This is a genomic window from Streptomyces sp. NPDC043878 (assembly GCF_056435735.1).
This window is the reverse complement of record NZ_JBWKDW010000033.1, coordinates 1-56861: the sequence shown is the minus strand read 5'-3', so window position 1 is coordinate 56861 and position 56861 is coordinate 1. Positions and strand designations below refer to the sequence as shown.

The 56861-nt window shown below is 72.2% G+C and carries 53 protein-coding genes and 1 tRNA gene; 39 read left to right on the top strand and 15 right to left on the bottom strand.

The genetic code is table 11. The features are described 5' to 3' along the window. Window positions 1–83: 83 nt before the first annotated feature. On the bottom strand, window positions 84–1379 hold the full coding sequence (locus tag AC07AZ_RS33935; protein WP_478854583.1) for a low temperature requirement protein A: 1296 nt from the start codon (window positions 1377–1379) through the stop codon (window positions 84–86). Between the two features lie 62 nt (window positions 1380–1441). On the opposite strand from AC07AZ_RS33935, the gene AC07AZ_RS33930 reads away from it, so the two are divergent. Beyond that, window positions 1442–1624 (top strand): hypothetical protein, encoded by a 183-nt coding sequence (locus AC07AZ_RS33930; protein ID WP_478854582.1) that lies wholly within the window; start codon window positions 1442–1444, stop codon window positions 1622–1624. A 52-nt stretch (window positions 1625–1676) separates the two neighbouring features. On the opposite strand, the gene mscL is transcribed toward AC07AZ_RS33930, so the two are convergent. The 6 genes from mscL to AC07AZ_RS33900 all read right to left on the bottom strand — a co-directional run bounded on the left by mscL (window position 1677) and on the right by AC07AZ_RS33900 (window position 7582). After that, a complete protein-coding gene (mscL, locus tag AC07AZ_RS33925) occupies window positions 1677–2141 on the bottom strand; it encodes a large conductance mechanosensitive channel protein MscL (protein WP_478854581.1) in 465 nt (154 codons plus the stop codon). A 138-nt stretch (window positions 2142–2279) separates the two neighbouring features. Then, window positions 2280–2825, bottom strand: a complete 546-nt coding sequence (locus AC07AZ_RS33920; protein WP_478854580.1) for a hypothetical protein — start codon at window positions 2823–2825, stop codon at window positions 2280–2282. Window positions 2826–3026: 201 nt separating this feature from the next. Next, window positions 3027–3860, bottom strand: a complete 834-nt coding sequence (locus AC07AZ_RS33915; RefSeq protein WP_478854579.1) for an S-methyl-5'-thioadenosine phosphorylase — start codon at window positions 3858–3860, stop codon at window positions 3027–3029. A 136-nt stretch (window positions 3861–3996) separates the two neighbouring features. Beyond that, window positions 3997–4335, bottom strand: a complete 339-nt coding sequence (locus AC07AZ_RS33910) for an FmdB family zinc ribbon protein (RefSeq protein WP_478854578.1) — start codon at window positions 4333–4335, stop codon at window positions 3997–3999. A gap of 67 nt (window positions 4336–4402) precedes the next feature. Further along, window positions 4403–5665, bottom strand: coding sequence for an MFS transporter (locus AC07AZ_RS33905; RefSeq protein ID WP_478854577.1), 1263 nt, complete (start codon window positions 5663–5665; stop codon window positions 4403–4405). A gap of 348 nt (window positions 5666–6013) precedes the next feature. After that, the gene (locus tag AC07AZ_RS33900) at window positions 6014–7582 is read right to left on the bottom strand and encodes a potassium/proton antiporter (protein ID WP_478854576.1); all 1569 of its coding nucleotides are present in this window, start codon (window positions 7580–7582) and stop codon (window positions 6014–6016) included. A gap of 217 nt (window positions 7583–7799) precedes the next feature. On the opposite strand from AC07AZ_RS33900, the gene AC07AZ_RS33895 reads away from it, so the two are divergent. Further along, window positions 7800–10559 (top strand): penicillin acylase family protein, encoded by a 2760-nt coding sequence (locus AC07AZ_RS33895; RefSeq protein ID WP_478854575.1) that lies wholly within the window; start codon window positions 7800–7802, stop codon window positions 10557–10559. 78 nt (window positions 10560–10637) lie between these two features. Here the strand turns inward: AC07AZ_RS33895 and AC07AZ_RS33890 are convergent, their stop codons facing one another. Then, entirely contained in the window at window positions 10638–11267 is a 630-nt protein-coding gene (locus AC07AZ_RS33890) for a 5-formyltetrahydrofolate cyclo-ligase (RefSeq protein WP_478854574.1), read from the bottom strand. A gap of 81 nt (window positions 11268–11348) precedes the next feature. On the opposite strand from AC07AZ_RS33890, the gene galU reads away from it, so the two are divergent. The 7 genes from galU (at window position 11349) to AC07AZ_RS33855 (ending at window position 17099) form a co-directional block, all read left to right on the top strand. Next, a complete protein-coding gene (galU, locus tag AC07AZ_RS33885) occupies window positions 11349–12251 on the top strand; it encodes a UTP--glucose-1-phosphate uridylyltransferase GalU (protein WP_478854573.1) in 903 nt (300 codons plus the stop codon). A gap of 5 nt (window positions 12252–12256) precedes the next feature. Next, a complete protein-coding gene (glp, locus tag AC07AZ_RS33880) occupies window positions 12257–13579 on the top strand; it encodes a molybdotransferase-like divisome protein Glp (protein WP_478854572.1) in 1323 nt (440 codons plus the stop codon). Between the two features lie 210 nt (window positions 13580–13789). Then, complete coding sequence (moaC, locus tag AC07AZ_RS33875; RefSeq protein ID WP_478854571.1) at window positions 13790–14302, top strand: cyclic pyranopterin monophosphate synthase MoaC; 513 nt, start codon at window positions 13790–13792, stop codon at window positions 14300–14302. Further along, entirely contained in the window at window positions 14299–14814 is a 516-nt protein-coding gene (locus AC07AZ_RS33870) for a MogA/MoaB family molybdenum cofactor biosynthesis protein (protein ID WP_478854570.1), read from the top strand. Before moaC ends, AC07AZ_RS33870 begins: the two co-directional genes overlap by 4 nt. Before the next feature lie 20 nt (window positions 14815–14834). After that, window positions 14835–15458: a GNAT family N-acetyltransferase gene (locus AC07AZ_RS33865; protein WP_478854569.1), complete on the top strand. Its 624-nt coding sequence runs from the start codon at window positions 14835–14837 to the stop codon at window positions 15456–15458. A 172-nt stretch (window positions 15459–15630) separates the two neighbouring features. Further along, window positions 15631–16932 (top strand): hypothetical protein, encoded by a 1302-nt coding sequence (locus AC07AZ_RS33860; protein WP_478854568.1) that lies wholly within the window; start codon window positions 15631–15633, stop codon window positions 16930–16932. A gap of 93 nt (window positions 16933–17025) precedes the next feature. Beyond that, window positions 17026–17099, top strand: a tRNA-Ala gene (locus AC07AZ_RS33855). Between the two features lie 76 nt (window positions 17100–17175). Here AC07AZ_RS33855 and AC07AZ_RS33850 read toward each other — a convergent pair. Beyond that, window positions 17176–19206, bottom strand: a complete 2031-nt coding sequence (locus AC07AZ_RS33850) for an ABC transporter permease (protein WP_478854567.1) — start codon at window positions 19204–19206, stop codon at window positions 17176–17178. Beyond that, on the bottom strand, window positions 19200–20012 hold the full coding sequence (locus AC07AZ_RS33845; protein WP_478854566.1) for an ABC transporter ATP-binding protein: 813 nt from the start codon (window positions 20010–20012) through the stop codon (window positions 19200–19202). The genes AC07AZ_RS33850 and AC07AZ_RS33845 overlap by 7 nt, the downstream gene beginning before the upstream one ends. A 372-nt stretch (window positions 20013–20384) precedes the next feature. On the opposite strand from AC07AZ_RS33845, the gene AC07AZ_RS33840 reads away from it, so the two are divergent. Then, window positions 20385–21668 (top strand): sensor histidine kinase, encoded by a 1284-nt coding sequence (locus AC07AZ_RS33840; RefSeq protein WP_478854565.1) that lies wholly within the window; start codon window positions 20385–20387, stop codon window positions 21666–21668. Continuing rightward, a complete protein-coding gene (locus AC07AZ_RS33835) occupies window positions 21632–22300 on the top strand; it encodes a response regulator (protein ID WP_478854564.1) in 669 nt (222 codons plus the stop codon). The genes AC07AZ_RS33840 and AC07AZ_RS33835 overlap by 37 nt, the downstream gene beginning before the upstream one ends. Window positions 22301–22316: 16 nt before the next feature. Here the strand turns inward: AC07AZ_RS33835 and AC07AZ_RS33830 are convergent, their stop codons facing one another. Next, window positions 22317–22793 (bottom strand): GNAT family N-acetyltransferase, encoded by a 477-nt coding sequence (locus AC07AZ_RS33830; RefSeq protein ID WP_478854563.1) that lies wholly within the window; start codon window positions 22791–22793, stop codon window positions 22317–22319. Between the two features lie 65 nt (window positions 22794–22858). Here AC07AZ_RS33830 and AC07AZ_RS33825 point away from each other — a divergent pair, with 65 nt between their 5' ends. After that, complete coding sequence (locus tag AC07AZ_RS33825; RefSeq protein WP_478854562.1) at window positions 22859–23662, top strand: exodeoxyribonuclease III; 804 nt, start codon at window positions 22859–22861, stop codon at window positions 23660–23662. A gap of 185 nt (window positions 23663–23847) precedes the next feature. Here AC07AZ_RS33825 and AC07AZ_RS33820 read toward each other — a convergent pair whose 3' ends face one another. Then, window positions 23848–24492 (bottom strand): MerR family transcriptional regulator, encoded by a 645-nt coding sequence (locus tag AC07AZ_RS33820; protein WP_478854561.1) that lies wholly within the window; start codon window positions 24490–24492, stop codon window positions 23848–23850. 133 nt (window positions 24493–24625) lie between these two features. Between AC07AZ_RS33820 and AC07AZ_RS33815 the strand changes: the two genes are divergently transcribed. The 4 genes from AC07AZ_RS33815 (at window position 24626) to AC07AZ_RS33800 (ending at window position 28421) form a co-directional block, all read left to right on the top strand. Beyond that, the gene (locus AC07AZ_RS33815; protein WP_478854560.1) at window positions 24626–26296 is read left to right on the top strand and encodes a flavin-containing monooxygenase; all 1671 of its coding nucleotides are present in this window, start codon (window positions 24626–24628) and stop codon (window positions 26294–26296) included. Beyond that, window positions 26293–27219 carry an alpha/beta fold hydrolase gene (locus AC07AZ_RS33810; RefSeq protein WP_478854559.1) on the top strand — a complete coding sequence of 309 codons (927 nt, stop codon included), beginning with the start codon at window positions 26293–26295 and terminating at the stop codon, window positions 27217–27219. The genes AC07AZ_RS33815 and AC07AZ_RS33810 overlap by 4 nt, the downstream gene beginning before the upstream one ends. Continuing rightward, window positions 27216–28100, top strand: coding sequence for an SDR family oxidoreductase (locus AC07AZ_RS33805; RefSeq protein WP_478854558.1), 885 nt, complete (start codon window positions 27216–27218; stop codon window positions 28098–28100). The genes AC07AZ_RS33810 and AC07AZ_RS33805 overlap by 4 nt, the downstream gene beginning before the upstream one ends. A gap of 87 nt (window positions 28101–28187) precedes the next feature. Next, a complete protein-coding gene (locus AC07AZ_RS33800) occupies window positions 28188–28421 on the top strand; it encodes a hypothetical protein (RefSeq protein ID WP_478854557.1) in 234 nt (77 codons plus the stop codon). A 158-nt stretch (window positions 28422–28579) separates the two neighbouring features. On the opposite strand, the gene AC07AZ_RS33795 is transcribed toward AC07AZ_RS33800, so the two are convergent. Beyond that, on the bottom strand, window positions 28580–32068 hold the full coding sequence (locus AC07AZ_RS33795) for a S41 family peptidase (protein ID WP_478854556.1): 3489 nt from the start codon (window positions 32066–32068) through the stop codon (window positions 28580–28582). Between the two features lie 182 nt (window positions 32069–32250). Between AC07AZ_RS33795 and AC07AZ_RS33790 the strand changes: the two genes are divergently transcribed. From AC07AZ_RS33790 to AC07AZ_RS33765, 6 genes are all read left to right on the top strand, one after another. Then, complete coding sequence (locus tag AC07AZ_RS33790; protein ID WP_478854555.1) at window positions 32251–32853, top strand: TetR/AcrR family transcriptional regulator; 603 nt, start codon at window positions 32251–32253, stop codon at window positions 32851–32853. A 123-nt stretch (window positions 32854–32976) separates the two neighbouring features. Then, window positions 32977–35202: an MMPL family transporter gene (locus AC07AZ_RS33785; protein WP_478854554.1), complete on the top strand. Its 2226-nt coding sequence runs from the start codon at window positions 32977–32979 to the stop codon at window positions 35200–35202. A 177-nt stretch (window positions 35203–35379) separates the two neighbouring features. Beyond that, complete coding sequence (locus AC07AZ_RS33780) at window positions 35380–35886, top strand: YbaK/EbsC family protein (protein WP_478854553.1); 507 nt, start codon at window positions 35380–35382, stop codon at window positions 35884–35886. Next, a complete protein-coding gene (locus AC07AZ_RS33775) occupies window positions 35883–36731 on the top strand; it encodes an EamA family transporter (RefSeq protein WP_478854552.1) in 849 nt (282 codons plus the stop codon). The genes AC07AZ_RS33780 and AC07AZ_RS33775 overlap by 4 nt, the downstream gene beginning before the upstream one ends. Before the next feature lie 149 nt (window positions 36732–36880). Further along, window positions 36881–37165: a DUF1876 domain-containing protein gene (locus tag AC07AZ_RS33770; RefSeq protein ID WP_478854551.1), complete on the top strand. Its 285-nt coding sequence runs from the start codon at window positions 36881–36883 to the stop codon at window positions 37163–37165. A gap of 253 nt (window positions 37166–37418) precedes the next feature. After that, window positions 37419–38141 carry a ScbR family autoregulator-binding transcription factor gene (locus AC07AZ_RS33765; protein WP_478854550.1) on the top strand — a complete coding sequence of 241 codons (723 nt, stop codon included), beginning with the start codon at window positions 37419–37421 and terminating at the stop codon, window positions 38139–38141. A 32-nt stretch (window positions 38142–38173) separates the two neighbouring features. Here AC07AZ_RS33765 and AC07AZ_RS33760 read toward each other — a convergent pair whose 3' ends face one another. Next, on the bottom strand, window positions 38174–38848 hold the full coding sequence (locus AC07AZ_RS33760; RefSeq protein WP_478854549.1) for a ScbR family autoregulator-binding transcription factor: 675 nt from the start codon (window positions 38846–38848) through the stop codon (window positions 38174–38176). 221 nt (window positions 38849–39069) lie between these two features. Between AC07AZ_RS33760 and AC07AZ_RS33755 the strand changes: the two genes are divergently transcribed. Continuing rightward, entirely contained in the window at window positions 39070–40065 is a 996-nt protein-coding gene (locus AC07AZ_RS33755) for a ScbA/BarX family gamma-butyrolactone biosynthesis protein (RefSeq protein ID WP_478854548.1), read from the top strand. A gap of 364 nt (window positions 40066–40429) precedes the next feature. Here the strand turns inward: AC07AZ_RS33755 and AC07AZ_RS33750 are convergent, their stop codons facing one another. Then, window positions 40430–41377: a response regulator transcription factor gene (locus AC07AZ_RS33750; RefSeq protein WP_478854547.1), complete on the bottom strand. Its 948-nt coding sequence runs from the start codon at window positions 41375–41377 to the stop codon at window positions 40430–40432. Between the two features lie 298 nt (window positions 41378–41675). On the opposite strand from AC07AZ_RS33750, the gene AC07AZ_RS33745 reads away from it, so the two are divergent. The 16 genes from AC07AZ_RS33745 to AC07AZ_RS33670 all read left to right on the top strand — a co-directional run. Next, window positions 41676–42695, top strand: coding sequence for a sensor histidine kinase (locus AC07AZ_RS33745; RefSeq protein WP_478854546.1), 1020 nt, complete (start codon window positions 41676–41678; stop codon window positions 42693–42695). Beyond that, window positions 42682–43368: a response regulator gene (locus AC07AZ_RS33740; RefSeq protein ID WP_478854545.1), complete on the top strand. Its 687-nt coding sequence runs from the start codon at window positions 42682–42684 to the stop codon at window positions 43366–43368. The genes AC07AZ_RS33745 and AC07AZ_RS33740 overlap by 14 nt, the downstream gene beginning before the upstream one ends. A 182-nt stretch (window positions 43369–43550) precedes the next feature. Then, a complete protein-coding gene (locus AC07AZ_RS33735; RefSeq protein WP_478854544.1) occupies window positions 43551–44180 on the top strand; it encodes an OvmZ protein in 630 nt (209 codons plus the stop codon). 689 nt (window positions 44181–44869) lie between these two features. Beyond that, a complete protein-coding gene (locus tag AC07AZ_RS33730) occupies window positions 44870–45241 on the top strand; it encodes a dehydrogenase (protein WP_478854543.1) in 372 nt (123 codons plus the stop codon). Next, window positions 45238–45789 carry a nuclear transport factor 2 family protein gene (locus AC07AZ_RS33725; protein ID WP_478854542.1) on the top strand — a complete coding sequence of 184 codons (552 nt, stop codon included), beginning with the start codon at window positions 45238–45240 and terminating at the stop codon, window positions 45787–45789. Before AC07AZ_RS33730 ends, AC07AZ_RS33725 begins: the two co-directional genes overlap by 4 nt. 3 nt (window positions 45790–45792) lie before the next feature. Further along, window positions 45793–46263 (top strand): ester cyclase, encoded by a 471-nt coding sequence (locus AC07AZ_RS33720; protein WP_478854541.1) that lies wholly within the window; start codon window positions 45793–45795, stop codon window positions 46261–46263. 240 nt (window positions 46264–46503) lie between these two features. Beyond that, window positions 46504–46908, top strand: coding sequence for a nitroreductase family deazaflavin-dependent oxidoreductase (locus AC07AZ_RS33715; RefSeq protein ID WP_478854540.1), 405 nt, complete (start codon window positions 46504–46506; stop codon window positions 46906–46908). Further along, window positions 46905–47489, top strand: a complete 585-nt coding sequence (locus AC07AZ_RS33710) for an NADPH-dependent FMN reductase (RefSeq protein WP_478854539.1) — start codon at window positions 46905–46907, stop codon at window positions 47487–47489. The genes AC07AZ_RS33715 and AC07AZ_RS33710 overlap by 4 nt, the downstream gene beginning before the upstream one ends. 90 nt (window positions 47490–47579) lie before the next feature. Next, entirely contained in the window at window positions 47580–48893 is a 1314-nt protein-coding gene (locus AC07AZ_RS33705) for a cation:proton antiporter (RefSeq protein WP_478854538.1), read from the top strand. Between the two features lie 127 nt (window positions 48894–49020). After that, the gene (locus AC07AZ_RS33700; protein WP_478854537.1) at window positions 49021–49677 is read left to right on the top strand and encodes a hemerythrin domain-containing protein; all 657 of its coding nucleotides are present in this window, start codon (window positions 49021–49023) and stop codon (window positions 49675–49677) included. A 108-nt stretch (window positions 49678–49785) separates the two neighbouring features. After that, entirely contained in the window at window positions 49786–51258 is a 1473-nt protein-coding gene (locus AC07AZ_RS33695) for an MFS transporter (RefSeq protein ID WP_478854536.1), read from the top strand. Between the two features lie 210 nt (window positions 51259–51468). Then, the gene (locus AC07AZ_RS33690; RefSeq protein WP_478854535.1) at window positions 51469–52542 is read left to right on the top strand and encodes a methyltransferase; all 1074 of its coding nucleotides are present in this window, start codon (window positions 51469–51471) and stop codon (window positions 52540–52542) included. 101 nt (window positions 52543–52643) lie between these two features. Continuing rightward, a complete protein-coding gene (locus AC07AZ_RS33685; protein WP_478854534.1) occupies window positions 52644–53615 on the top strand; it encodes a MarR family winged helix-turn-helix transcriptional regulator in 972 nt (323 codons plus the stop codon). A gap of 217 nt (window positions 53616–53832) precedes the next feature. Then, window positions 53833–55491: an NAD(P)/FAD-dependent oxidoreductase gene (locus AC07AZ_RS33680; RefSeq protein ID WP_478854606.1), complete on the top strand. Its 1659-nt coding sequence runs from the start codon at window positions 53833–53835 to the stop codon at window positions 55489–55491. Window positions 55492–55538: 47 nt separating this feature from the next. Then, window positions 55539–56117: a flavin reductase family protein gene (locus tag AC07AZ_RS33675; RefSeq protein WP_478854533.1), complete on the top strand. Its 579-nt coding sequence runs from the start codon at window positions 55539–55541 to the stop codon at window positions 56115–56117. Window position 56118: 1 nt separating this feature from the next. Continuing rightward, the coding region (locus tag AC07AZ_RS33670) for an ATP-binding protein (RefSeq protein ID WP_478854532.1) at window positions 56119–56861 on the top strand (743 nt) is incomplete at its 3' end.

The window sequence follows — 56861 nt, the reverse complement described above, 5'->3', positions numbered from 1 at the left end:
GCGCGGTACTCGGCGGTACGACGCGTAGGCGGGACGAGGCGAGGCGGGGCGGGGTGGCGCGGTTGCAGGGGGGACGCGGTCGGTCAGACCGCCGGTGCCGTCGCCGGGTTCTCCCCCTGGCCGCCCTTCTTCCCGCTCCCTCCGTTCTGTTCGTGCCTGCCGTTCCCTCTGTCGCCCCGGCCGGCCATGCGGGTGCTCAGGATCTCCCCGGCCGTCACCGCCGCGGCCGAGACCAGGCCGGCGCCGAGCACCGCCCAGTCGCCGAGGAAGGTGCAGCAGATCACCAGCAGGGCCGCCGTCGGCAGCACCGCCTGCTGGGCGATGCCCACTTTGAAGTAGCGCGAGTGCAGAGCCCAGACGCTGAGCAGGAACAGCGCGGTCGGCAGGGTCACCGCGGCCGCGGCCGCCAGGGTGGAGATGTGGGCCTTGCCGACGGCCTGCTCGACCGTCACCTCCAGGCCCGCGCCGATCGCCGCCGCCGAGGAGAAGACCAGGTAGTGGCCGTATCCCCACAGGAACGCGTCCTTGCTGGAGCGCAGATGGCCGTGGATGGGCACCACGAAGTAGATCCACCAGGCGGCGAAGATGACGAGCAGCCCACCCGCGGCGATCGGCAGCAGCTCGCCCAGGGCGTCGTTCTCGGCCACGCCCGCCTTCGCGGCGACGGTGGCCGCCGCGATCGTCTCGCCGAGCACGATGATCGTGAACAGGCCGTACCGCTCGGAGATGTGGTGCGGATGCCAGGAGGTCGCGAAGTCCTTCTCCGCGTACAGCGGCATCCACATCTCGAGGACCGCCATCACCAGGAACATCCAGGGCAGGGCGTTCTCGGGCAGGAACAGCAGCCCGGTCCAGCCGGCCTGACAGAGCAGCACGCCACCGGCGTACCGCAGGGCCGTCTTTCGTTCCGCGCCCTCGGCGGACCGTGCCGCACGCAGCCACTGGGCCGACATCGCCACTCGCATGATCACGTAGCCGGCCCAGACCACCAGGAAGTCGTGGGCCCGGAACGTCTCGGAGACGCCGGCCGCGAGAACCAGGACGCCGGCGATCTGCACCAGGGTGACGATCCGGTACAGCACGTCGTCGTTGTCGTAGGCCGAGGCGAACCAGGTGAAGTTCATCCACGCCCACCAGATGGCCCAGAAGACCATGGCGTAGTCGAGGATCCCCTCGCCCGCGTGCCCCGCGACGACGGCGTGCACCAGCTGAACACCCGCCTGGGCGATGGCCACGACGAAGCACAGGTCGAAGAAGAGTTCCAGCGGCGAGGAGACCCGGTGCGCCTCGTGCCGGCCACGGGCGGTGAGTCTGCGCACGGGACGGCGGCTTGCCGGCGTGTCCGCAGGCGGGGGCGGGGGCGTGGAGCTGGAGTTCATGAGGCCAAGCACAGCAGATGAACCGGCCGGGCTTCTCCCGCAGGGCCCCGTACCCTGGAGGCATGAGTAGCGTCCCCGACCCCGAGCCGCGTGAGCCGAAGGCCGAGCTGGTCTTCGACGACCCGCTGGACCAGCAGTCCTCGGACGACACCGACCGCGGATGGGGCGAGCGTCCCGGTACCTCCGGTGACAGCGCGGCCGACCTGAGGCGCTTCCTCGACGAGAAGCCGCCCCACCACATCTGAGGTCCGCGCATCCGGCGGGCCCGGGCCCGCCGGATGCCGCGCAGGGCCGCCGTTACCGCTCGTCGTAACCCGGGGCGCGCCGCTGCTGGGCGAGCAGCGTGTCGCGGATCTCCTTGAGCACCTCCAGCTCCGTCACCTCGATGACCTCGCGGGTGCCCTCCTTCGCCTTCCTGCGGGCCTCCAGCCGGGCCAGGTACTTCGCCATGGGCAGCACCATCAGGAAGTAGACGACGGCCGCGGTGATCAGGAAGGTGAGGGTGGCGCCGAGGACCGAACCCCACAGGAGCCGGATGCCCTTGTCGCCGGTGCACTTCGTGCTCAGGCATGAGCTGTAGCTGTCGAGGTTCTGCGTGCCGATCGCTCCGACCAGCGGGTTGATCAGGCCCTTCACCACCGAGTTGACGATGTTGGTGAACGCGGCGCCGATCACCACCGCCACCGCCAGATCGACGACGTTCCCGCGCATCAGGAAGGCCTTGAAGCCCTGCCAGACGCTCGGTTCCTGCTTCTCTCTCACCCCGGGGCCTCTCGTCGGATACACAGGTTGTGGAACAAACAGATCCGCAACCTACGTCAGGGCGAGACGGCCCTGTCCAATCGCACCCCTCCAACGAGGCGCTTGACCAACTGCCGCGGACGGTGGGTGAACCGGTGATCAGCACAGGGTCACCGCCAGGCGGGCCGTCGCACTCGCGCCGGCGAGGCGAGTCGCGGTGGAACGGGGCACCGACAGCACGACAAGCGCCCCGCCCTCGCTCGCGCCGTCCAAGAGCTCCGGCACCTTCGTCACCCGCGCCCCGCGCGCAACGAGCCACGCCTTGCCGCCGGCCACCTGTTCCTCGGCGGCGATGACGTCCACACGGTCACCGGGGCGCAGCAGCCGGACGGTGGCGCCGTCGGCGATCCGCACCGGCGCGGCCACCAGCCGGACGGCGCGGTGTTTCCATACCGGATCGGCCACCGGATGCCCGCGGGCCCGGTCGGCGTGCCCCGGGCCGGCGGCCACCAGCGCCGCCGCGGTCACCGCCAGTCCGGCCGCCACGGCCCGCCTCCGGTGCCGTACGAGCCGGCGCAGCTGGTACCGCCCGCCGCGCACGCGGACCGGGGCGAAGTGCGGCACCTCGCAGGTGGCGGGGGCGTCGGTGCCGAGCGGGCGGGGCGGCAGCGAGGAGAACGGGGGCGAGGAGGGTGTGAAGGACACGGGAGCACCACCTGTGGACGAGGGATCGGCTTGCCCTGCCACGATGAGGCCTCACGCCGCCGCCCGCCGGAACCGGTGGATCACCAGCCGGTTGTGGACAACTCCCTCACCCGAACGAGACGCTCCACAGCGGCGGCCCGGCGGCCCGCTACCGCAACGGGGCCGACCTGGACGCCCTGGACGCCCCCCACTCACGCACCCCTACGGCAGTTCGAACCCCGGATCCATCCCGCCCAGCGCCGACGTGCACGGGCAGTCCCGCTCGTCGTTCGTCGGCAGCGCGGCCACCGCGTCGAAGAGCACGCCTCGCAGGCGGTCGACGTTCGCCGCGAACACCCGCAGCACCTCGTCGTGCGAGACGCCCTCGCCGGTCTCCGCGCCCGCGTCGAGGTCGGTGACCAGGGTCAGCGAGGAGTAGCAGAGTTCGAGTTCCCGGGCGAGCGCCGCCTCGGGGTGGCCCGTCATGCCCACCACCGACCAGCCCTGCGCCTGGTGCCACAGCGATTCGGCGCGGGTCGAGAAGCGCGGTCCCTCGACCACGACGAGCGTGCCGCCGTCCACCGGCTCCCAGTCCCGCCCGCGGGCGGCCTTCAGCGCGGCCGCCCGCCCGACCGGGCAGTAGGGGTCGGCCAGGGACACGTGGACCACGTTGGGCACATGGCCGTCGGGCAGCGGCAGTCCGTCGAAGTACGTCTGGGCGCGGGACTTCGTACGGTCCACGAGCTGGTCCGGCACCAGCAGGGTGCCCGGCCCGTACTCGGGGCGCAGACCGCCCACCGCGCACGGGCCGAGGATCTGGCGTGCCCCGACCGAGCGCAGCGCCCACAGGTTCGCACGGTAGTTGATGCGGTGCGGCGGCAGGTGGTGGCCGCGTCCGTGCCGGGGCAGGAAGGCGACCCGGCGGCCGGCGATCTCGCCGAGGAAGAGGGAGTCGCTGGGTGGCCCGTAGGGGGTGTCCACCTGGATCTCGGTCACGTCGTCGAGGAACGAGTAGAAGCCGGAGCCGCCGATTACACCGATCTCTGCGTTCGCCATGACCAGCACACTAGCGGGCGCGGCGGCGCGGCCCGACGGGGCCCCGGAAACCCCGGAAGCCCTGCCGTCGTAGGACGGCAGGGTCTCCGCGAACCGTTCGGGATGCCGGTGCTGCGCGGCGGTGCCGCGGCCGGTGCTACGCGGCGGAGCTGCTGGACGAGCTGCCGGTGCTCGACGACTTCGACTTCGAGTCCGAGGACGCCGACGAGGTCGAGGACGGCTTCGACTCCGAGGACGAGGACTTCGCGTCGGAGGACGCCGACTTCGAGGACGAGGCCGGCGCGCTGCTCGACGAGGAGCCGCGGCTGTCGTTGCGGTAGAAGCCGGAGCCCTTGAAGACAATGCCGACCGCGGAGAACACCTTCTTCAGGCGGCCACCGCAGTTGGGGCAGTCGGTCAGGGCGTCATCGGTGAACTTCTGCACCGCCTCGAGGCCCTCGCCGCATTCGGTGCACTGGTACTGATAGGTGGGCACTGTCTTCCTCCTGGCACTCTCACTCGATGAGTGCTAACGACGGTCCATAGTGACGTATTCCGAAGGATCAGTCCACTGCCACCGGCACGCGGTGACCGACGCCACGCGCGACGGTACGGCTGCGGGGCGGTGCGGCGAGGCGCGACCGCAGGGCCAGCAGGGTGACGAGGGCCAGGAGTGTTCCGCCCATCGGCACCAGGAACCCGGCGCCGCCCCAGAAGCGGTCCTCCAGTTGCCCGGCGACGGTGACGGCGGCCGCCTGGCCGAGGGCGACGGCTCCGGTCAGCCAGGTGAACGCCTCGGTGCGGGCACCCGCCGGAACCAGGCTGTCGACCAGCGTGTAGCCGGTGATCAGGGACGGCGCGACGCACATGCCGACGAGCAGGCCGAGGCCGGCCAGGACGGGCACGGAGTGCGCGGCCCACAGGCCGGAGGCGGTCAGCGCGAGGGCGGCGTACCCGATGACGAGGCGCCGCCGGGGTGCGGCCTTCCACGCGACGGCGCCGCAGACGACGCCGGAGAGCATGTTGCCCGCGGCGAAGACGCCGTACAGGACGCCGTTCAGGCCGGGCTCGCCGATCGACTCGGTGAACGCGGCGAGCGAGACCTGCATGCCGCCGAAGACGGAACCGATGCCCAGGAAGGTCACGATCAGGACGCGCACGCCGGGCACCCGCAGGGCGGAACCGTGCCGCACGCGCGCGTGCCCCGAGGCGGCGACCTCGGGCTGGGTGCTCTTCTGCGCGGCGAACAGCAGGCCGCCCAGCAGCGTCAGCGACGCCTCCGTCAGCAGGCCGGCGGCCGGGTGGAAAGCCGTGCACAGGGCGGTGGCGAGCAGGGGGCCGAAGACGAAGGTCAGCTCGTCCGTGACGGACTCGAAGGCCGCCGCGGTGCTCCGCAGGGGCGAGCCCTGGAGCCGTACACCCCAGCGGGCGCGCACCATGGGGCCGACCTGGGGCACCGAGGCGCCCGTGGGCACGGCCGCGGCGAACACGGCCCACAGCGGGGCGTGGGTCAGCGCGAGGGCGGTCAGGCCCAGGCCCGACAGCGTGTGCACCAGGACGCCCGGGAGCAGGACCGCGCGCTGCCCGTAGCGGTCCGCGAGACGGCCGCTGTAGGGGGCGAACACGGCCATGGAGACGCCGGTGACGGCCGCCGCGGCGCCGGCCGCGCCGTAGGAGCCGGTGGTGTGCTGCACCAGCAGCACGATGGAGATGGTGAGCATCGCGAAGGGCTGTCGTGCCGCGAAGCCGGGGAGCAGGAACGTCCAGACGCCGCGGGTGCGCAGCAGCTGTCCGTAGCCGGGGCGGGAGGTGACCGTGGATGCCACGGCCCGTGCCTTTCTGCCGCCTGGTAGCGCGGCCCCCCTGGTGGGCGACGGCGCCGAGAGCTGTCCTCTTGCGCGGACTGCGGTAGATGCCGGAGCTCCTGCGGAGTACGTCTCGGCCGCCATACGGTCGCGCCAGCTCTGCGTCAGGCAGAGTTGGTCCGATCAGAATGCGCCTTCAGTGTACAGCGGCCGGGGTCCGGCGTGCCTGTGAAAACGAGCACCACGGGCGCGTCAACCTGCGATTGCCGGGGGTGTGAACCGTAGGAAACACATCCTTAACGGCGCGGGCGCCGGCCGGACCGGCGCGGGCCGGCGCTCCTTCACGGGCAAACGTTGCCTGCCACGGCGCTAGCGTCTCGCCCCGGGGGGGCCCGTCTCCCCGGTGTCGCCCAGCCAGCCGGCGAGCTTGCCGCCGTGGCCCACCGCGCGCAGGCGCCGTTCGGCCGCGTCGCGGACGGGGTCGGTGGTGACCACGAGCAGTTCGTCCCCGCGGCGCAGCACGGTCGCCGGCAGCGGCACGAACGATGTGCCGTCGCGTACGACGAGGGTGACCGCGGCCCCGGCCGGCAGGCGCAGCTCGTTGACCTCGACGCCGTGCATCTTGGACCCCTCGGGGATCGCGACGGACAGCAGGTGGCCGCGCAGCCGCTCCAGGGGCGCCGACTCGACGCCGAGGTCGGCGGCCTCCGGGTCCCCGCCCAGGCGCAGTGTGCGGGCCAGCCACGGCAGCGTCGGCCCCTGGATCAGCGTGTAGACGACGACCAGCACGAAGACGATGTTGAAGATGCGGCCGCTGGCGTCGACGCCCTGCACCATCGGGATGGTGGCGAGGATGATGGGCACGGCGCCGCGCAGCCCGGCCCAGGACATGAGGACCTGCTCCTGCCAGGGCACCCGGAACGGTGTCAGGCACAGCACGATGCTCAGGGGGCGCGCGACCATCGTCAGCACCAGCCCGACGAGCAGTGCGGGCAGCACGTCGTCGCCCAGCTCGTGCGGGGTGACCAGCAGGCCGAGCAGGACGAACATGCCGATCTGCGCGATCCAGCCGAGCCCGTCGGCGAACCCGCGGGTGGCGGGCCAGTGCGGCAGCTTGGCGTTGCCCATGACCATCGAGGCGAGGTAGACGGCCAGGAATCCACTGCCGTGCGCGAGGGCGCCCGCCGCGTAGGCGGTGACCGCGATGGCCATCACGGCGATCGGGTAGAGGCCGGAGGCGGGCAGCGCCACATGCCTGAGCCCCCAGGAGCCCAGCCAGCCCACCGCGAGGCCGAGGGCGGCGCCGATGGCGAGTTCCAGCGCTATCTCGCCGATGAGCACGTACCAGTGCTCGACCGGGCCGGCCGTGGAGAAGGCGACCACCAGGATGACCACGGGGGCGTCGTTGAAGCCGGACTCGGCCTCCAGCATGCCCGTCACGCGCGCGGGCAGGGGGATCTTCCGCAGCACGGAGAACACCGCCGCCGCGTCCGTCGAGGACACCACCGCCCCGATGATGAGCGCCTGGCGCCACTCGAGGTCGATCAGGTAGTGCGCGGCCGTCGCGGTGACGCCGACGCTCACCGCGACCCCGGCCAGCGCCAGGGCGGTCGCGGCCGGGAGGGCCGGCCGGATCTCCTTCCACTTCGTGCCGAGGCCGCCCTCGGCCAGGATCACGACGAGGGCCGCGTATCCGATGACCTGGGTCAGTTCGGCGCTGTCGAAGTGGATGTCGCCGACGCCGTCCTGGCCCATGGCGATGCCGATGCCCAGGTAGACGAGCAGGCTGGGGAGTCCGCTGCGCGAGGAGATCCGGACCGCTGCCACGGCGACGAGCAGGACGAGCGAGCAGACGAGCAGAAGCTGGTTGAGGTGGTGGACAGTCAGCGGCCGTTCCCTTCCCTGGCCCCCGCGCAGCGCCCGGGAGCTCACGTACATCCGACACGAGACCGATGGGCCACGCATCCAAGTACTTCGTTACCTTACCTAACTCTTGACGATTTCTTGACACTTCTCGAGGTGAGATCGAACGCCCGTCCGCGCCGGTTCCCCACTCCGCGTCAAGTCGCGCCGGGCCCTGCGCCTATGGTTGCTCCAGCGCTCAGTCAAAAGCACAGCCCGCCCTGCCGCTCGCGTTAGGACAGCAAGGACAGCGATGCCCCCCAACACCACCGCCTCATCGGGTCAGCAGCCCGGCAAGTCCGGCAGGAAGAAGGGGCGCAAAGCCCGTTTGTTCGTCCTTGTCCTCGTACTGGCCATCATCGGCGGCCTGGTCTACGGCGCCTACTGGTCCATCAGTACCGTTCGCGCGTCGTTCCCGCAGACCAAGGGTTCGATAACGCTGGAGGGACTGTCGGGGCCCGTCGACGTCAAGCGGGACGGCTACGGCATCCCGCAGGTCTACGCCTCCTCCGACGAGGACCTGTTCATGGCGCAGGGCTACGTCCAGGCGCAGGACCGGTTCTACGAGATGGACGTGCGCCGGCACATGACCTCCGGGCGCCTGTCGGAGATGTTCGGCAAGGGCCAGGTCGAGAACGACGAGTTCCTGCGCACCCTGGGCTGGGACCGGGTCGCGAAGAAGGAGTACGACAGCACGCTGTCGGCCTCCACGAAGAAGTACCTCCAGGCGTACGCCAAGGGTGTCAACGCGTACCTGAAGGGCAAGGACGGCAAGGACATCTCCCTGGAGTACGCCGCCCTCGGGTTCACCAACGACTACAAGCCGCAGGAGTGGACCCCGGTCGACTCGGTGTCCTGGCTGAAGGCGATGGCCTGGGACCTGCGCGGCAACATGCAGGACGAGATCGACCGGGCGCTGATGACCAGCCGGCTGGGCCACAAGCAGATCGACGACCTGTACCCGCAGTACCCGTACAGCCGTAACGCGGCGATCGTCCAGGAGGGCCAGTACGACGCCCTCACCAAGACGTTCCGGCAGAACGGCGCCGCGTCCACCGGTGAGACGTCCACCGGCGCCACCGCGGGCACGTCCACCGGCTCCGGCGCCTCGGCCCTGCAGAGCCAGCTGTCGGGCCTGTACGACGTGCTGGACAACGTCCCCGCGGCCGTCGGCGTGAACGGCAACGGCATCGGTTCCAACTCCTGGGTCGTCGCCGGGAAGTACACCATCACCGGCAAGCCGCTGCTGGCCAACGACCCGCACCTGGCGGCCTCGCTGCCGTCCGTCTGGTACCAGATGGGCCTGCACTGCCGGACGGTCTCCCGCACGTGCCAGTACGACGTCACCGGCTACACCTTCGCGGGCATGCCCGGTGTGGTCATCGGCCACAACCAGGACATCGGCTGGGGCATGACCAACTCCGGGGTCGACGTCACCGACCTCTACCTGGAGAAGCTCAGCGGCGGCGGCTACCTGTACGACGGCAAGGTGCTGCCGTTCACCTCGCGCGAGGAGACCATCAAGGTCGCCGGCGGGGCGTCCAAGAAGATCGTCGTCCGTACGACCAACAACGGGCCGCTGCTGTCCGACCGCGACGACGAACTCGTGAAGGTCGGCAAGAAGGCCACCGTCGACACCGCGGCACCCGACCGCGGCGACGGCTACGGCATCGCCCTGAAGTGGACCGCGCTGGAGGCGGGCACCTCCATGGACGCCGTCTTCGCGATGGACAGGGCGGCCGGCTGGAGCGACTTCCGGGCGGCGGCCGGGCTGTTCGACGTGCCCTCGCAGAACCTGGTGTACGCGGACACCGACAACCACATCGGCTACACGCTGCCCGGACGCATCCCCAAGCGCGCGGAGGGCGTCGACGGCTCCATCCCGGCGCCCGGCTGGGACTCCAAGTACGCCTGGACCGGCTACATCGACCAGGACGAACTGCCCTACGAGTTCGACCCGAAGCGCGGGTACATCGTCACCGCCAACCAGGCCGTGGTCGACAAGGACGCGTACCCGTACACGCTCACCACGGACTGGGGTTACGGCACCCGCAGCCAGCGGATCACCGACCTGATCAAGCAGAAGATCGACGGCGGCGGCAAGATCTCCACCGACGACATGCGGCAGATGCAGCTCGACAACAGCAGTGAGATCGCCAAGCTGCTCGTGCCCAAGCTGCTGAAGATCGACATCCCCGACAAGGACGTCCGCGAGGCGCAGAAGCTCCTGGAGGGCTGGGACTACACCCAGGACGCCGACTCGGCGGCGGCGGCCTACTTCAACTCGGTCTGGCGCAACATCCTCAAGCTCGCCTTCGGCCACAAGCTGCCCAAGGAGGTGCGGGTCAAGGGCCAGTGCCTGTGGGTCGACCCGGTCAACACCACCGGGCCCGTCGACGACACCAAGAAGGTCCGCGAGTGCGGCCAGCGCGACGCCGACCAGGCGCAGCCCGACGGCGGCGACCGCTGGTTCGAGGTCGTGCGCAAGCTGATGGACGACCAGAGCAGCGACTGGTGGACGACGCCCGCGGCGGGTGCCCGCGACGGAGCGGACCACAACCGCGACGACCTGTTCAAGCGCGCGATGATCGACGCCCGCTGGGAGCTGACCGCCAAGCTCGGCAAGGACATCGACACCTGGAGCTGGGGCCGGCTGCACCGCCTGTTCCTGAAGAACCAGACCCTGGGCACCGAGGGCCCGTCCTTCCTCAAGTACATCCTCAACCGCGGCCCGTGGCGGCTCGGCGGCGGCGAGGCGGCGGTCGACGCGACCGGCTGGAACGCGGCCGGCGGCTACGGCGTGGTGTGGGTGCCGTCCATGCGGATGGTGGTGAACCTCGCCGACCTCGACAAGTCGAAGTGGATCAACCTGACCGGCGCCTCCGGGCACGCCTTCAGCGCCCACTACACCGACCAGACCGGCAAGTGGGTCAAGGGCGAGCTGCTGGACTGGTCCTTCTCGGACAAGGCGGTCGAGGGCGGCACGAGTGACTCGCTGGTCCTGAAACCGTGAACCGGCCGTGAGGCGGGGCCCGCACGCGCGCGTGCGGGCCCCGTCCGCGGTCCCGGCACCGCCCCGGCGCCCGGCGCGTCAGACGCCGAACCGGCGCACGCCGGACGGCGTCACCACCGCGTGCACCGCCCGGTCGTGCGGCTCGGCGGGAACGCGCGCGACCACCTCCACGTCGTACAGCAGTACCACCAGCGCAGGACGGGCGTGCGCGCGCTCCAGGCGGGCGAGGACCCGGTCGTACGATCCTCCGCCGCGTCCCAGGCGCATGCCGCGCGCGTCGACCGCCAGGCCGGGCAGCAGGACCACGTCGGCGGTGGACACGGCGTCCGGGCCCAGGCGCTCGTCGGCCGGCTCGAACAGGGTCATCCGTCCGCCGTGCCGCACGCGCGCGAGGGAGTCCTCCCCGGCGTAGGCGCCCCAGTCCAGGTCGTTGTCGCTCAGCAGGACGGGCAGCAGGACGCGTACCCCCCGCGCGCGCAGCGCGTCCAGCAGCGGGAGGGTGCCGGGCTCGCTCCCGACGGAGACGTACGCCGCCACCGTGCGCGCCTCCGCCAGCTCGGGCAGCTCCAGCGCCCGGGCGGCCAGCGCGGTGGCCGTCTCCCGTACGACATCCCCCGTCAACCTGTTCCTCACTGTGAGGAACTCCCGCCGCAACATTCGCTTGTCAGGCTCGGCCGGACGTCCGGTGTCGGTCACCTTCGCTCCCATACCCTGTCCAATATGTTCATATGACAGATAATTAACCGGACCTGCAGATTCCTTGCAAACGCACCGGATAAGGTTGCGCGCATGACCCAGTCGCACACCAGGATCAGCAAGGCTGTCATCCCCGCAGCAGGTCTCGGCACCCGGTTCCTGCCGGCCACCAAGGCCACTCCCAAGGAGATGCTGCCGGTCGTCGACAAGCCGGCGATCCAGTACGTGGTCGAAGAAGCCGTGTCCGCCGGCCTCGACGACGTCCTCATGATCACGGGCCGCAACAAGCGCCCCCTGGAGGACCACTTCGACCGCAACTACGAACTGGAGTCGGCCCTCCAGAAGAAGGGCGACGCGAAACGGCTCGCGAAGGTCCAGGAGTCCAGCGACCTGGCGACCATGCACTACGTCCGGCAGGGCGACCCCAGGGGGCTGGGTCACGCCGTCCTGTGCGCGGCCCCGCACGTCGGCCACGAGCCCTTCGCCGTCCTGCTCGGCGACGACCTGATCGACCCGCGCGACCCGTTGCTCGCGCGCATGGTCGAGGTGCGGGAGCGGCACGGCGGCAGCGTCGTCGCCCTCATGGAGGTCGCGCCGGAGCAGATCCACCTCTACGGAAGCGCGGCCGTCGAGCCCACCGAGGACGGCGACGTCGTCAAGGTGACCGGCCTGGTCGAGAAGCCGGACGCGGCGGACGCGCCGTCGAACTACGCGATCATCGGCCGCTACGTGCTCGACCCGGCCGTCTTCGGGATACTGCGCACCACCGAGCCCGGCCGCGGCGGCGAGATCCAGCTCACCGACGCCCTCCAGCAGCTCGCCGAGGACGAGAAGGTCGGCGGCCCCGTGCACGGCGTCGTCTTCAAGGGCCGCCGCTATGACACCGGCGACCGTGGCGACTACCTGCGTGCCATTGTCAGACTCGCATGCGAACGTGAAGACCTGGGCCCGGACTTCCGCGCCTGGCTTCGCAGTTACGTAGCCGAGGAGATGTAGCCACGTTGAGCAGCGCCGCGCCCCGCACCACCGGCCAGCACCACCTGTGGTCGGTGGACGAACACCTGGAGGACATCCTCGCCACCGTCCGCCCCCTGGACCCCATCGAGCTGCAACTGCTCGACGCCCAGGGCTGTGTCCTGGTGGAGGACGTCACCGTGCCGGTGTCCCTGCCGCCGTTCGACAACAGCTCGATGGACGGGTACGCGGTTCGGGTGGCGGACGTCGCGGGCGCGAGCGGGGAGTTCCCCGCCGTCCTGGAGGTCGTCGGGGACGTCGCGGCGGGCGAGTCGCAGCTGCTCCACGTGGGGCCCGGCCAGAGCGCCCGCATCATGACCGGCGCCCCGCTGCCGCCCGGCGCCGAGGCCGTCGTCCCCGTGGAGTGGACCGACGGGGGCCTCGGCGAGGGCCCCGTCACCGGGATGCGGGCCCGCAGCCTGGCGCCCGAGGGAGCGGCCGGACACGTCCACGTGTACCGGCCGGCCGAGGAGCGCGCGCACGTGCGCGCGCAGGGCAGCGACGTGCGGGCCGGCGACCGCGCCCTGGAGGCGGGCACCGTCCTCGGCCCGTCACAGATCGCCCTGCTCGCCGCGATCGGCCGCGGCACCGCCCGCGTCCGCCCGCGTCCGCGCGTGGTCGTCATGTCCACCGGCAGCGAACTCCTGCCGCCGGGCGAGGAACTGGGCAGCGGCCAGATCTACGACTCCAACAGCTTCGCCCTCACCGCCGCCGCCCGCGACGCCGGGGCCATCGCCTACCGCGTCGGTGCCGTCGCCGACGACGCCGAGACCCTCCGGTCCACCATCGACGACCAGCTCGTCCGGGCCGACCTCGTGGTCACCACGGGCGGCGTGAGCGTCGGCGCGTACGACGTCGTCAAGGAAGCACTGGCATCCACCGGCGACGAGGACGAGGCCGGCGGCGGCGTCGACTTCCGCCGGCTCGCCATGCAGCCCGGCAAGCCGCAGGGCTTCGGCACGATCGGCCCCGACCACACGCCGCTGCTGGCCCTCCCCGGCAACCCGGTGTCGTCGTACGTCTCCTTCGAGCTGTTCGTGCGCCCCGCCATCCGCACCCTCATGGGACTCCCCGACGTCCACCGGCCGGCGGTGCGGGCGACGCTGGCCGCGGACAGGGCCCTGACCTCTCCGAAGGGACGCCGGCAGTTCCTGCGCGGCACGCACACCGACGGGACCGTGCGCCCGGTCGGCGGTGCCGGCTCCCACCTGGTGGCGGCCCTCGCGCACGCCGACGCGCTGATCGTCGTCCCCGAGGACGTCGAGACCGTCGAGCCCGGCACCGAGGTCGAGGTGATCCTGCTCGGCTGAGCCGCGCGCGCCGCCCGGGGCACACCCCGCGCGCGTGCCGCTCCGCCGGGAGCGCGGAAGTCCCACGCCGGCGGGTGTCCCGCTCCGCGGGGGCGCGGGAGGTCCCCGGGGACCTCCTCCGCTGAAGCCGCCTGCTTGGAGGTACCGTGTCGCGCACAGCAGGCCCGCGCGCCGCACCGCGGCGGGCCCGGACCGGGAGCGCCACACACCATGACCGTGCCTTCCCGGGGGGACACCCCCGGACCAGACGTGCAGGACCGACTGACACACATCGACGAGGCGGGCGCCGCCCGCATGGTCGACGTCTCGGAGAAGGACGTGACCGCGCGCACCGCCCGCGCCAGCGGACGCGTCCTGGTCTCGCCCCGCGTGGTCGAGCTGCTGCGCGGTGAGGGCGTCCCCAAGGGCGACGCCCTGGCCACCGCGCGGATCGCGGGCATCATGGGCGCCAAGCGCACCCCGGATCTGATCCCGCTGTGCCACCCGTTGTCGGTGTCGGGTGTGAAACTGGACCTGGCGGTCGCCGACGACGCCGTGGAGATCCTCGCCACGGTGCGCACGACGGACCGCACGGGTGTCGAGATGGAGGCCCTCACCGCGGTCTCCGTCGCCGCGCTCACGGTGATCGACATGGTCAAGGCGGTCGACAAGGGAGCGGTCATCACGGACGTTCGGGTGGAGGAGAAGACGGGCGGCAAGTCGGGCGACTGGAGCCGGACATGAGCGCCGGGCCCTACCGCGCGCTGGTCGTGACCGCCTCCAACCGCGCCGCCGCCGGGGTGTACGAGGACAGGGGCGGCCCGCTCGTCGTCGCCGGCCTCGAAAGCCTCGGCTTCGCGGTCGACGGGCCGCGGGTCGTCCCCGACGGCGACCCCGTGGCGGCCGCCCTGCGGGCCGGTGTGGAGGCCGGCTACGACGTCGTGCTCACCACCGGCGGCACCGGGATCTCCCCCACCGACCGCACCCCCGAGGCGACTCGCGGGGTGATCGACCACGAGGTCCCGGGCATCGCCGAGGCCATCAGGGCGTACGGGCGGGACAAGGTGCCGACCGCGGCGCTCTCCCGCGGACTCGCCGGAGTGGCCGGGCGGACGCTGATCGTCAACCTGCCGGGTTCCACCGGCGGGGTGAAGGACGGACTCGCCGTCCTGGAGCCCCTGCTGGCGCACGCCGTCGCCCAGATCCGCGGCGGGGACCACCCCAGACCCGGCGCCGGTCACGGGGGTGCGAGCTGAACAGCCCATCGTGGCCCGTCGTGCTCGCGGACGGCGACGTCGTCCTGCGGCCGATAAAGGCGCGCGACCAGCGGGTGTGGCGCGAGGTCAACCGGCGCAACCGGGACTGGCTGCGCCCCTGGGAGGCGACCATCCCGCCGCCCACGCCGAGCGGGCCCGTCGCGCACCGGCCGACGTACCGTCAGATGGTCAGGCACCTGCGGGCCGAGGCGAACGCGGGGCGGATGCTGCCGTTCGTCATCGAGTACCAGGGGCGGCTGGTCGGGCAGTTGACGGTCGCCGGCATCACCTGGGGCTCGATGTGCTCGGGGCACGTCGGCTACTGGGTGGACCAGTCGGTGGCCGGCCGCGGGGTGATGCCGACAGCCGTGGCGCTCGTGGTCGACCACTGTTTCCGGACCGTGGGCCTGCACCGCATCGAGGTCTGTATTCGCCCGGAGAACACGCCCAGCCGCCGGGTCGTGGAAAAACTCGGATTCCGCGAGGAGGGGCTCAGGCCGCGTTATCTCCACATCGACGGCGCCTGGCGCGACCACCTCGTCTTCGCGCTCACCGCGGAGGAGGTGCCGGACGGTCTGCTGCGGCGCTGGCAGCGGGCACGCTCGCAGAACACCCCGCACGACACGTCCCGCCCGGGAAATTGAATAAGTGTTCGAAAATGATCGGCGGATGACCGCGTTGGGGCATTGAATTCGCGTCCACAGCGGCCTGCTGATCGCATCGGTCACAAAAAAAGCTCGAAATATCAGCCAGATCGTGCGACACACCGGCTCAATTGGCGGATGGCCTCACGTGAATCCCTCTACCGTGTGAGGCGTGAGCAGCAGCGGCCTCATCTACGCAGTCATTGTCGGGGCCTGGGCCGCCTACTTGGTGCCGATGTGGCTCCGTAGGCAGGACGAGCTGAACGAGGCCCGTCCGACGGAACGCTTCAGCACAGCCATCCGGTTGCTGTCCGGACGGGCCGGGATGGAGCGCCGATACGCCAAGGACCTGCGGGCGCGCTCCACCGACGAGGCGGAGCCCAGCGCCGTGGAGCCGGAACCGCCCACCGATTCGGTGGACGTCCGGGCCTTCGCCATGCCTCCGGCCCGCCCGCAGTCCCAGGCCGGCCCGCAGCCGAAGGCCACCGGCCGGACGGAAGCGGCCCGTGAACCGGCGCGCGAGCAGGTCCGGGAACAGGTCAGGGAACCCGCGCGGGAAGCGGTCCGCGAGCAGGGCCGGGAAGGCGCCCGGGAACCGGGGCGCGCACCGGCGGCCGCGTCCGCGGCCGAAAAGGACGCCGCACGGGCCCGCAAGCGCGTCCCCGTCGCACGGCGTGCCGCGTCGGACGCCGGAGCCGAGGCGGCCGCAGCACGCGCCCGGCGCACGAAGGTGCTCGCGCGCCGCCGACGCACCACGGTGATGCTCTTCATCGCCTTCACCCTCGGCGCGATCGTCGCCGCCGTCGGAGGACTCGCGTTCCTGTGGGCACCCGGCGTGCCCGCCGTGTTCCTCAGCGGCTACATCGCCTACCTCCGCTCGCAGGAACACCGCCGTTTCGCCTACCAGATGGACCGGCGTCAGGCGGAGGTCGCCGCGCAGCGGCTGCGGGAGCGCGCCCGCCAGCCGCGTCGGCGGGGCGCCGTGGACACCGGCGCCGAGTCGGTCGGGCCGGAGGACGGCTCCGAGCCCGAGGCCGAGTCCGGGCTGTCGGCGCTCGCCGCGGACCGGCGGGCGCTGGTCGAGCAGACCGACCACGCGGAGTGGGTCGACCAGCAGCGTGAGCGGCAGCGCCGGCCGGGGCACGGCGACAGCTGGGAGCCGGTGCCGGTACCCCTGCCGACGTACGTGACCGCGCCGGTCGCCCCGCGCGCCACCAGTGACGTCGACCTGGGCGCGCCGGACGCCTGGAGCTCCGCGCGGTCCAGTTCGGTGCCGTCGGAGCAGGAGGCGGACTCCGGTGCGCGGGCCGGCGCGGCGGGGGAGCCCTCGTCCGACGAGGACGACGCGACCGCCCCCGACGAGCGGAGCGACGCCCGCCGCGCCGCGTCCGCCCGCCGTGCGCGGGAGCGCGGACGCACCCCGCTCTTCGACCAGTACGAGGACGGCGAGCGGCCCCGGGCCGCCAACGAATAGACGCCCGGCGGGGGGTCCGGGCCGTGGTCATGACCAGCCAGGAACGGATTTCCGAGCATCAGGACCGGGATGCTAGAGTTTTACTCGTTGCAAGGGCCTGTGGCGCAGTCCGGTAGCGCACCTCGTTCGCATCGAGGGGGCCAGGGGTTCGAATCCCCTCAGGTCCACGCATCATGAAGGCCCGTTCCCCTCCGGGGGGACGGGCCTTCTGCCATGGGCGCGGTCAGGTCCTGCTCCGGGTGATCACCCACCCGCCGTGGACCCGGTCGCCGAGGGTGGCGGGGCCGCCGTCCAGGCAGACGGACTATTCAGAGGGAGAGAACTCCCTTCCGGTGCCGTAGCCCCAGGCCCGCCGCCCCCACCGCCGGGACCACCGCGAGGACCGCGCACGCCCCCGCCGCCGATCCCACCGCCGCCCACGGCATCCGCACCGCCGACCGCACACCCAGCAGCTCCAGCGCGCCCCACAGGCCGAGCAGTTCGAGCCCGGCCACCACGACACCCAGCACGGGTGGCCCACTCCTCGTTGACGACGATCGAGTCGTCGTCGAGGTCGGCGACCCGGCCGGACGTCACCGGCAGCCGTGCGGTGGCCGCGAGTGCCCGGGGATCCACCGCGCGGGCCTCGGACGTGACGAGGGCGACACCGTCCTCCAGGACGTGGACCGCGCTCGTCGCGCTCACCCCGACCTCGGTGCCGGGCACCGCCCGAAGGCGCCGTACGGTCGCCGCGTCGAGGCCGTCCGAGCCGGTGGCCGCCCTCACCACGAGGTCGGCCGTCGTCCGCCGGTCCAGCTCGGCGGCCTTCGCCGCGCCCAGGGTGGCGCCGGCGCCCAGGAGCGAGCCCGTCAGGGCGACCGTGACCAGCACCGGAGCCGCCACGGCGGCCATGCGGTGCGTGCCCGCGCCCGCGCGGAGCAGCATGCCGCCCCCGCCCGGCAGCCGGGCGGGCAGCCAGGTGATCAGCCGCGTCAGCGGGCGCACCAGGGCGGGGGAGAGCAGGGCGGCCGCGGAGATCAGCAGCATCGGCCGGCTGACCCAGGTCTTGCGGTGCAGCAGCTCGCCCGGCTCGCCCAGCAGCGTCAGGGCGAGCGTGACGGCCGCCACCACGAGCAGGGCCGCGCCGCACAGCAGGCGCCCCGGGGTGAGCGTCCCGCTGTCGGCGGACGCCTCGCGCAGCGCCTCGGCGGGCCTCGTCCGGCCGGCCCGCCAGGACGCGGTGGCCGCCCCCGCCAACGCCACGAACAGGCCGGTCCAGAAAGCCACTTGGTACGGCCAGACGTGGTCGCCGATCGTGAACCAGGCCGGTGCCAGACCTCCGGCGACGACCCGCGCGGCGAGGTGCGGGGCGGCGTACCCGCCGAGGGCGCAGCCCGCCGCCGAGGCGAGGACTCCGACGACCAGCGCCTCCGTGAGGACGGTCCGGCGTATCTGGCCCGGGGTGGCGCCCGCCGTGCGCAGCAGTCCGAACTCACGGCGCCGCCGGGACACCACCAACGCGAAGGTGGACGCCACCACGAACACCGACACGAACCCCGTGATCCCGCCCGCCGTGCCGAACAGGGCGTTCAGCGCAGTGAGTTCCTCGGCCTCCCGGTCGGGATCCGGGTCCGCGCGGCGCCGTGCGCCGCCGGTCAGGACCTCGGCTTCGCCGCCCACCACCCGCCGTACGGCCGAGGCGTCCGCGTCCACCACCAACTGCGTGACTGTGGGAGACAGTTGTGCGGCACGGTGGTCGGTGAAGAAGACGGCGTCCTCGAAGTCCGGGCCGCGCAGCGTGCCGACCACCCGCACGGTGCCGGAGCCGGTCCTCACCCGCCGGCCCACGGCCGTCCAGTCGCCGGTGGCCACCACCTCGTCGGCGGCATCGGGCGCCCGCCCGGCGCCCAGCTCGTACCGGGCGAACACGGCGGTGGGCCAGGGGTGGCCCACCAGACCGTCCGGGCCGCCCTCGGCCCGTACCGGGAACGAGCGGTCCCGGGTGACCTCGCCGAGGCGCCGCAGCGCGGCGAGCGTGTGCTCCGGTACGGCGTACGGACGGGCCAGCCTCCGGGTGCGGACGCCGTTCCGGGTCGGCACGCGCAGGGTGTCCTGCCCCCGCACGACGACCGGGGCCCCGGCGAACCGCTCCGGCCCGCGCGCCGGGGCGTCGAGCGTGGAGGCGAGGGCCAGCCCCATCATCGCCGACAGGGCGACGCCCAGCGAGAGCGCGACGAAGCTGCCGGTGAAGGTGGCCCAGCGGGAGCGCAGTCCGCGCAGGGCGAGGCTCAACACGACGTCACCTCTCCCGGGTTCGGGCCGGCTCCCGCGCCCGCTGCGGCAGTCGGCGCGGCGGCCCGGCGCGAGGCCCCAACCGCCCCCCACCCCGCCGTCCGCGCGGCGATCTCACCGGCCGACGCCCCCGCCAGCTCCCCGTGCACCCGGCCGTCGACGAGAAGGACCACGCGGTCCGCGTACGACGCGGCCACCGGGTCGTGCGTCACCATCACGACCGTACGGCCGCCGGTGTCGGCCATGTCCCGCAGCAGGGCCAGCACTTCGCGCCCCGTCGCCGCGTCGAGCGCGCCGGTCGGCTCGTCCCCGAACAGCACCTCGGGGCGGGTGATCAGCGCCCGGGCCAGCGCGACGCGCTGCTGCTCACCGCCGGACAGCCGGCCGGGCAGGTGGCCGGCCCGGCCGTCGAGGCCGACCCGGCGCAGCGCCTCGCGGACCCGGTCCTTCGGCGGCCGGCGGCCGGCCAGACGCAGCGGCAGCGCCACGTTCTGCGCGGCGGTCAGGGACGGCAGCAGGTTGTACGCCTGGAACACGAAGCCGATCCGCTCGCGCCGCAGCAGTGTCAGCCGCCGCTCGCCCAGTTCCGTCAGCTCCGTGTCGCCGAGCCGGACGGAGCCCGCGTCCGGCCGGTCGAGCCCGGCGGCGCACTGGAGCAGGGTCGACTTGCCGGAACCCGACGGGCCCATGACGGCGGTGAAGGAGCCCCGGCCGAAGGCCAGCGAGACCCCGTCGAGGGCGGTCACCCGGCCGCCGCCGGACCTGAACCACCTGCTCACCGAGTCCAGCGCGATCGCGTCACCGCCCACGGGCCTCCGCGCTGCCGCATCCCCCTCCACCTTTCCTTCCGCAGCCGCCTTTCCCTCCGCTCCCGCCGCGCCCCGCGAGCCCGGGTCATTCAGGTCGTTCAACCTGTTCCGCTGATTCAGTTCGCTCATCTGGTTCATCGCGTTCCGCGCCCCCAGTCGTCCGGTTCCGTCGTCGTCCGGTTCCGTCGTCCTCCGGTGCCGTGGTCGGTCGTCCGGTTCGTGGTCGTCCGTTCCGTCGGCTCCAACGAAACCGTGCGACCGGGGCCCGAAGCAGTGCGGCAGGGGCGAGAGTCGGGGTAGGGCCAGGCATATCCCGAAGCCTCCGGCCACACCGATGGCCCCCACCCCGCCCCGGCTCCTACGGTGATCTCCATGCAGGCACGGAGTATGTGGGCGGCGCTGGCCGCGCGGGGGTACCTGGGGTCGGCCTGGCCGTGGCGCGCCGTCGCCTTCCTGGTGAGCGGTGGACTGCTCGGGGTGGTCGTCCTCGTGGTGCTCGTCAGCGGATTCCTGGTCGGCGGCGTGCTCGCCGTCGCCCTGGTCGGGCTGCCGCTGCTGGCGCTCACCGCGCTGACCGGCATCCCGGTGGCGGCCGTGGAGCGACGGCGGCTGCGCCTGGTCGCGGCACCGGCGGTGCCCGCCGGGCAGCACCGGGTGCCGGACCGGCCGGGCCTCGGGGCGTGGCTGTCCACCCGGCTGCGGGAGGCCCTGACCTGGCGGGAGCTGGCGTACGCGACGCTGTTCGCCCTGGTGCTGTGGCCCCTCGACGCGCTGGCCGTCGCGCTCGCGCTCGCCCTGCCGGGGACCATGGCCGCCGCGCCGGTCCTGGTCGCCGTCGACGGTGAGGCCAAGGTCGTCAAGCTGTGGACCGTCACCACCTGGCCGGGCGCCTGCGCGGTGGCCGTGCTCGGCGTGCTGCTCCTGGCGGCCGGCGGATACCTCCTCGGGCTCGTGGCCGCGGCGCGCGGGGAACTCACCCGGGTCCTGCTCACCGCCAAGGACGGTGAGCGGATCGCCGAACTGGTGCGCTCCCGGGCCCGGTTGGTGGACGCCTTCGAGGCGGAGCGGCGGCGCATCGAACGCGATCTGCACGACGGGGCGCAGCAGCGGCTCGTCGCGCTCACCCTGACCCTCGGGCTGGCCCGCCTCGACGCCCCGCCCGGACCACTCGCCGACCAGCTCGCCAAGGCCCACGACGAGGCCGGCGGGGCCCTCGCGGAACTGCGCGAACTCATCCACGGCATCCACCCCGAGGTCCTCACCGACTACGGCCTCGAAGCCGCCGTCGCCGACGCAGCAGACCGCAGCCCCGTCCCCGTCGACCTCGACCTGAGGCTGCCGGGGCGGCTGCCCCCGCCCGTCGAGAGCGCCGCGTACTTCGCCGTCCGTGAGGCCCTCGCCAACGTGGCCCGGCACAGCGCGGCGACCCGCGCCCGGATCGGCGCGGAGCACGACGGCGGCCGGCTCGTCCTGGTGATCGGCGACGACGGGAGCGGCGGCGCGGACCCCGGCGGCGGCACCGGACTGACCGGTCTCGCCGACCGCGTGGCCGTCCTCGATGGCACACTCACCCTGTCCAGCCCGCCCGGCGGGCCGACCCTGCTGCGTGTGGAGATACCTTGCCGGCCGAGCAAGCACACCGTCCCCTGCGCCTAGTTCTCGCCGAGGACAGCGTGCTGTTGCGCGAGGGACTGGCCGGACTCCTCACCCGGTTCGGGCACGAGGTCGTGGCGGCCGTCGGCGACGCGGACGCGCTGCTCACCGCCGTCGCCGACCACACACCGGACGCCGTGGTGACCGACGTACGCATGCCGCCCGGGTTCCAGGACGAGGGCCTGCGCGCGGCGGTGCGGCTGCGCGAGGAGCGGCCCGGTCTGCCGGTCCTCGTCCTCAGCCAGTACGTGCAGCGGGCCTACGCCGCCGAACTCCTCGACTCCGGCGACGGAACCGGCGTCGGCTACCTGCTGAAGGACCGCGTCGGCCAGGTCGAGGAGTTCGTCGCCGCGCTGTGCGAGGTCGCGGCCGGCGGCACGGTCGTCGACCCCGAGGTCGTACGGCAGTTGCTGCGCCGGCGCCGCGACCCGCTGGCCCGGCTCACCCCGCGCGAACGGGAGGTGCTCGCGCTGGTCGCGGAGGGCAGGTCGAACGGTGCGATCGCCCGGACCCTGGTCGTCTCCGAGGCGGCCGTCGGCAAGCACATCGGCGGCATCCTCACCAAGCTGGACCTGCCCCCGGCCGACGACACCCACCGCCGGGTCCTGGCCGTGCTCGCCTTCCTGCGGGCCTGAGCCGCCGGCCGCGCGCTCAGAGCCGCTTCGCGAAGCAGCGGCTGTCCTCGTGGAAGCGGTAGTAGCCGAACTTGGCGCACGGCTCGTAGCCGGTGGAGGAGTACAGGGCGATCGCCTCCGGCTGCTTCGTGCCGGTCTCCAGGACCATCCGGAGGCGTCCACGGCCGCGGGCGTCCTCCTCCAGCTCGGCCAGGATGCGTCGGGCCAGGCCCAGGCCGCGGGCCCGCTCGACGACGTACATCCGCTTGAGCTCGGCGTCCCCGTCGAGGTTGCCCTCGCCGTTGGCGTCCCGGGTGCGCCAGCCGCCCGTGGCCAGCGGGGTGCCGCTCTCGTCGTACGCGATCAGGTAGACCCCGTTCGGCGGGTCGAAGTCGGCCGGGTCCAGCTCGGTGGCGTCGCCGCCGTCGCCGTAGCGCACGTGGTACTCGGCCTGGACCTGGTCGTTCAGTTTGACGGCGTCAGGGTGGTCGAACGCGATGCGGCGTATGTTCATGCTTCCTACCGTATTTCAATGCAACGTGAACGGGACTCCGTCCAGTGTGCCGGTATCGTGCCCGGGTGCTCACTGTGACCTCCGCCAACGTGAACGGGCTGCGCGCCGCCGCGAAGAAGGGCTTCGTGGAGTGGCTCGCCGCCACCTCCGCCGACGTGCTCTGCCTCCAGGAGGTGCGCGCCGAGCCGCACCAGCTGCCCGACGAGGTCAGCGCGCCCGACGGCTGGCACGTCACCCACGCCCCCGCCGCCGCCAAGGGCCGCGCCGGCGTCTCCCTCTACACCCGCCGCGAACCCGACCGCGTACGGACCGGCTTCGGCTCCGCCGAGTTCGACGGCAGCGGCCGCTACCTGGAGGCCGACCTGCCCGGTGTGACGGTCGCCTCCCTCTACCTGCCCTCCGGCGAGGTCGGCACCGACCGCCAGGACGAGAAGCTCCGCTTCATGTCCGAGTTCCTCGCCCACCTCAGGGAACTGCGCGTGCGCGCCGCCGCCGACGGTCGTGAGGTGGTCGTCTGCGGCGACTGGAACATCGCCCACCGGCAGGCCGACCTGAGGAACTGGCGCGCCAACCAGAAGAAGTCCGGCTTCCTCCCGGAGGAGCGGGCCTGGCTCAGCCAGGTCCTCGACGCGGCGGACGGCGGCTACGTCGACGTCGTACGCGCCCTGCACCCCGAGGCGGAGGGGCCGTACACCTGGTGGTCGTACCGGGGGCGCGCCTTTGACAACGATTCAGGGTGGAGGATCGACCTCCACGTCTCCACCCCCGGCCTCGCCGCCAAGGCGGTCAAGGGCTTCGTCGAGCGGGCGGCCACCCACGACGAGCGCTGGTCGGACCACGCGCCGGTGACGGTCGTCTACGACCTCTGAGGCGCGGCGGACCCGGCAGGGCGCTCCGCGCGACGGCCGGCGGACCCGGCAGGGCGCTCCGCACGACGTCTGGCGGAACCGGCCGCCGGGCGCTCCCCTCGAAGGCCCGCCCGCACGTCGGCCGCGGGTGCGCCGAGGCCGGTCGCGCGCTTCCCCGCGCCTGTGGCGGGCGCGTCCGGGACCGCTCACCGCTGCTCGCGCATCCTCCGGTCCAGGGCCAGGGAGAGTTCCGCCTCCACCACGCTGCGGGCCAGGGGGCGCAGACGGGGCAGGTCCTCCTCGCTCGCGTGGCGCAGGATCAGGTCGGCGAAGAGTCCGGCGAGGGCGTCGGCGTGTTCGCGGACACGGACGCCCGCCGCCAGCACCTCCGCGAGCGGGATGCCCTCGCGGACCAGGGCCGAGGAGACGTCGAGGAGGCGCCGGCTGATGTGGACGATCTCGTCGCCGTCGGTGCCGAGGTAGCCGAGGTCCAGGGCGGCGGCGAGGTTCTCGGGGGTGACCTCGCCCTCGAAGCGGGCGGCGAGTTCCTCGGGGGTGAGGCGGACCGGTTCCTCCTCGGTCGGGACGCCGACGCCGAGGAGGTCGCCGACGTCGCGGCCGTGGTCGAACGCCTCGGCGAGTTCGGCGATGCCGCTGAGGGTGTGGCCGCGTTCCAGCAGGGCGGAGATGGTGCGCAGGCGGGCCAGGTGGCTTTCGTCGTACCAGGCGATACGGCCCTCCCGGCGCGGTGGCTGGATCAGCTTGCGCTCGCGGTAGAAGCGCAGGGTGCGCACCGTGATGCCGGCCTCCCCGGCCAGCTCCTCCATGCGGTACTCACGCTTGTCTGCCACCTCCGCACCCTATGTCGTACCGGAGGTAACTTTCGTGGGCCCGCCCCCCTACCCATCGGTACGGAGCTGTTCTACAGTCCGATTGCGCCAGTGTTCACTGGCGCAGTCGCGTGGGGCTGTGGAGGGCGTCGGGATGAGCGAACACGAGCATGTACGGGTGGCGGTGATCGGGTCCGGCTTCGGCGGGCTGGGGGCCGCGGTACGGCTGCGCCGCGAGGGCGTCACCGACTTCGTCGTGCTGGAACGGGCCGGCAGCGTCGGAGGCACCTGGCGGGACAACAGCTATCCGGGCTGCGCCTGCGACGTGCCGTCCCACCTCTACTCGTTCTCCTTCGCGCCCAACCCGGACTGGCCGCGCACCTTCTCCGGGCAGGAGCACATCCGCGCCTACCTGGAGCACGTCACGGACGTCTTCGGGCTGCGCCCGCACATCCGCCTCGACTCCGAGGTGCGGCGGATGACCTGGAACGCCGAACGGCTGTGCTGGGACATCGAGACGAGCGGCGGCAACCTGTCCGCGGACCTCGTCGTCTCCGCCACCGGCCCGCTGTCCGACCCGAAGATCCCGGCCGTCCCCGGCCTGGAGGCCTTCCCCGGCAAGGTCTTCCACTCCGCGCGCTGGGACCACGACTACGACCTGCGCGGCAAGCGGGTCGCCATGGTCGGTACCGGCGCCTCCGCGATCCAGATCGTGCCCGCCGTCCAGCCGGACGTCTCCCGGCTGACCCTCTTCCAGCGCACCCCGCCGTGGGTGATGCCCCGCGTCGACCGCGCCGTCAGCGGCCCGGAGCGCTGGCTGCACCGACAGCTGCCCTTCACCGCCCGGGCCCGCCGCGGACTCCTGTGGGGGCTCAGGGAGTTGCAGGTCCAGGCGTTCACCAAGCACCCCGACGAACTCGGCCTGGTGGAGCAGCTGGCCAAGCGCAACATGGCCCGCGCGATCAGGGATCCCGCGCTGCGCGCCAAGCTCACGCCCGACTACCGCATCGGCTGCAAGCGCATCCTGCTGTCCAGCGCGTACTACCCGGCGCTCGCGCAGCCCAACGTGGACGTGGTCGCGAGCGGCCTCGCGGAGGTCCGCGGCTCGACGGTGGTCGCCGCCGACGGCAGCGAGGCCGAGGTCGACGCGATCGTCTTCGGCACCGGCTTCCACGTCACCGACATGCCGATCGCCGAGCGGGTGGTGGGCGCCGACGGGCGGACCCTCGCCGAGGCGTGGAAGGGCGGCATGGAGGCCCTGCGCGGCGCCTCGGCGGCCGGCTTCCCCAACTGGCTGTCGATCATCGGGCCGAACACCGGTCTCGGGAACTCGTCGATGATCCTGATGATCGAGTCGCAGCTGAACTACCTGGCCGACTTCGTACGGCAGCTCGACGTCCTCGGCGGCCGCGCCGCGCTCGACGCCCGGCCGGGCGCCGTGCGGGCATGGAACCACCGGGTGCAGGAGCGGATGAGGCGCACGGTGTGGAACACCGGCGGCTGCACCAGCTGGTACCTGGACGCGAGCGGCCGCAACAGCACCATCTGGCCCGGCACCACGACCGAGTTCCGGCGTGCGACGCGGCGGGTGGACCTCACGGAGTACGAGGTGCTGCGGGCGCCCGCCGACCGGACCGGGTCCGCCGGACCCGGCGACAGGGCTGAACCCGCCGACCGGGTCCAGCCTGCCGGACCCGCCGACCGGGCTGAACCCGCCGAGCCCGGTGACCGGGCCGAACCCGCCGACCGGGCCGAACCCGGCGACCAAGCCGAGCCAACCGGACCCGCCGACCGGGCCGGGTCCGCCGCGGAGGTGACGGCGTGAGTCGCCTCGCACACGTGGCCACGGGGCCCTACGCCCCGCCCGTCCCCGCCCGCACCCTCACCGCGCTCTCCGCCGACGGCGCCCCGCTGCACGTCGAGGTGCACGGCCCGGACGGCGCGCCCGCCGTCGTGCTGGCCCACGGCTGGACCTGCTCCACCGCCTTCTGGGCCGCCCAGGTGCGCGACCTGGCGACCGACCACCGGGTCGTCGCATACGACCAGCGCGGCCACGGACGCAGCCCGGCCCACCCCGCGTGCAGCACGGACGCGCTCGCCGACGACCTCGAAGCCGTCCTCGCCGCCACCCTCGCGCCGGGCGAGCAGGCCGTCGTCGCCGGTCACTCGATGGGCGGGATGACGGTCCTGGCCGCCGCCGGCCGCCCCGCGTTCCGCGAGCACGCGGCGGCCGTCCTGCTGTGCAGCACCGGCAGTTCGCGCCTGGTCGCCGAGTCGCTCGTCGTGCCGATGCGCGCGGGGCGGCTCAGGACCTGGCTGACGAAGCGGGTCCTCGGTTCCCGGGCCCCGCTCGGACCGGTCACGCCCCTCGCCCTGCGCATCCTCAAGTACGGCACGATGGGCCCCGGTTCGGCCCCGCACATGGTCGAGGCGTGTGCCCGGATCGTGCACGCCTGTCCCCGCGCCGTGCGTCACGCCTGGTCGCAGGTGCTCGACCTGCTCGATCTCGACCACGCGGTAAGGGAGTTGCGGGCGCCCACGGCCGTCGTCGTCGGCACCGCCGACCGGCTGACCCCGCCGGTGCACGCCCGTTCGCTGGCCGCCGCGCTGCCCCACTGCCTCGGGGTCACCGAACTGCCCGGGCTCGGCCACATGACGCCGGTCGAGGCACCCGACCTGGTCACCGGGAAGATCCGGGAACTCGTCACCACGTACGTATCCGTGCGGCACGCCAAGGAGGACGCATGAGCAGGGTGAGTCTGGAAGGGCAGGTCGCGGTCGTCACCGGGGCCGCGCGGGGTGTGGGCGAACTGCTCGCCCGCAAACTGTCCGCGCGCGGCGCGAAGGTGGCCCTGGTCGGGCTGGAGCCGGACGCCCTCAAGCAGGTCGCCGAGCGACTGCCCACCGACAGCGCCCACTGGTACGCCGACGTCACCGACCACGAGGCGATGGCGCGGGTGGCCCGCGAGGTCAAGGAGCGGTTCGGGAAGGTCGACATCGTCGTGGCCAACGCGGGTGTCGCGAACGGCGGGCCCTTCGTGGACGCCGACCCGGAGGCGTGGCGGCGGGTCATCGAGGTGAACCTGATCGGGTCGGCGATGACCGCCCGCGCGTTCCTGCCGGTGCTGACGGAGAGCCGGGGCTACCTGCTCCAGATCGCGTCCCTCGCGGCGATCACCCCGGCGCCGATGATGACGGCGTACTGCGCGTCCAAGTCGGGCGTGGAGGCGTACGCGCACAGTCTGCGGGCCGAGGTCGGCTACAAGGGCGTCCGGGTCGGGGTCGGTTACCTGTCGTGGACCGACACCGACATGGTGCGCGGCGCCGACCAGGACGACGTGATGCGGGAGTTGAGGCAGCGGCTGCCGTGGCCGTCGAACAAGACCTATCCGCTGGGTCCGGCGGTCGACCGGATCGTCGCCGGCATCGAGCGGCGCTCGTCCCACGTCTACGGGCAGTGGTGGCTGCGCGGGATGCAGGGGGTCCGCGGGTATCTGCCGGGCCTCATCGGGACGGTGGGGCAGCGGGAGATGCGGCGCTTCGGCCCGAGGCTGGACGGCATGCGGTCCGGGCTGGTGGGAGCGGGCGGCGCGGCCGACGAAGAAGCGAGGGCTACGCACCGTAACTGATCGAAATGCGCGCTGTGTCGGACCGTGTGAATCTGGTCGAGGCCCCACCAAGGGGCCCCAGAACCCCCCATACAGGAGTGAACCCACATGGGTATGAAGGACCAGTTCAAGGAGAAGTCCGAGCAGTGGCAGCGTCAGGCCAAGGAGAAGGCCGAGCAGGTCCGGGAGCGGGCCCCGCAGCCTGGCCGGGAGCGGGCCCCCCAGCCTGGCCGGGAGCAGGCCCCGCAGCCTGGCCGCCGGCGTGACGAGGACCCCGAGCGCATGCGGCCCGGGCACGAGCGCGAGGACGAGGACCGCATGAGCCAGGACTTCGACGCCTGACGTCCTCCGCAGCACGGAAGGGGTGCCCTGGTGAAGGGCACCCCTTTCCCGTCCCGTTGGCACCCTCCGGCCACTCGCACGCGGCTACTGCCCCCGGGTGAACGGCCTTTCGGCTGCCGGCCGCCCGGCTACCCGCTCCTCGGCGGCAGCTGCTGCGGCTACCTGCTCCTAGGCGGCAGCGTCGGCGGCTCCCCGCTCCTCGGCGGCAGTTTCGGCCGCGACCGGTCGGGCACGTCACCGAGGTCCGGCGGCGAGGCCGGCGGGCCCGTCGCCAGCAGCTCCAGCGCGAGCTGTACGGCGTCGTCCAGTTGGGCGTGACGGCCCTCGGCCCAGTCCAGCGGGGCGCGGAGGATCTCCAGATCGGGCTCCACCCCGCGGTTCTCGACGGACCAGCCGTAGGCGTCGAACCAGGCCGCGTTCATCGGCACGGTGATCACCGTCCCGTCGCCGAGTTCGTGACGGCCGGTCATCCCGACCACCCCGCCCCAGGTCCGCTGACCTACCACCGGCCCAAGACCCAGCAGCTTGAAGGCCGCCGTGATCATGTCGCCGTCGGAGGCGGTCGCCTCGTCCGCCAGCGCGACCACCGGCCCACGGGGGGCGTTGGAGGCGTACGACACCGGCTGGGCGTCGCGCGTCAGGTCCCAGCCCACGATCGTGCGGGTCAGCTTCTCGACCACCAGCTCGCTGATGTGGCCGCCCGCGTTGCCGCGCACGTCCACCAGCAGCGCCGGCCGAGACACCTCCATCCGCAGGTCCCGGTTGAACTGCGCCCAGCCCGAGCCGCCCATGTCGGGGATGTGCAGATAGCCGCAGCGGCCGCCGCTCAACTCCCGTACCACGTCACGGCGTTTGGCCACCCAGTCCTGGTAGCGCAGCGGCCGCTCGTCGACCAGTGGGACGACCGCCACCCGCCGCGGCCCTCCTTCGCCCCCGGCCGGCCGGAACGTCAGCTCCACCGTGGTGCCGCCCGCGCCGGCCAGCAGCGGGTAGGGCCCGGCGGCCGGGTCCACCGGGCGCCCGTCGACATGCGTCAGGACCGCCCCCTCACGGATGCCGGTACCCGCCAGCGGGGAACGGGCCCTGGAGTCGGAGGACTCACCGGGCAGGATCCGCCGTACCGCCCAACCCTCCTCGCGGCACACCAGGTTGGCGCCCAGCAGCCCCTGCCGGCGCTGGTAGTGCGGCGGCCCCTCGTTGCGGCGGGCGGCGGTCACGTACGCGTGGGAGGTGCCGAGTTCGCCCAGCACCTCCCGCAGCAGGTCCGCGAACTCGTCCGGCGAAGCGACCCGTTCGACCAGCGGCCGGTACTGCGCGAGCACCCCGTCCCAGTCGATCCCGCACATCCCCGGCTCCCAGAAGTAGGCCCGGATCAGCCGGCCCGCCTCCTCGTACGACTGGCGCCACTCGGCGGCCGGGTCGGCCTCGTGCAGGATGCGCCGTAGGTCGATCCAGACCGTGGAGTCGCCGTCGCCCGACTCGGTGGCCGGCACCGCCCGCAGATCGCCCTCGTCGACCACGACCAGCCGCGAACCGTCGCCGCTCACCGCGAACCAGTCCAGATGCCCGACCAGTTCGGACTTCTTCGCCTTGCTGATGCCGAAGTGCTCCAGCGTCGGCCGCCCGCTGGTGTCGTCCGGGTTCACGAAGGTCTCGCCCAGCGCGCCGGAGATCGGCCAGCGCAGCCAGACCAGCCCGCCGCCGGCGACCGGATGCAGCGCCGAGTACTTGGACGCGGGAACCGGGAAGGGCGTCACGCGGCTGGCCAGCCCCTCGATCTCGACGGTGACCGCGCTGCCGTCGCCCGGCTCGTCGTCCTCGACCGGGTCCAGGCCCCCGGCCGCGGGCCGGCCCTCGGGCGTGAGGGCGAACGGCGAGGGCGTGGCCGAGGAGAGCGGGACCAGGTAGGGGCGGCAGCCGAGCGGGAAGGACAGGTCCCCGGTGTGCACGTCGTAGACGGGGTCGAAGCCGCGCCAGGACAGGAACGCCAGATAGCGGCCGTCCCGGGTGAACACCGGGTTCTCGTCCTCGAACCGCCCGTTGGTGACGTCGACGATCAGCCGTTCCCCCTGTCCGGGAGAGGGAGAGGGAGAGGGAGCGGCGACCGGACCGCTTCCTGGACTCGGACCGGGTCCTGGACCGGAGATGCGGGCCATCTTGATCTGCCGGAGCGACCTGCCTATTCCCGGGTGCGACCAGGTCAGCCACGCCCCGTCCGGAGAGAACGCGAGATCACGCACCGGCCCGTTCACCGACCGGATCAGCTCGGTGACCTCGGTGACCTCGGTGACCTCGGTGGCCCCGTCGCCGGAGACATCCGAGACGGCGGCGGCGCCGGTGCCCGCGCGGAAGCCCGGGTCCGCGCCGGAGCCGGTCTCCCCAAAGTCCCTCACCGCGTCCGCGTCCGCGTCCGCCCCCGTGTCCTCGGAGACGGTGAGCAGCAGCAGCCGTCCGTCGTGGGAGGCGACGGCGAGGCGTTCGCCCTGCGGGTCCGACACCAGTTCGAGGACCCGGCCCAGCCGCCCGGAGGCGAGCCGTCTCGGCTCCCGGTCACCGGTGGCCCGGGGCAGATAGGCGATCTCGACGGCGTCCTCGCCCTCCGCGTCCGTCACGTACGCGACCCGGCCGGCGGAGCCGAGCATCTCCGGGAGCCGGACCCGTACCCCCGGCGTGTCGGTGATCGTGCGGGCCGGGCCGTCCCGGTGGGTGAGCCAGTACAGGCTGCCCCGCACGACGACGGCGCTCGCACGGCCCGTCTCGTCCACCGAGATGCCGTCCACATGCCGGGCGGCGGGGACCTGGTACGGGCGCCGGCCCGCGCGCGGACCGCTCAGCGTCACGTCCAGGCGGCGCGGGAGGGAGTCCGCGGCCAGGTCGTCGACGATCCACAGGTCGCCCGCGCACTGGTACACCACGCGGGTGCCGTCGCTGGCGGCGTGCCGGGCGTAGAAGGCGTCGTGGTCGGTGTGCCGGCGCAGCCCCGAGCCGTCGTGGGCGCACGAGTAGAGGTTGCCGACGCCCTCGTGGTCGGAGAGGAACGCGATCCGGCCGCCCACGAACATCGGGGAGTGCAGGTGCCCCTCCAGGTCGGGCAGCAGCCGCTCCCCGTGCAGCCACAGGCGGCCCATGGCGCCGCCCCGGTAGCGTTTCCAGGCGGCCGGCTCGTGCGGCGGGGTGCCGGTGAGCAGGAGGGTCCTGCGCTCGCCGTCGAGGTCGGCGACCTGGATGTCGGAGACGGGCCCCCAGGGCAGTTTGCGGCCGGGGTCGCCGTCGGTGCGGACCTTGTAGGCCCAGGTGAAGTACGAGAAGGGCTCACCGTGGGAGGCGACGGCGAGGATCGTGCCGGTCCCCGTCTCCCCGGCCGGCGTCCAGCCGCACACCCGGGTGTCGGCGGAGCCCCAGTGGGTGAGCTGCCGGCTCGGCCCGCCGTTCACCGGCACGAGGTGGATCTCCGGGACGAGGCTGCGCCAGCTCGTGTACGCGAGGTGGCGGCCGTCGGGCGAGAAGCGCGGGTGGCCGGTCTTCGTCCGGTCGACGGTCAGCCGCCAGGCGCGGGCGGGCCCGTCGAGGGGGGCCAGCCAGAGGTCGTCCTCGGCGACGAAGCTCAGCAGGTCGCCGCTCAGGTGCGGTAGGCGCAGATAGCTCACCTCCCTATGCTTTTCCGGCGAATGGGGCGGAGCAACTCGTGACCGCGGGGCCGCCTGGACGGGCGTGAGCGGCAACACGAACGAAACAGTTTCGTTTCGCTTCAGGGTGCGCTACATTCGTCACGTACGAAACAGTCTCGTTCGTGGTGCCGTCCGGAGTCCGGAGAGGGAAGGGGAGAGCAATGACTGAGGTCGCAACGGCGCGTCGCAGTCGTATCACCCCCGAGCGCGAGGCCGAGCTGTACTCGGCCGTGCTCGAACTGCTCCGGGAAGTCGGCTACGACGCCCTGACCATGGACGCCGTGGCCGCCCGCACACACTCCAGCAAGGCCACGCTCTACCGTCAGTGGGGCGGCAAGCCCGAACTGGTGGTCAAGGCGATGCGGCACAACAAGTCCGTGGCCGGCATCGGCGACATCGACACCGGCTCCCTCCGGGGCGACCTGCACAGCCTCGTGTCACGCGAGGACGACTGCACCATGGAGCGCAACTCCGACCTGATGCGGGCGCTCGCCATGGCGGCGCACTCGAATCCGGATCTCATGAGGGCGCTCAAGGAGCTGCTGGTCGAACCCGAGATGGACGTGTTCCACCAGCTGATGCGGCGTGCCGTCGACCGCGGTGAGATCCGCGCCGACTGCCCCGCGCTCGACTACGTGGTGCACATGCTCGTCGGATCGTTCGTCGCGCGCACCCTGATCGACGAACTGCCCCCCACGCAGGAGTTCCTGCGTGCGTACATCGACGCCGTGGTCCTCCCCGCCCTCGGCGCACCCCCCTCCTGACCCGACCCGCGGTCAGCCCACCTGACGTCACCGCTCAGTCGTCGGGCCGATCACCCCTGCCCACCCGCCGGGCTGATCAACCCTGCCCCGCAAGACCCACGACCTGACCGGGAGTACGCCCTCGTGGCCTCGTTCCTCTACCGACTCGGCCGGCTCGCCTTCAGGCGACGGCACTTCGTCGCCCTCCTGTGGGTGGCCCTGCTGACGCTCGCGGGCGTCGGCGCGGCCTCCGCGCCCGCCGCGGGCTCCACCTCCTTCTCCATTCCGGGGGTCGAGGCCCAGAAGGCCTTCGACCTGCTGGAACAGCGCTTCCCCGGAGCCAGCGCCGACGGCGCCACCGCGCGGGTCGTCTTCAAGGCGCCCGACGGGGAGAAGATGACCGACGCCGCCAACAGGGCGACCGTCGCGAAGACCGTCAAGGCCCTCGGTGACGGCTCCGAGGTCGCCTCCGTGACCGACCCGTTCACGACGCACGCCGTGAGCGAGGACGGAACCGTCGCCTACACCTCGGTCAGGTACACGGTGTCCTCCGTCGAGCTGAAGGACTCCTCCAGGACCATCCTGGAAACCACCGCGGACAAGGCCAAGCACGCCGGGCTGACCGTCGAGATGGGCGGCGACGCCCTCCAGGCCCAGCCGGAACAGGCGGCCACCGGCGAGATCATCGGCCTCGCGATCGCCGCGGTCGTCCTCGTCGTCACCCTCGGCTCCCTCGTCGCGGCCGGACTGCCCCTGCTCACGGCGATCATCGGCGTGGGCATCGGCGTCGCCGGCATCACCAGCCTCGCCAGCGCGCTCGACCTCGGCGACTCCACCTCGACCCTGGCCCTGATGATCGGCCTCGCCGTCGGCATCGACTACGCGCTGTTCATCGTCTCCCGCTACCGCGCCGAACTGGCCGAGGGCCGCGAGCGCGAGGAAGCGGTCGGCCGCGCCGTCGGCACCGCGGGCTCCGCGGTGGTCTTCGCGGGACTCACGGTCGTCATCGCGCTGGCCGGACTCGCGGTCGTCGACGTCCCGATGCTCACCAAGATGGGGCTCGCGGCCGCCGGCACGGTCGTCATCGCCGTCCTCATCGCGCTCACCATGATCCCGGCGCTGCTCGGCTACGCGGGCCGCAAGGTCCGGCCCGCCGGCCAGAAGGGCAGGCTGCTGGGCCGCCGCCCCGCCGCGAGGACCGGCGTGACCAAGCCCAACATGGGCACGCGCTGGGCGAGTTTCGTCGTCCGCCGCCCCGTCGCCGTACTGCTGCTCGGTGTCGTCGGCCTCGGCGCGCTGGCCCTGCTCGCCACCCAGCTGGAACTGGGCCTGCCCGACGACGGCACGCAGCCGACGTCCACCACCCAGCGCAAGGCCTACGACCTGCTCTCGGACGGCTTCGGCCCCGGCTTCAACGGCCCCCTGATGGTCGTGGTCGACGCCAAGGGAGCCGCCGACCCGAAGGCCGCCGCCTCCGCGGTGACCGACCAGGTCAAGGGTCTCAAGGACGTCGTGACGGTGTCCCGCGCGCAGTTCAACGAGCCCGGCGACACCGCGATGATCACCGTGGTCCCGAAGTCGAAGCCGTCCTCGACGCGGACCGAGGACCTGGTGCACGCCATCCGTGACGCGGGCGCCGAGGTGCGTGCCGACACGGACGCCAGGGTGCTGGTCACCGGCACCACGGCGATGAACATCGACTTCTCGCAGAAGCTCAACGACGCGCTCGTCCCGTACCTGGCGCTGGTCGTGGGCCTCGCCTTCCTCCTGCTGATCGTGGTCTTCCGCTCGATCCTGGTCCCGCTGAAGGCCGCCCTCGGCTTCCTGCTCAGTGTGCTGGCCGCCCTCGGCGCCGTCGTCGCGGTCTTCCAGTGGGGCTGGCTGGCGGGCCTGATAGGCGTCGAGGAGACCGGCCCGATCATGTCGATGATGCCGATCTTCATGGTGGGCGTGGTCTTCGGCCTGGCGATGGACTACGAGGTGTTCCTCGTGACCCGCATGCGGGAGGCGTACGTCCACGGCGAGCGGCCCACCGAGGCCGTCGTGACCGGGTTCAGGTACGGCGCCCGGGTGGTCACGGCCGCCGCGATCATCATGATGGCCGTCTTCTCCGGCTTCATCGGCTCCAGCGAGTCGATGATCAAGATGATCGGCTTCGGCCTCGCGATCGCCGTCTTCCTGGACGCCTTCGTCGTCCGCATGACCATCGTCCCGGCGGTCCTCGCACTCCTCGGCAAGCGGGCCTGGTGGCTCCCGAAGTGGCTCGACCGGGCCCTGCCGAACGTCGACGTGGAGGGCGAGGGCCTGCGCACCCCCGGCACCACCAAGGACTCGGATCCCGACGAGGACCGGGAACTGGTCGGGGCCTGAGCACGGAGCCCGGCAACCGGTGACGACCCGGGCGGCCTCCCGGACCGGCGACGCGGCACCCCGCGCGCCCGGTCCGGGAGGCCGCGCCGCGTCGGCGCCCGGCCCGGCGGACCCGCGCCCGCTCCCGCGGGCGAACCCGTTCGCCCGTCCCCCGCACCCACCGTTAGCGTGCCGTGCATGACGTCGACCGACACCGAAGGCTCCGGAGTCCACCCCCGCTTCGCCGAAGCCCTGCGCGAGCTGGGCCTCGGCGACCTGATGCCGCGTGCGCGCCGCTTCCCGGAGGCCACCCGTACCGCCGCCGAGGCCGCCGCCGCCATCGGGTGCGAGCTGAGCCAGATCTGCAAGTCCCTGATCTTCGCGGCGGACGGGGTCCCGGTCCTCGTCCTGATGGACGGCGCCTCCCGCGTCGACCTCGACCTCGTACGGCGGGAGCTGGGCGCCGGCAAGGTGACGCGGGCCCGCGTCGACGTCGTACGGGAGACCACCGGGTACGCCATCGGCGGAGTCCCGCCGTTCGGGCACCGGACGCGGACCCGGGTGCTCGCGGACCGTTCGCTCCTCGACCACGACCTCGTGTGGGCCGCCGCGGGCAACCCGCACACCGTCTTCCCCATGGAGCCCAGGACGCTCGTCGCGCACGCCGGCGGCACCCTCGTGGACGTGCGCGAGCGGACGGCGTGACCCCGCTGGTCACCGCGGCCGTCCTGCTCGCGGCGGTGACGCACGCCAGCTGGAACGCGATCGCCCACCGCATCACGGACAAGCTGGTCGGCTTCACCCTGATCACGGGCGGCGGCCTGGTCATCGGGCTGGGCATGACGCCGCTCGTACCGCTCCCGGCCGCGGACGCCTGGCCGTACCTGTTCGCCTCGGCCTGCGTCCACATCGCGTACTACGCGCTGCTGATGAAGTCCTTCCGGCTGGGGGACTTCGGCCAGGCGTATCCGATCGCGCGCGGCACCGCGCCCCTCGTGGTCACCCTGCTCGCCGCCGTCTTCGCCGACGAGGTGCCCGACGGATGGGCGGCCGCCGGCGTCGCCCTGTCCTGCGCGGGCCTCACGGGCGTCGCCCTGTGGGGGCTGCGCGGACGCCGGCCCGACTGGGCGGCCATCGGCGCGGCCCTCGCGACCGGCCTGACCATCGCCGCGTACACGGTCCTCGACGGCCTCGGCGTGCGCGACTCCGGCACCCCCCTCGGCTACATCGCCTGGCTGATGGCGGTGCAGGGCGCGGGCGTCCCGGCGTACGCCCTGTGGCGCCGCAGAGACCAACTCCTCACCGCCCTAAGACCGTTCGCGGCTGTCGGCCTGCTGGGCGCCGCCCTCTCCGTCGCCGCATACGCCCTGGTCCTGTGGGCCCAGACGAGAGCGGCCCTGGCGCCGATCGCGGCGTTGCGAGAGTCGTCGATCATCGTCGGGGCGGCCATCGGCGCGGTGTTCTTCAAGGAGCGGTTCGGCGCCCCGAGAATCGCCGCGGCGGGCCTGCTGGTGCTCGGGATCGGTCTCATGCTGCACGCGGGCCAGTAGGGCCTCGCGGCGGATCAGGCCGGGCTCGCGGGCACCTGCCGCCGTACTCCCGCGCGCTGGCGTTCTCGCGCACCCCCTCCTCCCGCCCACCCGTGCGGGCGTGCCGGTCGGGGAGCACTCTGGAAGCAGAGGTTCCGGAGGTGATCCTGATGACGCAGACCGCGTACCCGGCAGTGGGCTGGCACATCGAGCTGGAGTTCCAGGAGGACGAGCGGCACACGAGGGCGGCCGCGATGGTGCGGTTGCCCGACGGCACCGAGATACGCACGCACGGACACGCCAGCCGCCACCAGTCGGACTCCAACCAGCCCCGGGTGGGGGAGGAGGTCGCGGGCGCCCGGGCGCTCAACGAACTCGCGATGCAGCTGCTGACCAAGGCGCACGGGGAGATCGACGAGGTGTCGGGACGGACGTCGCACTCGATCAACGTCTGAGCGCACCGCCCTGAGAGCGGAGACCGGCGTCCGGAGACAGCCCGCGACCGCGACCGCCCCGGCTCCGCCCCGCCGTTGTCCCGTCCCGTTGTCAGGTTTGGCTTTCCCCGACGGTGGCTCTGACGTGGGGCTTGCCTTCCTCTGACGCGGGAGGGCGTATCAAGGAAGGGTGGCGCCGGGCGAGCGCCGGGCACCCCCCTTGCCGTGCTCGCCCGGCGACGCCATGTGCGGAGGGCGTCGAGGGGCGGGGCGGATGGTCGGCAGGCAGAAGCGTTCGGAACGGACCGTCGAACGGCTGGTGACCGCTGCCGCCGACCAGTTCGCGCGGCGCGGCTACGTGCGGGCGACCCTGGCCGACATCAGCAGCCGCGCCGGGGTGACCAAGGGCGCCCTCTTCTTCCACTTCGCCTCCAAGGACGAACTCGCCGTCGCCGTACAGGAACGCGGACGGGAGCTGATGGAACGCTCGGTCACCCGGCTCGGCCCGGCCGAGGGCGCGTACCTGCAGAGCGTCGTCGACCTCACCTTCGTACTGCTGCGGCTGTTGCGGGAGGACGTGTTCGTCCGGGCCTCGGTGCGCATCGCGCGGGAGCACCGCGACGGGGAGGCGGCGGACGCCCCCGGCAACGTTGTCGCCGGGGGCGGGCGCGAGGCGGACTCCGACGCCGAGAGCGTGGAGGAGCTCGGCTTCTACCGGGTGTGGCTGGAACTGCTGTGGGACCTGATGGCCGAGGCGCGGCGCAGCGGTGAGCTGAGCCGGACCGTCGCGGACACCTCGGCGCGCACCCTGGTCACGGCGGTGGTGGCGGGCGTAGAGGCGCTGACCTGGCTGGGCACGCGGCGCGCGGAGTCCGAGGCATGGCTCACCGACCTCTGGTCGCTGCTGCTGCCGGCCCTGCGGCCCGACCGCCCGGACCGCCGGCCGGTGCGCACGACGGCGCCCGCACGGCCGGCGGCGCGCGGCCGGCCGTCCTGAGCGGGACGGCCGTACCGGTTGCCGGGCTGCCGTCAGCCGGCTCCCGCGCCCGCTTCCTCCAGGGCCGGCAGGCCCACCGCGGCGCGGCACTCGGCGGAGCCGGCCGGCTCGAAGCGGGAGAGACGCCGGGCCGGGACGGTGCCCGGCAGCACGAAGTTCCACAGGTCCGTCACCCGGGCGTGCAGGTCCTCGCGGCGGGTGCGGACGTGCGAGGCGATCTGGATACCGGTGAACGAACCGCACAGGAACGTGGCCAGGTCGGTGACGTTGACCTCGGGAAGGATGTCGCCCCGGCCCTGCGCGGGTGCCAGGCAGTCCCGCAGCGCGTCGATCCACGAGTTGTACGGCGTGGGGTCGGGGTCGGTGAACGAGCCGAACTCGATCACGAGCCGGATGCCGGCGCGGACCCGGACGTCGGTGAGCAGGCCGTGGGCCAGCTGGTGGGAGAGGTCGATCGCGGTCTGCACGCCCGGCATCGTGGTGCTGGACACCGGACGGAAGAGCTCGAACTGCTCCTCTATCAGCGTGCGGGCGAGCGCTTCCTTGGACTGGAAGTGGAAGTACAACGCCCCCTTGGTGACGCCCGCGTGGTGGGAGACCTCGCTCAGACTCGTACTCCCGAAGCCCGTGCTGTCGAAGGCGGCCGCCGCCCCGTCGAGGATCGCCTGCCGGGTGATTTCGGCTCGTTCCTGCCTGGCCCTGGCCACTCCGTGCCTCCTGTCCGCCGCGGTGCGGATGGTGGTCTTCCATCCTTCCGGTGATCACCACGGCAAGTAGCTGGAACCAGACTGCCTGAACTAGCGAAAAAAAACCAGTCAACTAGTATGGTTATGGAAGTGAGGCCACACGTGGGGGGCGGGCTTTCCTGCCTCGTGTCCTGTTCATTCTGCGGGTAGCTGACGTCTGCGCGCGTCTCAGGAGGCAAGCGATGAGTCCACTTAAACAAGCCGTCCGACCGGATTCCATAACTCCGGGTAGGGAAGCCGAGCTCTTCGAGCGCACCGTTCCTCGCGGGCTCGTGCACCGGTCCGCCGTCTCCGAGGTCCTGCTCACCGGGCTGCGGCCCAGCGGACGGGACAAGTACCACATAGGTGCCCAGTGGGCGCGGGGTCACTGCTACTACGGCCCGGTGGCCGGCCGGTGGCACGACCCGATGCTGCTGGGAGAATCGATCCGGCAGGCCGGGCTGCTGCTGGCGCACGAGGCGCTCGGCATTCCGCTGGACCACCGCTTCCTCACCCGGTCAACCTCCTTCGAGATGACGGAGCAGGGCGCGAGACTCGCGGACGCGCCCGCCGACATCGTCCTGTGCGTGAAGCTGCGGGACATCCGCTGCCGCGGCGCGTACGTCTCCTCGTTCGCCCTCGACGTGCTCGCCCACCGCGGGGGCGAACTCATGGGCCGCGGACACGCGGCCAGCGACTGCGTCGGGCAGGCGGTGTACCGCAGGCTGCGGGGCGCCCGCGCCGAGGCCAGACCGTCGTACACCCTCATACGGGCCGTCGAGCCGCAACTCGTCGGCCGGGTCAGCGAGTTCGACGTCGTCCTGGGCCGGCCCGAGGTGGAGGCCGCCGAGGGGCTCGGGGACGTCCACCTGCTGCGCGTCGACGCGACCCACCCCGTCCTGTTCGACCACCCCGTGGACCATGTGCCGGGCATGCTCCTCCTGGAGGCGGCCCGCCAGGCGGCCCTGGCGGCCCTCGGGCTCCCGCGCGGGCTCCTGGTCGGCTGCGAGGCGTCCTTCGACCGGTACGTCGAGTTCGACTCCCCGTGCCTGGTCTCGGCCTCCAGGCCGACGGTGGACGCGGACGGGCTCCGGACGCTGACGATCCAGTTCCACCAGGCGGGCTCGGTGGCCGCGACCTGCGAGGTGTCCATCCTGGACGGCGAGAGCGCGCCGGGAGCTCCCGGCGCGGCGGCCTGACCCGGGGCCGGTGCCCCCGACCCGGGCCGCGGGGTCCGGATCGGGGGCGGGGGCGGGACCACCACCACCCGGCGCAGGTGAAGCCCGGAAGCCGGTGCCGCGACTGGTCGTCGCGGCACCGGCTTCCGGGCTTCTGCGGGCGAGGGGGGGGGGGGGGGGGGGGGGGGCAGTCGCTACCGCCCCCCCCCCCCCCCCCCCACCCCCCCCCCCCCCCCCCCCCCCCCCCCCCCCCCCCCCCCCCCCCCCCCCCCCCCCCCCGCCCGCAGAAGCCTGCCGCCCGGAGACCTCCGCCCCGGCGCCTGCCGCCCGGCGCCCCCCTGCCCGGCGCCTCCGGGCCTGGCGCCCCCTGCCCGGCGCCGTCCGCTCAGCGGCCCCGGGTGAGTGGCACGGTGAGCCGGTAGCCGACTCCCCGTACGGTCTCGATCCACTCGGCGCTGCCGAGCTTGCCGCGTAGGGAACCCACGTGGACGTCGAGCGTGCGGGTGGAGCCGAACCAGTTCTCGTCCCAGACGCGGGCCATGATCTCCTGCCGCTTCATCACCGTGCCGGGGTCCTGGATGAGCATGGCGAGAAGGTCGAACTCCTTGCGGGTGATGCGGACTTCGTCACCGTTCAGGAAGACCTTGCGGATGCGCGGGTCCAGCAGTAAAGGCCCGGCGGTCAGGCAACCGGAATCGACGTGCCCTGTTCCGCGGGCCATCACCGTGACCGACTCGATGGCGGCGAAACGGCTCAGCGCCTGGGTCTCCGCCTGGGTCAGCGTCAGGGCCGCCGGCCGGGACGGTGCCGTCCAGACCGCCGGGGTGAGCACGCTGTCGGTGGAGACGGCGACGGCGGCGCTGTCGGTCCCTCGCGCGGGAACCGGCGCGCCCTCTCCCTCCCGGGTGCCCGTGGCCCCGGCGTCGTGGGGCGGGGTGTCGGCGAGCGCCCGCTCGTGCCAGGGGCAGGAGCCGGCCCGCCGTAGCACCGCCTGAACGCGTGCCATCAGCTCGAACCGGCCGAACGGCTTGGTGACGACGTCGTCGGCGCCCAGATGCAGGGCCAGCACCCGGTCGAGTTCGTCGAGTTCGTCGGTCGGTTCGCTCAGTGCGATGACGGGCACGCAGGACTGCTCGCGGATGCGGCGGCACACCTCGTGCCCGGCAAGGTCGGGCAGGGTGAGCCCGAGCAGGACGAGTCGTACGCCGTCGAGCAGGTCGAGGGCGGCGACACCGCTGTCGGTGCGCTGGGGCGTGTAACCGTGCACCGTCAGGGTCTGCGCGAGGGCCTCGGCCACGTCGTCGTCGTGCTCGACGATCAGAACGCTCTTCATCCGGTGTCTCCCGGCGCTGGTGCCCGCGTACGCGGAGCGGTCCCGCCCGATCCTTAAAAAACTGGTCGAACGGTATCTTCTTTGAAGTCTAACAAGTCGGTCGACCGGTTCTCAAGTGGCATGGGGCAGGTGTCTCGATCGGGGTACGCGACCATGCCCCCTACGGGGTATCGCAGTGGTAGCCGGCAGTGCCCCGACCGGTTCCCGGGACCTGCCGGGCCCTCCGGAGGCGGTACTCTCCGAGCAGCCAAGATCAGTGCAGGGCTGGGGAGTTCGCTGGTCACCAGGGGGTGGCGGGGTGTCGTCACAGGGAAGCGCGAGCAGTGCGGCCGTGGACGTACTGGAACGCCGGATGGAGCACGTGCTGAAGTCCTGCGAGGAACGGGAACTGGACTCCGCACGCCTGCTCCTGCAGCACGTCATCGGTGAACTGCGCTTATGCGGAAACCAGTTGGACGGTAGGAAAAATGATCCAGGCTGTCCCGGGAGCGGGGCCGGAACCGGACCGCGGCCGGTGGCCGTGACCGAGCGGACGGCGGCCGTCCTCTTCGAGGCCGTGGGCCGGGCGCTGTTCGCCGAACCGGTGGCCGCGCAGGACGGCGTACGCCTGCTGACCCTGCTGCACCGGCACACGGTGTCGGCGGTCTCCTCGGCGGCGGCGCGGGAACTGCACGACGAGGTGGCGGGACGGCTGACGGTGGCACTCAACTGCTTCGAGCTGTACGACCTGCACCGCGCGGCCCGGCCCCGCACGGCGCTGGAACGCCTGGACGGAGCCCGCGAGTCCGTGCGGGAGTCCCTGACGGCGCTACGCGCGGTGATGGCGCAGCTGCGCCGGACCGCGGAGACGGGGGGTACCGGCATGGCGGCGACCGGTGGGGCGGGGGCCGTGCGGCCGCTGCGCGCAGCGCTGCTGCGGGACCTCGGCGGGACGGGCGCCGGCCCGACGGCGGGGGAGGGACCCCGGGTGCGGATCGAGGTGCGGGGTGAGGAGTCGCTGTCCGACCAGGAGGCCCGGGAACTCTTCATGATCGTGCGGGAGGCCCAGCGCAACGCCGTACGGCACGCGAAGGCATCGCGGGTCACGGTGTCGGTCGAGGTGCTGCCCGGGCGGATCGAGGCACGGATCGAGGACGACGGCCACGGTTTCGACCCGCGGGCGGCTCTGCCGTACGGCGGAGGCGGCCTGGTCTCGATGCGGGAGCGGACCGAACTCCTGGGCGGCAGCCTCGCCGTCGAGTCCGGGCCGGGGGTGCGCGGAGGCACGCGGGTCCTGGTGCGGGTGCCGTTGAGAGGGGGACCTCGTGCTGCCCGGTAGACCGGTCCGGATCGTCCTCGCCGACGACCACACGCTGTTCCGCGAGGGCATCGGGGAGATCCTCGCGGCCTCGGGCGGCTTCGAGGTGGTGGGGGAGGCGCACCGCGGGGAGGAGACCTGCCGGGTCACCGCAGAGGCGCGCCCCGACGTGGTGCTCCTGGACGTGGAGATGCCCGGCCCCGGAGTGCGGGAGGTGCTGGCCCGCCTGGTACGGCTGACCCCGCGCCCCCAGGTGGTCGTCCTCACGGTGCACGACGACATCGCGCTGGCCAGGGAACTGCTGGGGCTGGGCGCGGGGGCGTACCTGGTGAAGGGGTCCACACGGCAGGAGCTGCTGTCGGCGATCCGCAGCGTCACGGTGGAGCGCCGCTCCGGTCACGTGGTGCTGTCGCTGTCCCAGCAGAGCCTGATCGCCGGCCCGCGACCCGTCGAGGTCCTGTCGATACGGGAGCGGGAGGTGCTGGCGCTCGCGGGCCAGGCGCTGAGCAACTCGCAGATAGCGCGCCGGCTGGCGATCGCCGAGGGCACGGTGAAACGGCACCTGCGCAACATCTACGGCAAGCTCGGCGCCGTCTCCCGGATGGACGCCGTGAACAAGGCCCAGGCGGCCTCGCTCATCACGCCCCCACCGCCGGAGGAGGGCCGCCAGGGCGGGCCGTCGTCCCCGGAGTGAAGGAGCAGGCGGACGGGCGGGCCCGCGGGGGTGGATTCCGGACGTCTGACACTGGTCTGACGGTTCCCTGATACAGCTGCGGAAGTCTGGCGAAGCTCTGAACCGGCGTGTGTTGAAGCGTGCGGGGGGCCTGGCGAGGATGGGGGAAACCACCAGAAGCCACAGGGATTTGGGGGGTCCAGGTGCACAAGGTAGAGGAACTTCCGGACAAGCACACAGGCAGGGACTGCGCGAAGCGGTGCGGTCGGATCTGCGCCAAGTGCGTCGAGCGGTTGCGCGGTGAACTGCGCACGCTGCTGGAGCTGTTCCGTGAGAGCGAGCACGCCCTCACGACCACGCGGCCCCGGCTGCGCGAGCGGGTCAGCGGCAGCCGGGACGTGGTCGGCATCGTGCTCGACGAACGGGCCGTGGACATGCGCGCCCGGATGACCGAGGTGCTCGCGTCGTGGGCGCGGCTGGTCGTGGAGGAACGGGGCAGCGAGGTACCCCGGCCGCGTGAGCGGGAGGTGACCAACCTGGTGCCGTTCCTGCGGCAGCAGGTGCGATGGCTCGCCGACCACCCGGCGGCGGTGGACTTCGACGAGGAAGTCCGGGAACTGCTGGGGGAGTTGGGCGGACTGTTCGGCCCGGGCCAGGCGCGCAGGTTCCCACTGGGCCCGTGCGTACGACCAGGGTGCGCCGGCACGCTGCACGGGGTCGTCCGCTCGGACGGGTCCACCGACCCGGGCCACGTCTCGTGCGACACGGGACACGCGCTTCCGCCGCGGCAGTGGCTGCTGGTGGCGGACCGGATGGCGGAAGGGGCCGCCTGATGCGGAGCGCGCGCCGGCGCACGGTGCCGACCGAGCTGGCGGCTCTGGCGATGGGGGTGTCCGAGGCGACGATCCGCAAGTGGGCGAGCCGAGGAAAGATCACCCGGTACGGCGGCCCGCAACGCGCGGAGTACGACCTGGACGAACTCCTAGTCCTGACCCACCCGACCCCCCCACCACAACCACAACCACAACCACAACCACCCTCACGATCGCGACAGCCGATGCCGAAACCAGACAATGCAAGCGAGCAAAGCAAGACCGAATAGCAGCAATGTCCTCGAGGACCGGCACCCAACAACCAGCAGCCGCCATCCGAATGGACCGCCATCCGAATGGACGGCCATCCGTATGGACCGCCATCTGCATGAACGAAGAAAGCCCCTTACGGCCACCCCTCGGACGGCCGTAAGGGGGCTTACGACCGCCCGCCCTCGGACGGTCGAAAGCCCCTTGCGGCCGTCTCCTGGACGGCAGCCAGGGGCTTTTTCCGTCTTGACCGATCGGGTGGACGGGTGTCACACTTTTCCCGGCGCCTCCATGCCCTGACACCTCCACGACGCAGGTGATCAATCTCCAGGGCGGCGCAATTCTCCGCATCAGGATCCAATCCGCAACCGTTGGCCTTTCCGCCGCGGTGCGGATTTTTTTCTGTCTCCATTTCGCCCCGACCCGAGGAAGTGTGGTCGATGTCTGTTTCTGCCAAGACGCCTGTCGGTCAGTGGACGGGTGAGGTCGCGCACGACGGTGAGGTGGACGTCTACACCGCCACCTTCGAGCCGGACGGTTCGCTCTCGGTCACCACGAGCAAGAGCACCGGCACGGGCTCCTGGACCGCCACCGGCGACCAGAGTTTCGACTTCTCCGTCCGCGAGGACTTCAACCCGGACTTCACCCAGATCAGCCCCACCGGCAAGCGTGCCGCCTACATACGGATCGAGTTCTCCGCCGAGCACGACGGCGAGAAGTTCACCGGCGCCGGCAAGGCGATCATCTACGCGGCCGACGACTCCCTGATCTACGCGACCGAGGCCCGTACCGAGGGACGCCGGTTGTCATGACGCAGCCGGAGGCCGCGGAACTGAAGGCCCTGGCCGCCGAGGTGGGCCGACTGTCCGACCTCGCGGCGCTGGGCAAGCTCGTGGACCGCTACCTCGCCAGCCTCGACGAGGGCACCTTCGACGAGAGCTGGGCGAGGTCGCTGTTCACCGAGGACATCGAGATGGCCTTCCCGGTGGGCAGCCACCAGGGCATCGACGGCGTCGCCGAATTCACCGCGCAGATCATGGCGCGCTGGGGCCGTACGCACCACCACGGCTCCGACAGTTCGGTCGAGACCGACGGCGACCGGGCCGACCTCACCTGGAGCCTCATCGCCTCCCACGTGCACTTCGCCTCACCCCTGCCCCCCGACCCGTCGGAGTACTTCCAGCTCGGCGGCCGGTTCACGGGCACGGCACGGCGTACGCCCGAGGGCTGGCGCCTGGACAGTCTGCGGCTGCGGATCGTGTGGACCACCGGCTCCGTGCCCAAGGGCGTGACCCGGGTCGACACCAAGACGCTCGACACCCGCGGAAACACCGTATCCACCCCAGTGAAGGAGAACTGACGCATGGCCACCACACTCACCGGCGAGCAGCAGAGGGAACTGGTCGAGAAGGTCTTCCACGAGGGCCTGGACCTCGGGGACCTGTCGGCCGCCGACCGCTACCTGACCGCCGACTTCCGCAACCACGGCAGCCACGACGACTCGATGCGCGGCCCGGAGGCGTTCAAGCACACCATCCGGATCCAGCAGTCCGCGTTCAGCGAGATCAAGTACGAGATCCTCGACTTCATCTCGGACGGCGACAAGGCCGCGATCCGCTGGGTGATGCACGGCAAGCACACCGGCCCGTTCATCGGGATCGCGCCGACGGGCCTCCAGGTCCAGCACCAGGCGATCATCTGGTTCCGCTTCGAGGGCGACAAGATCGCCGAACGCTGGGGCCTGGTGGACAACTTCACCCTCCAGCGCTTCCTGCAGTCGGGCGGCAAGCCGGCCGGTCCGCTCACCCCGGCAGCGGCGAAGCCCGCGGCCTGACGAGGGGACAGCCGCGTACGCCGGCGAGGGGACGTGACGGGGGTGTCCGCCCGCAGCGGCTGGTGCGGTCGAAACACCGGTGCGCCGGTGAGCGACCGCTCCGCGCCAGTCCGAGGACGGACACCCCCGTCGCGGCCCCGCCCCCCCCACAACCGAAGGCACCCGCACGAACGCGAGCACGCCCCCACACCGCACGCCCGCCCCCTCCACCCCGCACCCCACCCCGAAGAAGGAGTGATCGTGCCGATAGACCGCAAGGTGGCCCGCTTCAACCGGCGGTTCGCCAACCACCTCGTGGGCCCGCTGTTCAGCCGGATGCCCGGCTTCGGACGGGTCCACCACCGTGGCCGGAAGTCCGGACGCGAGTTCACCACGCCGGTGAAGCTGTTCCGGCGCGGTGAGGACATCATCATCACGCTGCCGTACGGGCCGGGCTCGGACTGGGTCAAGAACGTGCTGGCGGCCGGCGGTTGCGAGATCACCACGCGCGGTCGCCGGGTCCAGGTCACCCACCCCACGGTGTTCACCGACGACGGTACGACGAAGATGCCGGCGCTCACCCGTCGGATCCTGTCGCGCGTCGACGCGACCGAGTTCATCGCGCTGACGCCGGTGACGGCGCCGACGCCGGCGGCCGGCCGATGACCGGTTCCGCGCGGCGGCCGGTCGAGGTGACGCTCGTCGTCGGGTCGGCCCGCGACGGCCGGCTCGCCCCGGACGTCGCGGGCTGGTTCCGGGAGGTGGCCGGCCGGCGCGACGACCTCGCGGTCGACGTGGTGGACGTGGCCGACGCCCTGCTGCCCGCGGACCTGGACCCGGGGCATGCGGCGACGGCCGCGTTGAGGCCCCGGATCGCGGGGGCGGAGGCGTACGTCCTGGTCGTACCGGAGTACAACCGCAGCGTTCCGGGCCCGCTGAAGACGCTCATCGACAGTTTCCAGTCCGAGTGGCTGGCCAAGCCCGTCGGCTTCGTCAGCTACGGACTCAGCATGGCGGGCGGTGTCCGGGCCGTGGAGCACCTGCGGCAGATCTTCGCCGAGTTCCACTGCGTGGGGATGAAGGACATCGTCACGTTCCCGCGGATTCTCGAGCACTACGACGCCGAGGGGCGCTTCCCCGCCGATCCCGAGGCCGCGGAGGCCGCCGCCAAGCTCATGCTCGACCAGCTGCTGTGGTGGGCCCGCGCCCTGCGCGATGCCAAGGCGGTCCGCCCCTACGGAACCTGAGCCGGTCCCGCTCCGGAACCTGAGCCGGTCCCCCTCCGGCACCCACCCGCGCCCGCTTCCCCTGCACCCTCCCACTCCCAAGGAGACGCGATGGCAGCTGTATCCGATCCCCTGCCCGACCTGCTGACAGCCGTTCCGGTGGTGATCCTCGCCTGCAAGGCCGGCGCGCAACTGGTGCGCCGGCTCGGCCAGCCACCGGTCGTCGGCGAGATAGCCGTCGGGATCCTGCTCGGCCCCTCGCTGCTGGGCTGGCTGTGGCCCGACGCGCAGACCTGGCTCTTCCCGCAGTCCGTGCTGCCGTACATCGGCGCGCTCGGCAACCTCGGCCTGCTCGCCTTCATGTTCCTGGTGGGCCTGGAACTCGACCTGGGTTCGCTGCGCGGGCACAGCCGGACCGCGGTGGTGGTCTCGCAGGTGAGCATCGCGCTGCCGCTGGCCCTCGGTACGGCCCTCGCGCTCGGCATGTACGGCACGTTCGCACCCGACGGCGTGGACCGGCTGCCGTTCGTGCTGTTCATCGCGGTGTCGATGAGTATCACCGCGTTCCCGGTGCTGGCCCGCATCCTCACCGACCGGGGCCTGTACCGGACCAGGGTCGGGGCGCTCGCCATGGCGTGCGCGGCCGTGGACGACGTGACGGCGTGGTGCCTGCTGGCGGCCGTCGTGGCGGTGACGAAGAGCAACTCGCCGACGGAGGCGCTCACGACGGCCCTGTACGCGGTCGCGTTCACGCTGTTCATGTACTACGCCGTACGTCCGCTGCTGGCCCGCTGGGTCGCGCGGGCGGAGCGGGCGCACGGCGAGAGCGTGCTGCTGGTCGTGCTGTTCAGCGGCCTGTGTCTGAGCGCGCTGGTCACGGACCGGATCGGGGTGCACGCGCTGTTCGGGGCGTTCCTGTTCGGGGTGGTCACGCCGCGGGGCAGCCGGGCGGTGGAGGTGACGGCGGCGCGGCTGCGGGCCTTCACGGTGCCGGTGCTGCTGCCGCTGTTCTTCGTGAGCACGGGACTGAAGACGGACATGGCGCTGCTGGCCGGCGAGCCCCGGCAGTGGCTGTGGCTGGCTGCCGTGCTGGCGGTGGCGGTGCTCGGCAAGTGGGGCGGGGGCTCCGTCGCGGCGCGGTTGTCGGGCCAGCGGTGGACCGACGCGATGTCGATCGGCGCGCTCATGAACTGCCGGGGACTGACCGAGCTGGTGGTGCTGAACATCGGGCTCGGCCTGGGCGTCATCGGCTCCGGGCTGTTCACGATGCTGGTGCTGATGGCCCTGGTCACCACGGCCGCGACCGCGCCCGCACTGAGTCTGATCCGCCGACGCGCCGGCGACCCGGAAGCCGTCGACCCGGCCATGACTCCGGAGGTCGACGGGACGCAGAAATCCGCTCTGCAACCGACAGCGACCCGCTGACCTGCGCTTCTACCAGCCGGACGATCAGGTAACCACCTGATGGTTCGGCTCTTGTTAGTTATAGCGCTTGATAGATAAGCAACTTGACGATACTGTCGAGTGACGCGGAGCACCGAGGGAGACAGTGATGAGCCAGGACTTCAAGAACCTCGACATGACGATGATGTTCGCCATCCACGACGCCCTCCGGCGCGAACTGGAGCGCATCGCGCGGATCACCGCGCGGGTGGACGAGGACCCCCGTCACGTCCTGAGTACCGCCGTCGGCTGGGAGCTGTTCAAGAAGTTCCTGACCATCCACCACACGTCGGAGGACGTCACGGTGTGGCCCGTGATGCAGAAGGCGCTGGCCGGTAAGCCCGCCGAGATCGCCCTGCTCGACGCGATGGAGGCGGAGCACGCGGTGATCGACCCGCTGCTGGCGGACATCGACGCGGCGCTCGCCGACCGCGACTTTGGCGCCGAACGCCTGGGCGGGCTGGTCGACACGCTGTACACGAGCCTCGGCGGCCACCTGGACCACGAGGAGCGGGACGCGCTCCAGCTCATGGACATCACGCTCAGCCAGGAGCAGTGGGCGGCCTTCAGCGCCGAACAGCGCACGCGGGTGGGTGAGGACTCCGTCCGCTACCTGCCCTGGCTGCTCGACGACATCGACGCGGTGAAGTTCGCCCACATCCTCGGCAAGATGCCCGAGCCGCTGCGCAACGCCTACGACTCGGAATGGCGAGCGGCCTACGACGCCCTCGACATCTGGGGCACGAAGACCAGCTCGGTCCGCTGAACCCCGCCCACCACACCTCCGGGGGGTGTTCCGCCCCCGTGGCACCCCCCGGAGCCCGTACCCGCCCCGGTCACGTCCCCCCATCACCAGAGACATCGGAGAGAGCTCATGTCGCTGCAAGACCGAACCGAAGCCGTACCGGAGGCGTCGGCACCGCCCGGACAGGGCGGCAAGCTGGGCCTCGCGCTGCTGGTCATCGCGGCAGCCCAACTGATGCTCGTCCTCGACAACACCATCGTGGCGGTCGCCCTGCCGAGCATGCAGAGCGCACTCGGGCTGAGCGAGTCCACCCTCGGCTGGATCGTCACGGCGTACGCCCTGGCCTTCGGCGGACTGCTGCTGGCCGGCGGCCGCGCCGGTGACCTCTTCGGCCGCCGCCGGATGTTCCGTGTCGGCCTGGTCCTGTTCACCGGTGCCTCACTGCTCGGCGGTCTGGCCGGCAACGGCGAGCTGCTGATCTCGGCCCGGGTGCTGCAGGGCCTGGGCGCCGCCATCGCCGCGCCGACCGCGCTGTCCCTGCTGGCGACCACGTTCCCGGCGGGCCCCGCCCGCAACAAGGCACTCGGCGTGTACGGCGCGATGGGCGGACTCGGCTCCGTGGTCGGCCTGCTGCTCGGCGGCGCGCTCACCGAGTACCTGAACTGGCGCTGGGTGATGTACGTCAACGTGCCGATCGCCGTCCTGGTCCTGATCGGCACCGGGGTGCTCGTCGAGGGCGAGCGGGAGCGCGGCAAGGTCGACGTGCCCGGCGCCTTCGCCGCCACCTTCGGCTTCGGCGCACTCGTCTACGCCATCAACCGGGCCGGCACGGAGGGCATCGGTGACGCCGTCACACTGATCGGCCTGGCGGTGGCGGTGGTCCTGCTGGTCGCGTTCGTCCTGATCCAGCGCGCCAGCCGCGCACCGATGATCCCCGGGAGCGTACTGGCCGACAAGAGCCGCGCGGGCGCCAACCTGATCATGTTCCTGATGGGGGCGGGCATGCTCGCCACCTTCTACTTCCTGACCCTGTACATGCAGGTCGTCAAGGGCTACGAGCCGATGGAGACGGGCCTGGCGTACCTGCCCTTCGCGGTGGGCATCGGCCTCGCGGCCGGTGGTATCGGCCCGCAGCTGCTGGCGAAGCTCTCCGAGCGGACGGTCATCGTCACCGGTCTGGTCGTCGGTATCGCGGGCATGGTCTGGTTCAGCTTCCTGGCGCCGGGACAGAACGCGCTGGTCGCGCTGCTGCCCGCACAGCTGGTCTCCGGCCTCGGCCTGGGTCTGGTCTTCGTGACGGTCACCGTGATCAGCGTGCGCGGCGTGGCGCCCCAGGACACCGGTGCCGCGTCGGGTCTGGTCAACACCGCCCAGCAAATCGGCGGTGCCATCGGTCTGGCGCTGCTGGCCGCGACCGCGCAGCACATCACCGAGAGCAAGCTGCCGGGCAACGTCTCCGAGGCGCTGACCAGCGGATACTCGTACGGCTTCCTGCTGGGTGCGGGCCTGTACCTGCTGGCCCTGCTGGCCGCCGTGGTGATGATCCCGGCGACGGCTCCGCAGCCGCACCAGGACGGAGAGCACGTCCCGGCGGCGTACTGAACCAGCGCACGACACGACGCGCCACAAGACGCACAGCGCACGACACGGCGCGCCACAAGACACACAACACAGCGCGCCACAGGACGCACGACACAGCGCACGACACGGCGGCCCCGCCCCGGGCGGGGCCGCCGTCGTCCCACCCCGCACGCCACCCGCCCCTCCGTGAAGCTCTCGGAATCCCCACTCCCCGAAACGAGGCGACCAGAGATGGCACCCCCCGAGCCCACCGGCCCCCAGCCCGACCACCCGCGGCCCGACCATCCCCAGGCCGCACCCCGCCCGCTGGGGCTGTGGCACCTGGCCGACCTCGTCACCCCCATGGCCGTGCGGGTGGCCGCGACCCACCGCGTCGCCGACCACATCACCGACGGCCGGGTCACCGCGTACGACATCGCGCGGGCCGAGGGGCTGCGCGTCCAGCCGCTGGAGCGGGTGCTGCGCCACCTGGTGACCGTCGGGGTGCTGACCGCGGACGGCGGGTCGTACGGGCTGACGGAACTGGGCCGGGGCCTGCGCTCCGACCACCCGAGCGGCCAGCTGCACCTCATCGACCTCAACGGCGCCGTCGGGCGCGGCGACCTGTCCCTCGTGGAGCTGCCGCACGTCGTGCGCACCGGCGACCCGGCCTACCCGGTCCGCTACGGCCTGCCCTTCTGGGACGACCTGGAGACCGACCCGGAACTCGCGCAGTCCTTCGACCGGACCATGGCCGACAACGTCGCCCGCGACGCCCGTTCGATCGCCGGCGCCTACGACTGGTCGGCGCTCGGCTTCGTCTACGACCTCGGAGGCGGCAACGGCGTCCTGCTCGCGGGCCTGCTGGGGGCCCATCCGACCCTGCGCGGCGCGGTCGTCGACCTGCCGGGCACCGCCGCGCGGGCCGCCCGGTACCTCCGCGCGGCGGGTCTCGGCGACCGCGCCCAGGTCGTCGGCGGCAGCTTCTTCGAGGAGCTGCCCACCGGCGGTGGCGGCTACCTCCTGTCCTCCGTCCTGCACAACTGGCCCGACAAGGACGCCCTGCGCATCCTGGAGCGCTGCGCCGCCGCCGTGGCAGGCGGCGACGGCCGCGTCTTCGTGATCGAGGAGACCGCGGAGACCGCCGACACCGGCATGGACCTGCGGATGCTCGCCTACTACGGCGGCCTGGAACGTCCGCTGGAGGAGCTCGCGCGGCTGGCCCGGGCCGCGGGTCTGGAAGTCGTCGCCGTGCACCGGGCCGACGGCCAGGCCACCACCGTCCGGTCGATCGTCGAGCTCGTGCCCGAGGCCCGGGCGCACTGAATCCGGAGGCGGTGCGCGCACCCTCGGGCCGCGCACACCGCCCGTACAGACTGGCAGGAGGTGCTGTGGTGCGGCGCGAGCGCGCGGGCTTGCAGGGTCCCGTGACGAGGACCGAGGAGATCGCCGAGGTACCGGGCGTCCTCCCGGAGACCCTCACGGACTTCATCAGCTACCTCCTGCGCCGCGTCCACGCGCAGTTCACCGCGAGCGCCGACGGCACCGGCTCCGACCCCCGGGAGTTCCTGGTGCTGGCCGCGCTCACCGGCCGTGACTGGGAGTCCCAGCTCGACCTGGCCGAGCGCCTCGGGATCAACCGCACCGTCATGGTCGCGGTCATCGACCGGCTGGAGGCTCGCGGCGAGGTCCGGCGCACCCGCAACCCCGGCAACCGGCGCCAGTACGTGCTGTCCCTGACGGAACACGGACGCGGCGCCCTGGAGGCGGGGCGCCGGGCTGTGGCGGGGCGGGACGCCCGGCTGACCGCCGTCCTCACGCCAGGGGAGCGGGCCCGCCTCGACGCCCTGCTCGCCAGGCTGCTCCCGGAGTCGGCGCGGCCGCTGGTGCGGGGCGCCGAGTACCTGGTGGCCCAGGCCCACCACCGGCTGCGCAGACACGGCGACGACAAGCTGGCCGGCACCGGCCTGCGGGTGCGCCACTACGGGCCGCTGTCCGCCCTCGACAGGTTCGGCCCGTGTTCGCAGCAGCGGCTCGCGGAGTACCTCGCCGTGACCGGGCCGGCCGTCTCCCAGATGGTGGACGAGCTGGTCAGGGGCGGCCTGGTGCGCCGCGGCCGGGACCCGCGCGACCGGCGCCGGTACGCCCTGGAGGTGACCGACCTCGGCCGGGACGGACTCCGCGTGGTGGCCGGGGCGGTGGACTCCCTGGCGGCGGACGTGGCGGCCATGCTCGGTCCCGGCGGCGAGGACGAACTCCGCCTGCTGCTGGGGAAACTGCTGGCCGAAACGCATTCCGCGCCCGCCGGCCCGCTCTCCGGCCATTCCGCGGTGGTCGATTCCCCCACCCGAACTCCCGCCCAAATCCCCGTCCAAATCCCCGCCCAATACAGGGCTTGACGCTCCCGAGCAATTCTGTCACGCTTTGGCCAGCGGTTGATTCACGCCTTTTTCAAGGGCTCTCCGGAAAGAAATGGAGGGCCCTTTTCTCATGCACTTTTTCGCTGTGGACCGCACCTGACGAAGGAGACAGCTCATGGTCGCGAAGAGGAACGAAGGCGCGACGGAACCGGCGGAGCCGTCCGGGACGACGGGACCGGCGGGCATAACCGACGACATGACGTTCGACGTCATCATTCTCGGTTCCGGCCTGGCGGGTTCCGTGACCGGCACGATCATGGCGAAGAACGGTGCCCGGGTCCTGCTGGTCGACGCCGCCGCCCACCCCCGTTTCGCCATCGGTGAGTCGATGACTCCGCAGCTCGTCGAATGGATCCACATCCTCTCCGAGCGCCACGACATCCCCGAACTCAAGAGCCTGGCCAGCGTCCAGCAGTCCACCCGGGACATCGCCCCGACCTTCGGCACCAAGGCGCACTTCGGCTTCATGAAGCACGAGGTGGGCCGGGAACCCGACCCCCGCGAGGCGACCCAGCTGGCCCTGCCCAAGATCTTCCTGCAGAACAGCCACATGTTCCGCCAGGACAGCGACGCCTTCATGTTCCACGTGGCCGTGAAGTACGGCTGTGTGCCCCGGCAGAACTGGCGGGCGACCGCCGTCGACTTCGACGAGGACGGCGTGACCGTCACCGGCCGCAGTGCCGCCCCCGGCGCGCAGCCCGAGTTCTACCGCGGGAAGTACCTGGTGGACGCGTCGGGCTTCCGCTCGCCGCTCGCCGACAAGTTCGACCTGCGCGACAAGCCGGCCCGCTTCAAGCACCACTCGCGGTCGATGTTCACCCACTACGTCGGCGTCAAACCGTTCGACGACGTCAGCGGGCACCCCAAGGACCTGCGCCCGCCGGCCGACTGGCACACCGGCACCATGCACCACCTCATCGAGCGGGGCTGGTTCTGGATCATCCCGTTCGACAACCACCCGAAGTCGCGCAACCCGCTGTGCAGCGTGGGCCTGACCATCGACGAGCGCACCTATCCCAAGCCGGCGGACCTCACCCCGGAGCAGGAGTTCCAGCAGTTCCTCGACAAGTACCCCGCGGTCAAGCGGCAGTTCGACGGCGCCAGCCGCATCCGGGAGTGGATCTCCACTGACCGGCTGCAGTACTCGTCGAAGCAGACCATCGGTGACCGCTGGTGCCTGATGTCGCACGCGGCCGGCTTCCTCGACCCGCTGTTCTCCCGCGGCCTGTCCAACACCTTCGAGGTCGTCGACGCGCTCACCTCGCGTCTGGTGGAGGCCCTCGGGGACGGGGACTTCTCCGCGGAGCGCTTCGCGTACGTCGAGCGGCTGGAGCAGGGCCTGCTCCAGTACAACGACGAGCTGGTCAACAGCTCCTTCATCGCCTTCTCGCACTTCCGGCTGTGGAACGCGGTCTTCCGGGTCTGGGGCTCCTTCATCACCCCCGGCACGATGCGGCTGACGCGCGCCCGCCTCAAGCACGTCCGGGACGGGGACCCGCGCCACTTCCAGGAGCTGGAGGAGACGCAGTACCCGGGTCTGTGGTGGCCGCAGAGCGACCGGTTCAAGATCCTCCTGGAGTCGGCCGCCGAGACCTGCGAGAAGTACGAGGCGGGCGCGCTGACCGGCGACGAGGCCGCCGACGCCGTCTTCAAGCTGCTCGGCGACTCGCCCATCGTCAATCCGGTCTTCGGCTGGAAGGACGAGAACAAACGATTCATCTACCCGTCCACGGCGACCATGGCCCGCTTCCTGTACTGGGCCTCCGTCCAGGCCCCGCCGGAGATGAACAGCGTCGGCCGGGAGTTCCTGCTCGGCATCGTCAAGGCCGGCGCGAAGGTCCGCAAACTCCTCTGAAGCCCGGCGCGCGGCACGTCTTCGAACCCGCCACGAAAGGGATGCGCATGTCAGCAGCAGCGCGCTCGCTGATTCACACCCACGAGCGACAGCCGATCGAAGCACCGACCCTGCGCCGCGTGTGCGGCCTGTTCACGACCGGGGTCACGGTCATCACCACCGGGCCGGAGGGACGTGCCGAGGGCACGACCGTCAACTCCTTCACCTCCGTGTCGCTGGACCCGCCGCTCGTCCTGTTCTGCCTGCACAAGCAGTCACGGCTGCACGCGGTGCTGGAGGAGAGCGGCGGGTTCACCGTGAACTTCCTGTCCGGCCGGCAGGAGAAGCTGGCCCGGTCCTTCGCGGGGCGCCGGCCCGAGGGGTTCACCGGCGTACCGCACCACTTCACCGACGGCGGGCTGCCGGTGCTGACGGAGGCGCTGGCGTACCTGACCTGTACGACCGTCGACATCCACGCGGGCGGCGACCACGAGATCGTCGTCGGCGAGGTCGTCGAACTGGGCGTCCCGGACCACGGCCGGGAGCCGCTGATCTTCTTCGACGGCTCCCTGGGCGCGCTGGAGGCGGCGGCCGGCCGCTTCAACCAGGCGCAGGAGTCCGGGACTCCGGCCAGACGGGCGTCCTGACATGCGCAAGGTGCTCATCGCCAACCGTGGCGAAATCGCTGTCCGTGTGGCCCGGGCGTGCCGGGACGCGGGGATCGCGAGTGTGGCCGTATACGCCGATCCGGACCGGGATGCTCTGCATGTCCGGGCGGCGGATGAGGCGTTCGCCCTGGGCGGTGACACCCCGGCCACCAGTTATCTGGACATCGAGGAGGTTCTGGGCGCCGCGCGTGAGTCGGGGGCGGACGCGATCCATCCGGGTTACGGCTTCTTGTCGGAGAACGCGGAGTTCGCGCAGGCCGTGCTGGATGCGGGTCTGGTGTGGATCGGGCCGCCGCCGCAGGCGATCCGGGATCTGGGGGACAAGGTCGCCGCCCGGCACATCGCCCAGCGGGCGGGTGCGCCGCTGGTGGCCGGTACCCCGGATCCGGTCAGCGGGGCGCAGGAGGTGGTGGCGTTCGCGCGGGAGCACGGTCTGCCGATCGCGATCAAGGCGGCGTTCGGTGGTGGCGGGCGTGGTCTGAAGGTGGCCCGCACGCTGGAGGAGGTTCCCGAGCTGTACGACTCGGCGGTGCGCGAGGCGGTCGCCGCGTTCGGCCGGGGTGAGTGCTTCGTGGAGCGGTATCTGGACAAGCCGCGGCATGTGGAGACGCAGTGCCTGGCCGACTCTCACGGCAACGTGGTGGTCGTCTCGACCCGGGACTGCTCGCTGCAGCGCCGTCACCAGAAGCTGGTGGAGGAGGCCCCGGCGCCGTTCCTGTCCGA

What these genes read in the sequence shown, in the direction of transcription:
- AC07AZ_RS33750 (WP_478854547.1), bottom strand. Translation starts at nt 41,377, where the DNA reads ATGAAGAGCGTTCTGATCGTCGAGCACGACGACGACGTGGCCGAGGCC.
- AC07AZ_RS33780 (WP_478854553.1), top strand. Translation starts at nt 35,380, where the DNA reads ATGACGTCGACCGACACCGAAGGCTCCGGAGTCCACCCCCGCTTCGCC.
- AC07AZ_RS33805 (WP_478854558.1), top strand. Translation starts at nt 27,216, where the DNA reads ATGAGCAGGGTGAGTCTGGAAGGGCAGGTCGCGGTCGTCACCGGGGCC.
- AC07AZ_RS33730 (WP_478854543.1), top strand. Translation starts at nt 44,870, where the DNA reads ATGTCTGTTTCTGCCAAGACGCCTGTCGGTCAGTGGACGGGTGAGGTC.
- AC07AZ_RS33720 (WP_478854541.1), top strand. Translation starts at nt 45,793, where the DNA reads ATGGCCACCACACTCACCGGCGAGCAGCAGAGGGAACTGGTCGAGAAG.
- AC07AZ_RS33755 (WP_478854548.1), top strand. Translation starts at nt 39,070, where the DNA reads ATGAGTCCACTTAAACAAGCCGTCCGACCGGATTCCATAACTCCGGGT.
- AC07AZ_RS33890 (WP_478854574.1), bottom strand. Translation starts at nt 11,267, where the DNA reads ATGGGAGCGAAGGTGACCGACACCGGACGTCCGGCCGAGCCTGACAAG.
- AC07AZ_RS33725 (WP_478854542.1), top strand. Translation starts at nt 45,238, where the DNA reads ATGACGCAGCCGGAGGCCGCGGAACTGAAGGCCCTGGCCGCCGAGGTG.
- AC07AZ_RS33770 (WP_478854551.1), top strand. Translation starts at nt 36,881, where the DNA reads ATGACGCAGACCGCGTACCCGGCAGTGGGCTGGCACATCGAGCTGGAG.
- AC07AZ_RS33710 (WP_478854539.1), top strand. Translation starts at nt 46,905, where the DNA reads ATGACCGGTTCCGCGCGGCGGCCGGTCGAGGTGACGCTCGTCGTCGGG.
- AC07AZ_RS33935 (WP_478854583.1), bottom strand. Translation starts at nt 1,379, where the DNA reads ATGAACTCCAGCTCCACGCCCCCGCCCCCGCCTGCGGACACGCCGGCA.
- AC07AZ_RS33705 (WP_478854538.1), top strand. Translation starts at nt 47,580, where the DNA reads ATGGCAGCTGTATCCGATCCCCTGCCCGACCTGCTGACAGCCGTTCCG.
- AC07AZ_RS33700 (WP_478854537.1), top strand. Translation starts at nt 49,021, where the DNA reads ATGAGCCAGGACTTCAAGAACCTCGACATGACGATGATGTTCGCCATC.
- AC07AZ_RS33870 (WP_478854570.1), top strand. Translation starts at nt 14,299, where the DNA reads ATGAGCGCCGGGCCCTACCGCGCGCTGGTCGTGACCGCCTCCAACCGC.
- AC07AZ_RS33900 (WP_478854576.1), bottom strand. Translation starts at nt 7,582, where the DNA reads ATGTACGTGAGCTCCCGGGCGCTGCGCGGGGGCCAGGGAAGGGAACGG.
- AC07AZ_RS33815 (WP_478854560.1), top strand. Translation starts at nt 24,626, where the DNA reads ATGAGCGAACACGAGCATGTACGGGTGGCGGTGATCGGGTCCGGCTTC.
- AC07AZ_RS33765 (WP_478854550.1), top strand. Translation starts at nt 37,419, where the DNA reads ATGGTCGGCAGGCAGAAGCGTTCGGAACGGACCGTCGAACGGCTGGTG.
- AC07AZ_RS33840 (WP_478854565.1), top strand. Translation starts at nt 20,385, where the DNA reads ATGCAGGCACGGAGTATGTGGGCGGCGCTGGCCGCGCGGGGGTACCTG.
- AC07AZ_RS33830 (WP_478854563.1), bottom strand. Translation starts at nt 22,793, where the DNA reads ATGAACATACGCCGCATCGCGTTCGACCACCCTGACGCCGTCAAACTG.
- AC07AZ_RS33695 (WP_478854536.1), top strand. Translation starts at nt 49,786, where the DNA reads ATGTCGCTGCAAGACCGAACCGAAGCCGTACCGGAGGCGTCGGCACCG.
- AC07AZ_RS33930 (WP_478854582.1), top strand. Translation starts at nt 1,442, where the DNA reads ATGAGTAGCGTCCCCGACCCCGAGCCGCGTGAGCCGAAGGCCGAGCTG.
- AC07AZ_RS33680 (WP_478854606.1), top strand. Translation starts at nt 53,833, where the DNA reads ATGACGTTCGACGTCATCATTCTCGGTTCCGGCCTGGCGGGTTCCGTG.
- AC07AZ_RS33675 (WP_478854533.1), top strand. Translation starts at nt 55,539, where the DNA reads ATGTCAGCAGCAGCGCGCTCGCTGATTCACACCCACGAGCGACAGCCG.
- galU (WP_478854573.1), top strand. Translation starts at nt 11,349, where the DNA reads ATGACCCAGTCGCACACCAGGATCAGCAAGGCTGTCATCCCCGCAGCA.
- AC07AZ_RS33915 (WP_478854579.1), bottom strand. Translation starts at nt 3,860, where the DNA reads ATGGCGAACGCAGAGATCGGTGTAATCGGCGGCTCCGGCTTCTACTCG.
- moaC (WP_478854571.1), top strand. Translation starts at nt 13,790, where the DNA reads ATGACCGTGCCTTCCCGGGGGGACACCCCCGGACCAGACGTGCAGGAC.
- AC07AZ_RS33690 (WP_478854535.1), top strand. Translation starts at nt 51,469, where the DNA reads ATGGCACCCCCCGAGCCCACCGGCCCCCAGCCCGACCACCCGCGGCCC.
- AC07AZ_RS33895 (WP_478854575.1), top strand. Translation starts at nt 7,800, where the DNA reads ATGCCCCCCAACACCACCGCCTCATCGGGTCAGCAGCCCGGCAAGTCC.
- AC07AZ_RS33800 (WP_478854557.1), top strand. Translation starts at nt 28,188, where the DNA reads ATGGGTATGAAGGACCAGTTCAAGGAGAAGTCCGAGCAGTGGCAGCGT.
- AC07AZ_RS33790 (WP_478854555.1), top strand. Translation starts at nt 32,251, where the DNA reads ATGACTGAGGTCGCAACGGCGCGTCGCAGTCGTATCACCCCCGAGCGC.